Genomic DNA, 49,135 nt, shown 5'->3' with positions numbered 1-49,135 from the left:
GCGCGACCCGCCCGAGGCCGGCGCCGGGCCCTCGGCGGCCCCGGCCGGCCCGGCCGGCGGCTCTCCGGCCGCGGGCCCGGCCTGCTGATCGGTCGCGTCCGCCCGCGTCTCGGACTGCTGTGGCATCGTCTCCGCCCTCCGCTGAACTCGGTTCCCGTCTCCCTGCGTCACCAGGGAGTACGGTGCGGGAGCGGCGTCGGTTCAAATCCGAACCAAAAACGATGATCTCCGGGGGCGTCCGGCCCGGGCGGTCAGCTGATGACGATGCCGCCGTTCTTCACCTGCACCGGGTACTCCTTCAGCGGGCGGGACGCCGGGCCGTGCGCGACGGAGCCGTCGGCGATCTTGAACTCGCTGCCGTGGCACGGGCACTTGATCACACCGTTGGCCACCTTGTTCACGAGGCAGCCCTGGTGGGTGCAGATCGCGGAGAACGCCTTGAACGCGCCCTGCCGAGGCTGCGTCACGACCACCTTGCTGTCGGCGATCGTCCTGCCGCCGCCCACCGGGATGTCGGCCGCCTTCGCGACCTCCTTGCCGCTGAGGTCCTTCGGCTCCTTGTTCTGGTTCGCCGCGCATCCCGCCGCGAGGAGCGCGGCGCCCGCCGCGCCCGCGCCGTACAGGACCGTCCGGCGGGCGAGCCCCCCTGTCCCGGCGGACCCCGCGTCGTCGCGCGGGGCTCCGGGCGTCACTTCGTTGGTCATGCCCCCATGATCCTGGACGCGCCGCGGCGCCCCGCACCGACCCACCGGGCCGAACCGCCCCGAGCGCCCGGCCCCGGCGGGACCGGGCCGGGGTCTGGGCGGGTCCGGGTCTGGGCGGGTCGGGTCAGCCGAGGATCTTGGCGAGGAACTGGCCGGTGTGGCTGCCCTCGACCTTCGCCACGTCCTCCGGGGTGCCGGTGGCGACGACGGTGCCGCCGCGCGACCCGCCCTCCGGGCCCATGTCGACGATCCAGTCCGCGGTCTTGATCACGTCGAGGTTGTGCTCGATCACGATCACCGTGTTGCCCTTGTCGACCAGGCCGTTCAGCACGCCGAGGAGCTTGCGGATGTCCTCGAAGTGCAGGCCGGTGGTCGGCTCGTCCAGCACGTAGATCGTCCGGCCGGTGGAGCGCTTCTGCAGCTCGGCGGCCAGCTTGACGCGCTGCGCCTCGCCGCCCGACAGCGTCGGCGCCGGCTGCCCCAGCCGGACGTAGCCGAGGCCGACCTCGTTCAGGGTGTTCAGGTGCCGGTGGATCGCCTTGATCGGCTCGAAGAACTCGGTGGCCTGCTCGATCGGCATGTCGAGCACCTCGGAGATCGTCTTGCCCTTGTAGTGGACCTCGAGGGTCTCCCGGTTGTAGCGGGCGCCGTGGCACACCTCGCACGGGACGTAGACGTCCGGCAGGAAGTTCATCTCGATCTTGATGGTGCCGTCGCCGGAGCAGTTCTCGCAGCGGCCGCCCTTGACGTTGAAGGAGAACCGGCCCGGCTGGTAGCCGCGCACCTTCGCCTCGGTCGTCTGCGCGAACAGCTTGCGGATGTGGTCGAACACGCCGGTGTAGGTCGCCGGGTTGGAGCGCGGCGTCCGCCCGATCGGCGACTGGTCGACGTGCACGACCTTGTCGAGCTGGTCGACGCCGTTCACCCGCCGGTGCTTGCCGGGGACGGTCTTCGCGCCGTTCAGCTGCTTGGCCAGCGAGTTGTACAGGATGTCGTTGACCAGCGTCGACTTGCCGGACCCGGACACGCCCGTCACCGCGGTCAGCACGCCCAGCGGGAACGCCACGTCCACGTTCCGCAGGTTGTTCTGCTGCGCGCCCTTCACCGTGACCTCGCGGCCCCGGGTGCGCGGGCGGCGGATCTCCGGCACCTCGATCGACCGGCGGCCCGACAGGTACGCGCCCGTCAGCGAGCGCTCGGACTTCAGCAGGTCGTCCACCGTGCCGGACACCACGATCTCGCCGCCGTGCTCGCCGGCGCGCGGGCCGATGTCGACCACCCAGTCCGCGGCGGCGATGGTGTCCTCGTCGTGCTCGACGACGATCAGCGTGTTGCCCATGTCGCGGAGCCGGATCAGCGTCTCCAGCAGCCGGTGGTTGTCGCGCTGGTGCAGGCCGATCGACGGCTCGTCCAGCACGTACAGCACGCCGACCAGGCCGGACCCGATCTGCGTCGCGAGCCGGATGCGCTGCGCCTCGCCGCCCGCCAGCGTCGCGGACGCGCGGTCGAGCGTCAGGTAGTCCAGGCCGACGTCGAGCAGGAACCCGAGCCGGGCGTTGATCTCCTTCAGCACCCGCTCGGCGATGTGCTTCTCGCGCTCGTTCAGCTCCATCGCCAGCAGGAACTTCGCGGCCTCGCCGATCGGCATGGCCGCGACCTCGGCGATCGACATCCCGCCCATGGTGACCGCCAGGACGACCGGCTTCAGCCGGGCGCCCTCGCAGGTCGGGCACGGGATCTCCCGCATGTAGCCCTCGAACCGCTCCCGGCTGGAGTCGCTCTCGGACTCGGCGTGCCGCCGCTGGATGTAGGGGATCACGCCCTCGTAGGCCGTGTAGTACGACCGCGTGCGGCCGTACCGGTTCTTGTACCGGACGTGGACCTGGGTCTCGTGCCCGTTGAGGATCGCCTTGCGGGCCTTGGCGGGCAGCTTGTCCCACGGGGTGTTCAGGTCGAAGCCCATGGCGTCGCCCAGCGCGGACAGCAGGCGCAGGAAGTAGTCGCTGACGTGCCCGCCCGACCACGGCTGGATCGCGCCCTCGCCGAGGGTCAGCTCCCCGTCCGGGATGACCAGCTCGGGGTCGACCTCCATGCGGGTGCCGAGACCGGTGCAGTCCGGGCAGGCGCCGTACGGCGAGTTGAACGAGAACGACCGCGGCTCCAGCTCCTCGAACGACAGGTCGTCGTACGGGCAGTACAGGTGCTCGGAGTACATCCGGGTGCGGTTCTCGTCGTCCTCGGGCAGGTCGACGAAGTCGAGGACGATCGTGCCGCCCGCGAGCCCGAGGGCGGTCTCCACCGAGTCGGCGAGCCGCTGCCGCGCGGAGTCCTTCACCGACAGCCGGTCGACCACGACGGAGATGTCGTGCTTCTCCTGCTTCTTCAGCTTCGGCGGCTCGTCCAGCCGGATCATCGCGCCGTCCACCAGGGCGCGGGAGTAGCCCTTGGACTGCAGCTCGCGGAACAGCTCGAGGTACTCCCCCTTGCGGCCGCGGATGACCGGCGCGAGCACCTGGAACCGCGTGCCGGGCTCCAGCTCCAGCACCCGGTCGACGATCTGCTGCGGCGCCTGCCGGCTGATCGGCCGGCCGCACTCGGGGCAGTGCGGGTGCCCGATCCGGGCGTAGAGCAGCCGCAGGTAGTCGTAGACCTCGGTGATCGTCCCGACCGTCGACCGCGGGTTCTTGCTGGTCGACTTCTGGTCGATCGACACCGCCGGGGACAGGCCCTCGATGAAGTCGACGTCGGGCTTGTCCATCTGCCCGAGGAACTGCCGGGCGTACGCCGACAGCGACTCGACGTACCGGCGCTGCCCCTCGGCGAAGATCGTGTCGAACGCCAGGCTGGACTTCCCGGACCCCGACAGACCGGTGAACACGATCATGGCGTCCCGCGGCAGGTCGAGCGAGACGTCCTTCAGGTTGTGCTCGCGTGCTCCACGCACGATGAGTCGGTCATGCACGGCGTACTTCCGGTTCCTCTTCTGGGCGCGGTGATGGGGAGAGACAGATCGCTCTCCAGGCTAGCCAGGGGGTCCGACAGAATCCCCCGAGTCATTAACAGCGGCGGTCGCCGCCGCATTTCGTGCCGCGCCCCACCCGTCTCCGGACGGTCCCGGCGGCACCCTCGCACCGTACACGTGTTCGAACACCACCCGCCACCGCAACCCGCCTACCGGGGCCGGAGGGCGTCCTGGACGAGCGCGACGGTGCGGTGCCGCAGGTCGTCGGACCAGCCGCCGGCGACGGCGCCGTGGCCGGCGGCGGTGACGAGGGCCATGACCTCGTCGAGGCGCGCGTCGGCGCGGACCGTCCCGGCGCGCTGGGCGGCCTCCAGCAGGGCACCGAAGGCGTTGGCCAGGGCCATGATCTGGTCGCCGGGCTCGATCTCGGTGCCCTCCTCGGCGAGCAGCCCGATGACGGGGCCGATGTTCGCCGAGGTGTCGACGAGGAACGTGAAGTACTCGTAGAAGGCGGTGGCGGGATCGCCGCCGGCGACGAGCGCGTCGGCGCGGTCGACGAGGCGCCCCCGGAGCTCCTTCATGATCGCGGCGAGCAGGTCGCGCTTGGTCGGGAAGTGCCGGAAGACCGTGCCGATGGCGACGCCGGCCCGGGCGGCGACCTCCTCGGTGGAGGCGGCGGCACCGTGCTCGGTGAACACCTCCTCGGCGGCGGCGAGGATGCGGGCGCGGTTGCGCCGGGCGTCGGCGCGCAGGGGCTTGTCCGGGGCCATCCGTCCGTCCGTTGACAAGATGAGTCGTGACTCATATTTTGCAAGATGAGTTCAAACTCATGTTAGTCCGCTCCGAAGGGATGACGCATGTCCGAGCAGACGCCGCTGTCCGAGGCGCTCGCCGGGTGACCCCCCGCGCGGCCTACTCGTCGTCCAGCGCGAACGACAGGTAGCGGTCGGCGGAGCGGCGGACGGCGTTCTTGCCGTCGGTGTAGACGATCTTCCGCCACCAGGCGCCGTACACGCGGTCGAACTGGTAGGGCTCCAGCAGCCGCAGGGCCCGGCGGACGGTGCGGGGCCGCTCGGGGATGTGGTTCGGGTAGCTGTACATGAAGCTGACCCAGTCGCGGTCGTTGACCACCGTGAGGATGTCGCCGGAGAACAGGGCGCCCGCGTCCCGCCAGTGCAGGACCTGGCCCCCGTCGAAGTGGACGCCGGCGTTGATCAAAGTGAGGCCGTCGGCCAGCTCGTGGGTGTCGCCCTCCCAGAAGACGACCGCGTCATCGGGGCGGGCGACCCAGCGGCGGTCGGCCTCATGGATGTACACGGGCGCGTCGAACGCGTGCGCCCATTCGATCATCGAGCCGTAGAAGTGCGGGTGGCTGATCGCGATCGCGCTGACGCCGCCCAGGTCGTTGACCTGACGGACCAGGTCGTCGTCGAGGTGCGTGACCATGTCCCACAGGACGTTGCCGGACGGGGCGCGCACCAGCAGGGCGCGCTGGCCGATGGCGGTGGACGGCTCGGTTCCGATGCCGACGACGTCCGGCCCCTCCTCCTCGACCCGGCCGCGGTGCCCGGCGGCGCGCAGCTCCTCCAGGCTCGTCCAGCGCTGGCCGTCCCAGCCGACGTACTGGCGCTCGTCCTCGCAGATCGGGCAGTCGGGGCGGGGAGCGCCGTACTGGACGCCGCAGGTGACGCAGATGGGGTACTCCATGATCCACATTGTGGTCCCGGAACGCCGCCGGAGCGAGGAGGAACGCACCGGAGGGCCGCCGCGGGCCGTCTGGTGCGGGCGCGGCGGCTGCGCCAGGATGGTGCCTCCGACAGAGAGCGGGGGGCGCGATGGAGACCTGGCGGCTGGCGATCGACGCGGTGGACGCGGGCGCGGAGCGGGCGGCGGAGCGCATCGCCGGGCTCACCGAGCATGAGCTGCGGGGGCCGTCGGCGCTCCCGGGCTGGACCCGCGGGCACGTCGCGACGCACCTCGCCCGCAACGCCGACTCGCTGTGGAACCTGCTGGAGTGGGCGCGGACGGGCACGAAGATCCCGCAGTACCCGAGCTTGGAGGGCCGCGTCGCCGACATCGAGGCGGGCGCGGGCCGCGGCGCGGACGAGCTGGCCGAGGACGTGCGGAAGACGGCGGCGCGGTTCGCCGAGCAGGTGCGCACGCTGCCGGACGACGCGTGGAACGCTCCCGTCGCGGCGATGGCGGGATGGCCGCACCCGGCCTGGTACACGGTGCTGCGCCGCTGGCACGAGGTGGAGGCGCACCACGTCGACCTCGCCGCCGGGTACGGGCCCGCCGACTGGCCCGAGCCGTACGTGCGGTGGGCGCTGACCGCCACGCTCGCCGACCTGGCCGCGCTGCCGGCCGGGCGGTACGGCGGGCTGGCCGGGTACCGGATCACCGCGACCGACTCCGGGGAGTCCGCCGACCTCGGCTGGACGGCGGGCGGACCGGAGGCCTCCGGGTCCGGGCGTGCGCTGCTGGGCTGGCTGAGCGGCCGCTCGGACGGCGCCGGGGTGACGGTGCGCCCCGACGGCCCGGTCCCCGTCCCGCCGCCGTGGCCGCACCGGCCGTCCGGGTTCTGACCGGGCCGGGCTAGCCCGGGTCGTCACCGCCGGCCAGGCGGCGCAGCGCGGCCACCGAGCGGACGGTGATCGTGCCGCGGGCGACGGTGAGGCCGCCGCCCAGCGGGTCGGAGGCGAGGAGCTGCGCGACCTTGCGGCGGCCCATCCCCGCCCAGCGGCCGAGGTCCTGCTGCGTGACGGGCACCTCGATCCGGACGGCGTCGTCCGGCGCGGCGACGCCGTCGGCGTCGTCCTCCTTCAGCGGCGTCCCGAACCGGGCGGCGAGCCGCAGCAGCCGGCCGGCGAGCCGCCGCTCGGCGTCGTCGGGGAAGTGGGCGACGCGCAGCTCGTTGGCGTCGCGGAGCCGCTCGGCGAGGACGGCGGCGACGGCCCATGCCGACCCGGGGTGGGCGTCCAGGACGCCGCGGAACCGGTCGGCGGGCAGCACCAGCGCCTCGACGCGGGTGAGCGCCTCGACGTTGGCGTGCCGGACGCCGCCGTCCGCCGCCTCCAGCTCGCCGACGAGGTCGCCTGGCCCGAGGACGTCGAGGATCGCGATGTCGCCGTCCCGGTCCGCCCACACCTTGACCGCACCGGCCCGCAGCACGAAGACCTGCGACGCGCGGGTGTGCTCGCGCGTCAGGAACGCCCCGGGCCGGATCACGGCGGGGGCGCCGGTGCGGCGCAGCGCCTCCCGCGCCGCCCCCGGCAGCGCGTCCCAGAACGGTGCGGGTGCCATCTCGCCCTCCTCGCGCGACCCGGCGGGGCTCCCCGCGCCGCGAGGTCCCGCCTCACGGGGCGCCCGAGTCCAGTGAACGCGGCGGTACGCCGATGGACCGCGTAGTTCGTCACATGTCAAGCGACCTGTCCGAGGCGAGCCACTTGTCCAGCGCCCCGATGCGCCGGGCGCAGTCGGCCGCGCCGGCCTCGTCGCCGAGCGCCTTCCGCGACCGCGCCTGCAGTTCGAGCGCGACCCGCCGGCCACCATGATCGTCCATGTCGCGGCGGATCGCGATCTCGGCCTCGAAGTGCTCGCAGGCGGGCGCGTGCTCGCCGAGCAGCTGGCACGCGCGGGCCATGGCGTGCAGCGCGTACGCCTGCTCGCGGGCGTCGCCGACCTCGGTGGCCGCCCGCAGCGCCCGCGCCCCGGTCGCGCGGGCCTCGGCGGCGCGGCCGAGGTCCAGGTGGATGGCGGCGAGGTGGACCAGCGCGGTCGCCTCGCTGTGCCGGTCGCCGACCTCGCCGAGGACGCGCAGCGCCTCCAGCTCCATCTCCAGCGCCTCCTCGGGGCGTCCGCTGCGGCGCAGCACGGCGGCGAAGGTGTCCATGCCGACGCCCATGCCGTACCAGTCGCCGCCGGCCCGCCGGATCCGCAGCGCCTGCCCGGCGGCGCGCTCGGCGTCCTCGGGCAGGCCCAGCCGCAGGTAGGTGCGGGCGAGGCTGCCGAGGGTCCCGGCCATGCCGCTCTGCGCGCCGAGCCCGTGCCACAGGTCGAGCGCCTCCAGGCCGAGGACGAACGCCTCCTGGGGGCGGCCGAGCCGGCGCATGACCACCGACAGGTGCTCCAGGTCGTGCGCCTCGCCGTGCTGGTCGCCGATCTCGCGGCGGATCTCCAGGGCGCGCAGCAGCTGCTCGCGGGCCTCGCGGTAGCGGCCGAGCCGCCAGTGGACGATGCCGATCTGCGCGACGGTCTCCGCCTCGCCGTGCCGGTCGCCAATGTCGCGGTGCAGGCGCAGCGCCTGCCCGCAGTAGGTGAACGCCTCCGGGTACCGGGCGGCGTCGCACGTCAGCATGCCCAGGGTGGTCAGCGCGCGCGCCTCCCCGTGGCGGGCGCCCAGTGCCTGATAGGTCCGCAGCGCCTGCTCGGCATCCCGCAGCGCCATCTCGCGCAGTCCCAGGGAGGCGTTCATCCGGGCCAGCTCGGTGAGCGCCTGCGCGGCGCCGTGCCCGTCCGCCATGTCCTGGCGGATGTAGAGCGCCTCCAGCGCGTGCGAGACGGCCTCGTGGACGTTCCCGAGGCGGCGGTGCACCTGCGCGATGGTCAGGAGCGTCTCCGCCACCCCGGGCTGGTCGCCGATCCGGCGGCGCACCTTCAGCGCCTCCCCCGCGTGGTCCAGCGCCACCTCGTAGTCGCCGAGCCCGAGACGGGCGCGGGCCAGCGTGTCGTGGTCCTTCGCGAGGCCGCCGCGGTCGTCCATCTCCCGGTGGCCGTCCAGCGCCCGGCGCGCGTGCTCGATCGCCGTCAGGTACCGGCCGAGCGACACGTGCACGTCGGCGAGCGCGGCGAGCGCGGCCGCCTCGCCGTAGCGGTCGGGCGGCTCGACGGTCCGGAACGCGCGCCGCGCGTCCTCCCCGTACCCGATCGCCTGGACGGAGCCGCCCGCCTCGAAGTGCGCCACCGCCAGGTTGTGCAGCATGACGGCGGCGGCCGCCCAGTCCTCCTCCGTGCGGGCCGCGTGCAGGCCCGCCTGGTGGACGGCGATGTTGTCCTCGCTGTAGCGGCGGAACTCCTGGAAGTCGAACAGCGCGTCCGCCAGCTCCCAGCAGGTGCGGTGCAGGCCGAGGCGGGCCGCCTGGTGCACGGCGGCGACCAGGTTGCGCCGCTCGGCCTCGAACCACGCCAGCGCCACCGCCCGCCCGGCCCCCGCCGCCGCGCCCGATCCGGGCGGGGCGGACGGGCGCCCCCGCGCCCCGTCCGGCCACCGGTCCCGGCGGACGGCCGGGCGACGGCGACCGGCCAGCGCGTCCCCCGCCGCGCGCGCTTCGGCGAGGTACCCGGCGAGCAGCCGGCGCTGCGCGGCGAGCCGGTCGCTGTCGGCGTCCTCGGCCAGGCCCCGGTCCCGGGCGAAGTCGCGCAGCAGGTCGTGCATCCGGTACCGCCCGGGCGCGACGTCGTGCACGAGGTACGCCTGCCGCAGGCCCTCCAGGCATTCGCGCGCCTCGTCGACCGTCCCGTCCCGCAGCGCCGCGAGCGCGGCCGGGGTGAAGTCGGGGCCCGCGACGAGGCCCAGCACCCGGAACGCCTCCCGGTGGTCGCGGCGCAGGCTGCGGTACGCGACGTCGAACGTCGGGTCGAGCACGCCGCGCAGCCCGGGGCCGGCGGGACCGTGCCCCGGCCCCTCGTGCAGCTCGATGCCGGTCAGCCCGACGCCGCCGGCCTCCGGGCCGACCGGCCGCGCCCCGGCCCGTCCCGGCCCGTCCGGCGGCGGCGCGTCGGGCGGCGGCCCGTCCGGGGCGCCGGGCAGAGGCTTCCCGTAGGACGAGGCGGCCTGCGCGTCGCTCTCGGCCAGTTCCCGGACGGTCCCGGCGATCGACTCGCCGGGGTTCTCCGCCAGCCGGCCGGCCATCACCGACAGCGCCAGCGGGAGGTGCCCGCACTCGCGGGCGAGCCGGGCCACCGCCCTGCGCTCCTCGCGGACGCGCGCGTCGGCCGGGCCGAGCACGTTGGAGATGAGGTCCACGGCCTCCTGGGTGACCATCTCCCGGAGCTCCAGGGCGCGGACGTCGGCGCCCTCCAGCAGCGCGGGCAGCCGCCGCCGGCTCGTCACCACCGCCAGCCCGGACGCCATCGCCCCGACCAGCGGCCTGATCTGCTCCGGCCGCGCCGCGTCGTCGAGGATCAGCAGCATCCGCCGGTCGGCGAGCAGCGACCGGCACTGCGCGGCCAGCTCCGCCTCGGTGCTGCGGACCTGGTCGCCCGGGACGCCGGCGGCGCGCAGCACCTGCCCCATCGCCTCCGCGGGCGTGACGGGGCTGCGGGTGGTGCCGCGCAGGTCCGCGAACACCACCCCGTCGGGGAACCGGTCGACGACCCGGTGCGCCCAGTGCAGCGCGAGCGTCGTCTTCCCGACCCCCGCCATCCCCTGGACGATCACGGCGCGCGGCCACTCGGCCTGCGCGACGAGCAGGTCCAGCTTGCCGAGGCTGACCGCCCGGCCGGCGAAGAACGGATTGTCGGCGGGCAGGCGCACCGGCGGCTTCCCGCGGGCCGCGTCCAGCCCGGCCGGCGTCCGCGCGGCCAGCCCGGACGGCCCGTCCTGCTCCGGGCGGACCTGCGGGGCGACCGCCGGGCCGTCCGGCTCCGTCTCGATCGCCGGCCATTCGTCTCCCCACGGGCTCGCGGCGCGGCGCAGCTTCTCGGGGTCGAGGACGGTCAGCGGCCGCGGCCGGCGGTCGATGATGCCCTTCTGCCGCCACAGCCGGAACCAGCGCACCAGCGTCTCGCGGGAGATCCCGGCCCAGTTCGCCAGCTCCGCCTGGCTGAGCCGCAGCGGGATCTCCGTCCCGCGCGCGGTGCGCACGCCGAACCGGTGCGCCAGCTCCAGCAGGTGGTAGGCGAGGCGCTGCGGGTGCTCGGCGGCCCGCACCGCGTGGCGCCGCCCGCCGTACCCGACGCTCTCCGACACCGCGTGCATCATCGCCTCGGCGACCTGCGGGTTCGCGGCGAGCAGGCCGCGGAACCTGCGGCGGTCCACGCGCAGCGCCTCGACGTGGTCGAGCGCCGCGACGGTGCCGCGCTCGGGGTGCCCCCACGCCCCGAGCGCGCCGACCAGGTCGCCCGAACCGAACAGGTCGATGATCGACTCGTCGCCCTCGCTGGAGTCGACGAACTCCTTGGCGACGGCGTTGCTCGCCGCGCGCGGCGCCGCCTTGAACACCACCCACACGGACGCGGCGGTGACCCCCTGGTGGCAGAGCGTCCCGCCGAGCGGGATGGTGGTGCGCCGCCCCATCGCCCGCAGCGCCTGCCGGTCGTCCGGGCCGAGCCGCTCCCAGAAGCTGCCCGGCCGGACGTCGTGGTCGATCACCCCGGTCACCCGCCCGCCATCGCCGTCGCCAGCCACCAGAACAGGAACAGCACGGCGGTCGCCGCCGACCAGGCGACCGCCAGCCACGACAGCTCGCCGCAGCGGTGCGCCGCCCCCAGCAGCCGGCGCAGCTCGGCGTCGCGGACCCGGGCGTCCAGCGCGGCCGCCGAGCCGAACGGCGTCCACGGCGCGGACGGGTCGACCGGCGCGCCGGTGCGGCCGCGGACCTCGCCGAGAACCGACACCAGGGTGCGCCGGGACCGCACCGTGTACCCGGCCGAGACCGCGAACGCGCCGGCCAGCACCGGCAGCAGGGCGAGCGCGACGGCGCCGGGGAGCCCGGCGGCCAGCCGGCTCACGGTGCCGACCAGCACCAGGGCGAGGAACACGGCGGCGATCGCGGCGTCGCGGCCGCAGAGCCGGACCAGCGCGCACGCGTGGCCGAGCAGCTCCTCCGGACGTTCCCGGTCCGGACCGGGACGGAATGCGGTGATCAACGCGGCACCGTCCTCACGGGTCGATCCTGATCTTCCAATGACCATGGTCGGACGGCAAGGCGGAAACGTCCGTCGCCGAGCGCACGGTTCGGCTGAGTCCCGTGACTCATCCGGCCCGGGCGCGCCCGGCGGCGGCCGATGGGGGAAGATGGTCTGCGCGCACCACGACCCGGGGCGCACCACCGACGGCGCGTACTGCCGATGGGAGAATCTCGCCCATGACCTACACGGGGAACGTCGAGGCGGGCGGCCGCCCCGACGTCCGGGAGCTACCGGGCCTGACGGTCACCAAGGTGGCGGTCGGGCCGTACGACAACAACGCCTACATCCTGCGCTGCACCGCGACCGGCGAGCAGTTGCTCATCGACGCGGCCAACGAGGCGCCGCGGCTGCTGGAGCTGATCGGCGACGGGCCGCTCGCGCGGATCGTCACCACCCACCGCCACGAGGACCACTGGACGGCGCTGAGCGAGGTCGTGCGGGCCACGGGCGCGCCGGTCGTCGCGCACCCGCACGACGCGGAGGCGCTGCCCGAGCCGGTCTCCGAGCCGGTCGAGAACGGCGGCACCGTCCGCGTCGGGCGGGCGGCGCTGGAGGTCATCCACCTGCGCGGCCACACGCCTGGCTCGATCGCGCTGCTGTACGACGCGGGCGGCGAGCTGGCCGACCGCCCGCACCTGTTCACCGGCGACAGCCTGTTCCCGGGCGGCGTCGGCAACACCTGGGGCGACCCGACGCTGTTCAAGCAGCTGTTCGCGGACGTCGAGGAGCGGGTCTTCGACCGGCTCCCGGACGCCACCTGGTTCTACCCGGGCCACGGCAAGGACTCCACGCTGGGCCGGGAGCGCCCGTCGCTGCCCGAGTGGCGCTCGCGCGGCTGGTGACCGCGCCCTCCTGAAGGTCCGCCGGGACGCGCGCGGCGCGCCCCGGCGCGCCCCGGTGCGCCGGCCGCCGGAACCAGTGGTGCGGGGTGTTCGTTCTGACGACCACATCCGCACCGATCCGGGGGCCGAGACCAGGAGCGCATCATCGACGACACGGAACCGGGCTCCGCCCTGCGCTACCCGCGGGGCTCGCTGGTACTGCTCGCCGGGCTCCCGGGGGCGGGCAAGAGCACCCTGCTGAACCGGCTGTACGGGCTGACGGGCGAGGAGACCGCGCCGGTGCCCGCCGGCGACGTCCGGATCATCGACTCGCGGCAGTCCCGCAACTGGTGGGCGCGCTTCCTGCGCCCGCTGCCGGTGCGGCTGCGCACCCCGCTCGTCCACGTCACCCACGTGTGGCGGATCGGGCGGGCGGTGCTGGCCGGCCACGGGGTTGTCGCCCACACGCGCGGCACCTGGCCGCACATCCTGTACTGCTTCGCCTGGCTGGCGCGCCGCCGGGGCGGCCGGCTGCACCTGATCCTCATCGACGTCGACCCGGCCACGGCGCGGGCCGGGCAGTTCGCGCGCGGGCGCGCCGTCACCGGCGCCACGTTCGCGCGGCACTGCCGACGCTGGGTGCCGCTCATCGAGCGGGCCCGCGGCGGCGCCCTCCCGCCCGCGGCCGGGGTGACCGTGCTGGACCGGGAGGCCGCCGACCGGCTCCGGGCGATCCGGTTCGGCTGAGCGCGCCGCTCAGCGGAGCCCGCTGAACCAGCGGACGGCGAGGGCGGTGCCCGCGATGTTCGATCCGAGGTGCCGGGAGCCGCCGTAGACCTTGTCGCCGACGTCGACGACCGGCACGCCGGCGCCCCGGGCGCGGAACGCGGCGGCGCAGTGGTCGGTGTTCGCGGTCACCGCCTGGTCGTCGTTGGTGATCTTGTAGAGCCGGACCGGGACGCGCGGGGTCCACGCCGTGCAGACCTCGCCGTCCACCCGCAGGGCCTCGGCGAACGTCCCGGACGGGTGGCGCAGCACCTCGAAGCCGCGCGGCGTGAGCAGCTCGCCGAGGGTGCCCGGCAGTCCTTTCAGCATGACCTGGCCGGGCGTGGTGCCGTCGAAGTACTTCTCGACGCGGCTCGCGTACGGCTCCTTGAAGACGTCGGACGGCTTCCCGTAGATGCCCCCGTGGATGCGGTTCCACGAGGTGAGCAGGTAGGAGAGGTACGCGACGGACGTCTTCGGATCGACCCGCCCGTCCAAGAGGGCGGGCAGTTCGACACCGCCGAAGTCGTACCCGCCGCTGATCGGCGCGACGGCGCGGAGCCGGAAGTGCGGGTCGGCGCCGTCCTGGAGGGCCCGGGCGAGCCCCAGCGCGGAGGAGGCGCCCTGCGAGAACCCGGTGACGAAGACCCGCCCGTCCAGTTCCCGGTGCTCGCGCGAGGTGAACTGCCGGGCGGCGCGGAGCATGTCCAGCGACGCGGACGTCTCGGTCGGCACGTCCTTCCACGGGTGGACGCCCGGTCCCTCACCGAGGCCGAGGTAGTCGGGCGCGGCGGCGGCGAACCCGGCGGCGCTGTAGGTGACGGCCGGCCCGGGTCCCCACACGTCCTGCGCCATCGACGGCGCGTCGCCGATGTAGCTGGTGGTGCCGTGCGTGTAGGAGACCGTGCGCAGCTTCCGCTCGCCGTTGCGCGGGAGCACGAACAGGCCGCTGGCGACGGTCGCGCGGCCGCGCGCGTCGACCGTCCGGTAGATGAGGCGGTAGGAGTCCACGCCGTAGCGGACGGACGAGGCGTCGAAGCCCTCCGTCGCCAGCCAAGCGCGCACCTCGTCCGCGGACCTGGTGCCGAGGTAGCGCGCGGAGATCAGCTGCCCGCGCGCGGCGGCCTGCCCGTGCGTCGCGGCCGGGCGGTCCTTCGTCCCCTCCCCGGCCAGGGCGGGCACGGCGCCGGCGGCGATGATCGCGGCACCGGCGGCGCCCGCGGCGGCGATCCTCAAACGGCGGGTCATGGCGGTCCTCTTTCAGCTGGGGGAACGAGCGGCCACCAGCCTCCGGCGCGGGCGCCCGGACGGACATCGCGCCGAGTGGTGATCTTCCATCCGGTACCTCCGGGGGCGGCGGCCTCCCTCCGGCGGGGGTGCCCGGAACTTCCGTCCGGCAGAAGACCCGCGGAGAGGCCGTGGCCGGGGTCTATAGGGTCGGAGCAAGGACCGAACACGACGAGAGGCGGCAGCATGGCGCAGCAGGTACGCGGGGTCGTCGCACCCGGACGGGGCGAGCCGGTGCGGATCGAGACGATCACCGTTCCCGACCCGGGTCCGGGCGAGGCGGTCGTCCAGGTGCAGGCGTGCGGGGTGTGCCACACCGACCTGCACTACCGCGAGGGCGGCATCAACGACGAGTTCCCGTTCCTGCTGGGGCATGAGGCCGCGGGCGTGGTGGAGTCGGTCGGCGAGGGCGTCACCGAGGTGGCGCCCGGCGACTTCGTCATCCTGAACTGGCGCGCGGTGTGCGGGCAGTGCCGGGCGTGTCTGCGGGGCCGCCCGTGGTACTGCTTCAACACCCATAACGCCGCCCAGAAGATGACCCTTGAGGACGGGACGGAGCTGTCGCCCGCGCTGGGCATCGGCGCGTTCGCCGACAAGACGCTGGTGGCCGCGGGGCAGTGCACCAAGGTCGACCCGGCCGCCAAGGCGGAGGTCGCGGGGCTGCTGGGCTGCGGCGTGATGGCGGGCCTCGGCGCGGCGATCAACACCGGGAACGTGGGGCGCGGCGACTCGGTCGCGGTCATCGGGTGCGGCGGGGTCGGCGCGGCTGCGGTGCTGGGCGCGCGGCTGGCCGGCGCGGCGAAGATCATCGCGATCGACCTGGACGAGCGCAAGCTCGCCACCGCGTCCTCGCTCGGGGCGACCCACACCGTCCACGCCAAGGGCACCGACGTCGTCGAGGCCGTGCAGGAGCTGACCGGCGGGTTCGGCGCGGACGTCGTCATCGACGCGGTCGGCCGCCCGGAGACCTACAAGCAGGCCTTCTACGCCCGCGACCTGGCCGGAACGGTCGTGCTGGTGGGCGTGCCGACGCCGGAGATGAAGCTGGAACTGCCGCTGCTCGACGTGTTCGGCCGCGGCGGGTCGCTGAAGTCGTCCTGGTACGGCGACTGCCTGCCCTCCCGCGACTTCCCCATGCTCATCGACCTGTACCTGCAGGGCCGCCTCGACCTGGACGCGTTCGTGTCCGAGACGATCGCGCTGGACGGCGTCGAGGCCGCGTTCGAGAAGATGCACCACGGCGACGTGCTGCGCTCGGTGGTGGTCCTCTGATGGCCCCGGCTTCGCCACGGGCGCGCATCGACCATGTCGTGACGTCCGGGACGTTCTCCCTGGACGGCGGGACATGGGAGGTCGACAACAACGTCTGGATCGTCGGCGACGACAGCGAGGCGATCGTCATCGACGCCGCGCACGACGCCGACGCGATCGCGGCGGCGGTCGGCGACCGGCGGCTGGTGGCGATCGTGTCCACGCACGGCCACGACGACCACATCGACGCGGCTCCCGCCCTCTCCGCCCGCACCGGCGCGCCCGTCCTGCTGCACCCCGACGACCTGATGCTCTGGAAGCAGAAGCACCCGGACAAGAGCCCCGATGGCGAGCTGTCCGACGGGCAGGTCATCACGGTCGCGGGCACCGGCCTGACGGTCCTGCACACGCCCGGGCACAGCCCCGGCGCGGTCTGCCTGCACGCCCCGGACCTCGGCACCGTGTTCTCCGGCGACACGCTCTTCAGCGGCGGGCCGGGCGCGACCGGCCGGTCCTTCTCCGACTTCCCGACGATCATCGACTCGATCCGGGAGCGGCTGCTCACGCTCCCGCCGGAGACGGTCGTGCGGACCGGCCACGGCGACTCCACCACCATCGGCGGCGAGGCGCCGCACCTCGACGAATGGATCGCGCGAGGCCACTGATCCAGGCCCGCCTGCGGTACGGGCGGCGATCCCCGGATGCCGGGGGTCGCCGCCTTCCGCGTCGCCGCAGCGTCCGTGCTGCTCCTGGCCGGATTCTCGCCCCCGGGCCGCCCGGCCGCCGCGTCCGGGATATCGTCGCCCGTGGCGGACGAGCCGGAGCGCACGCGCGCGGACCGGAGGTGAGGGGGCGCTGATGCGGCCGAGGGCATCGCTCGCCGCCGCGCTGGCGCTGTGCGGTGCCCTGGCCGGGTGCGGCCGGGCGTCCGGGAGCTCCACGGGCGCGCTGGACGTTCCGCCGCCCACCGCGACCGGCGCGTCCTCTCCCGCCACTTCCCCCGCCGCCTCGCCGGACGTGTCGCCGGAGGCCGACCGGGTGGCACCGCTCGGCAGGCCCGGCGCGTGGCGGATCACCACCTACTACACGGCCGTCGAGAGCCTCCACAAGGGACGCCCCAAGGCCGTCAAGGGCTGCCCCGAGCTGCACTGCTCGCACGGCAGGACGCCGCTCGGCTCCTACCCGGAGGACTTCCTCGCGGTGATCCAGGAGGAGGGCAGCGGGCGGATCACGTCGGGACCGCGGCGCGGCCGGTACCTCAACTGGTCGCACAGCGTCGGCTACTGGCTGGACGACACGACCCGCGACTCCGCCGGCCGCCCGCTGCGGCCGTGGTCGTCCGCCGCCGCCGACAGGTCGGTGCTCGCGCGCGGGCAGCGGTTCGCGATCGTCGACTGCGGCAGGGACGGCAGCGGGCACCGCATCGAGGCGGCGGTGTGCGCGGCGTTCCGGAAGGCGCGCTGGACGGTCACCGACCTGTTCCGCCCCGGCTACGGCGGCGAGAACCACGCCGACGTGTACATCGGCGAGGAGACCGGCCCCGGCTTCGCCGACTCGCCGTTCTACACGACGCTGAGCGGCGCCACCCTCGGCCCGTCCTGAGCCCTAGGCTGGACGCGGCGAGGCGAGCCGCGTCGCCCGGGTGCGGCCCCGGAGGGTGACCTCCTCGCCGAGCTCCCACTGCGCCGCCTCCTCGGGATCCGCCGCGGCGACCAGGGAGCCGGACGCGAGGACGCGCGCCTCGGTCGACTTGGCGAGGTCGGTCAGCCGGGCCGCCTCGTTCACCGGGTCGCCGATCACCGTGTACTCGAACCGCTCCTCGGCGCCGATGTGCCCCGCGACGGCCTCGCCCGCCGACACCCCGACCCCCGCGCGCAGTTCCGGCACCTCCTCGCGCAGGCGGCGGGCCAGCTCCCGGGCGGCGGCCAGGGCGCGGCCGTGCATGCCGGCGAGGGCCAGCGGGGCGCCGAACACCGCGAGCGCGGCGTCCCCCTCGAACTTGTTGATCCAGCCGCCGTGCGCGCCGACCACCTTCACCACCACGGCGAAGAACGCGTTCAGCAGCCCGACGACCTCGGCGGGCGGCCGGTCGGCGGCGAGCCGGGTGGAGCCGGCGATGTCCACGAAGAGCACCGCGACCTCGCGGGTCTCGCCGCCGAGGTCGATGCCGCGCTCGAGCGCGACGCGCGCCACGTCCTCGCCGACCTGCCGGCCGAACAGGTCCTGGAGCCGGGCGTGCTCGCGCAGCCCCGCCGCCATGTGGTTGAACCCGGCCTGCAGCAGCCCGACCTCGCTGGCGTCGTAGACGGGCACCTCCACGTCCAGGTCGCCGCGCTCCACCCGGGCCAGCCCGAGCCGCACCGACTCGACCGGGTCGGCGATCGCGCGCGCCGCGCCGTAGGTGACGGCGAGGCCGATGACCAGCGCGGTGCCGCCGAGCGCGAGGACCGCCAGCGCGAAGTCCCGCACGGTGATCTTCGCGATCACGAACGAGCCGACGGCGAGGGTGATCAGCCCGAGGATCGGCACCGCCGTGCCGAGCCCCCACGCCAGCACCGAGCGGGCCACCACGCCCGGCAGCCCGGTGCGGCGCGGCATCTCGCTGCGCAGCGCCGTCGTCACCGCGCGCCGCAGCAGCCGCTCCGTCAGCAGGTAGACGATGGTGCAGGTGGTCAGGCCGCCGAGCAGGCTGGTGAGGCCCAGCTTGACGGCCAGCAGCGTGGAGAACGGCGCGTTGATCACCACCCAGCCGACCGTGCCGATCCCCCACAGCGTCAGGTGCAGCGCCATCAGCCGCAGCGGCCCGTACAGCAGCAGCGACCGCTCGTGCCGGTCCGGCTCGTCGTGCCGCTCCACCAGCCGCCGGACGCGCCGGAAGAACCGCTCGCCGAGGACGAGCCCGGCGGGCACCGCCGCGACGACGTAGGCCGTGAACACCGCGAGGTTGATCGTCTGGAGCCGGTCGGAGACGCGGCCCACCGGATCGGGCACCACGACCGCGAACACCAGCACGACCAGCGCGCCGCCCAGGTTCGCCAGGCCGGTCGCGATCGTCACCAGGATCCGGGCGCGGCGCGCGATGGCGGCGCGGGAGTCGTCCGGCCGGCCGTCGATCAGCCGCCACAGGGGGCCGAGCAGGGGGCGCCCGGCCCGCGGGGCGGGTCCGGGCGGTTCGGTCTCCATGAGCGTGCAGGGTATCCGCTGCCGGGCACCTCACTCCCCGTCCCGCCGGCATTACCCCGGGGCCGTACCACCGGCTCCGGCGCGGAAGGTTGACCGGTCGGTCAATCAGGAATCACTGAAGTGGACAAAGAGGTCCAAAGGTGATCGTCCCGGAGGAGCGACGGATGGACAGGTTCGCATGGCAGGACGGGGTGGCCTTCGCGGCCGGCCTCGTCGTCCTGGTGGCCCCCGAGCTGTGGGGGGACAACGCGGGCGAGCAGCCGCTCATGGTGCTCGGCGCGCTGCTGATGACGGCCGGCCTGTGGGCGCTGCTCGGCGGCCAGGGCGTCCCGTCGTGGGCGGCGACGGCGTTCGCGCTGCTGATCTTCGTGGCGCCGTGGGCGTTCGGCTTCACCGGCGCGCACGCCCCCGCGTGGACGGCATGGATCGCGGGCGGCGCGGCGGCTATCGTCGGCCTGTGGGGAGCCACCCAGGCGCACGGCGGCAAGCCCGCCGCGGCCTGATCGAGATCCCGCGACGGCCTCGGGCGCACCGCGCCCCGGGGCCGCACGGGCCTGCGGGGGGCGGTGCCGATGGGCGTGCGGCGGACCGGCGCGGCGGCGGACTCGCGCACCCGCATCCTGGACGCGGCGGAGGCGCTGTTCGCCGACCGCGGCTACGAGGCCAGCTCGACGGCGCGCATAGCGAGCCGCGCCCAGGTGCCCAAGGGCCTGGTCTTCCACTACTTCCCGCAGAAGATCGACGTGCTCGTCGCGCTGGTCGACGAGCGGACCTTCGTGGAGGACCCGGCGGACGAGCCCGCCGAGGCCGTCCCCGGCGACCCGGCCCGGACCCTGTCGCGGCTGGCCGGGCGGCTCCCGCTGCACGCCTCGCCCGCGATGCGCCGCATCCTGTTCCGCGAGGCCGACACGCACCGCTCCGTCCGCGACCGGCTGGGACACCTCAACCGGGTGCTGTTCCTGCGCGCCCGCCGCGCTCTGGAGATCGCGCTGCCCGGCGCCCGCGGCGACCAGGCCCGCCTGGAGGCCGCCGCCGCCACCTTCGCCGCCGTGCTGATCTACCAGGAGAACCTCGCCGGCCTCACCGGCCAGCACCTCGACCCCGAAGCCGTCGCGGACCTCCTCACGCGGGCCTTCTAGCAGCGCCCTCGGCGTCAGGGGGCTCGCCGCGCGGTCAGGCCGGCCTCAGCGGCTCCAGGAGGCGGTGGGGGGTGCGGAGGAGGCGGCTGACGGGGTCGTCGCGGTGGCGCGCGCCGGGGCCGGCGTGGATCTCCATGTCCTCCAGCGCGACCGGGCGGCCGCAGGCGGGGCAGACGCCGTCGGTGCCGACCCGGCCGCCGCAGCCGGCGTGGACGAACAGCCGGCACGGCTCGGCGGACAGGTGCTCCTCGCCCCACCGGGCGAGCGTGTGGACGACCGGCCACAGCTCCTTGCCCATGTCCGTCAGCACGTAGTCGTGGCCGTCCTTGGCCAGCACGCCGGACTCGACGAGCGCCTGGAGGCGGGCGGACAGCACGGCGCGCGGGACGTCCAGATGGGCGAGGAAGTCGCTGAACCTGCGCACGCCGTAGAAGGCGTCCCGGACGATCAGCAGCGTCCACCGCTCGCCGACGACCTCCAGCGCGCGGGCCAGCGAGCAGTCCTGGGCCGCGTAGTCCTTGCCGAGTGCCATGGCCTTACAGTACCGCCCCATCGGTTCAATGAACGAACCGGACATGCTACGGTCTCCCCACTGAGTTCATTGACTGAACCGATGGGGGCTCCGATGACGACTCTGGCGACACCGCGCGCCGGGCGGCACGCGGCGGGCACCGCCGCCGCGCTGGCGCTGCCGGCCGCCGCGACGCTGCTGGCGCTCATGAACTACACCGCGCCGATGGCCGCGCTCACCGAGACCGCGCACGGGCTGGGGGCGGGGCCGACGGCCCGGATCTGGCTGATGTCGTCGATCAGCCTGGGCCTGGCGGCGGCGCTGCTGGCGACCGGGAGCCTCGCCGACGACCACGGCCGGCGGCGCGTGTTCGCCATCGGCGCCGCCGCGCTCGCCGCGTCCAGCGTCGCCTGCGCCGCCGCGCCGACGACCGGGGTCTTCGTCGCGGGACGGATCGTGCAGGGCGCGGCGAGCGCCGCGCTGCTGGCCACCGGTCTCGGGATCATCGCGGCGGCGTTCCCGCCGGGCCCGCGCCGCGCCCACGCCACCGGGGTGTGGGGCGCGATGCTCGGCCTCGGCATCGCGCTCGGGCCGGTCGCGTCGGCGGGCCTCGCCTCGGCGGCCGGCTGGCGGGCCTGGTACTGGGTCGCGGCCGTCGCGTCGGCGGCGCTCGGCGCGGTCGCGGTGCGGACGCTCGGCGAGTCGCGGGCCGACCGGCCGCGCGGCCTGGACCTGCCGGGGCTGGTCACCATGAGCCTCGGCGTGGCGGCGCTGGTCGCCGCGATCACGTGGGGGCGGGCCGGCTGGACGCGTCCGGGCGTGCTGGCGCTGCTCGGCGCCGCGGCGGTGCTGCTGGCGGCGTTCACCGTCGTGGAGGCGCGGCGCGCCGAGCCGATGCTCGACCTCGGCCTGTTCCGGCGGCCCGCGTTCCTGCTGTCGGTGTCCGGCGCGCTGGTCACCGGCCTCGCCGTCATCGGGATCATGAGCTACCTGGCGACCGTGATGACGCTGGTGCTGGGCCTGTCGCCGGTCGTGTCGGCGCTGGTGCTGGCCATCTGGTCCGGGCTGTCGTTCGTCGCCGCGCTGCAGGCCCGCCGGCTGCCGTCCCGGCTGCCCGCGGGGCGGCTGCTCGCCGCCGGGCTGGCGCTCAGCGCGGCCGGCGAGTTCGCGATGCTCGGGCTCGCACCGGACGCGCACTGGTGGCGGCTCGTCCCCGGCCTGGTCGTGTCCGGGGTCGGGAGCGGGCTGGCCAACGCGATGCTCGCGCGGCTGGCCGTGGAGAGCGTGCCCGCCGACCGGGCGAGCATGGGCTCCGGCGCGAACAACACCGCCCGCTACGTCGGCGCGTCCATCGGGGTGGCGGTCGTCGGCGCGATCGCGACCGGGTCCGGCGACGGCCCGTCCGCGCTCGCGCACGGCACCGACGTCGCGATGCTCGTCTCCGCCGTCGTCGCCCTCGCCGGCGCGGCCCTGGCCGTCGCCATCCGCGAGCACGGGTGAGCGCCGCCGGTCAGGCGAGCTCCTCGATGAACGCGGCGAGCTGGGTGAGGTTGCGGCACTCGAACATCGGAACGAGGTCGCCGTAGCGGGACGCGGCGGAGTCGCCGGTGTCCCACAGCCGCCGCGGCTCGGGGTTCAGCCAGTAGGCGTGCCGTGCCCGGTCGACCATGGACCGCAGGATCGGCAGCGACAGCTCGCCGTAGTTGGAGCGGGCGTCGCCCAGGATGAGCAGGGACGTCTTCGGCGTGATCGCGTCGCGGTACCTGTCGTCGAACACCTTGATGGCGTGGCCGTAGTTGGACCGGCCGGTGATCCAGACGAGGTCGGCCTCGGCGGCCATGCGCGCCATCGCGTCGGTGACGTCCGCGCCCGGCGCGAAGTACTTGGTGATCTCGTCGGTCGCGTCGATGAACGCGAACGCGCGGACCTTGCTGAACTGCTCCCGCAGCGCGAACGTCAGCAGCAGCGTGAAGTGCGCGAACGCCGACACCGAGTCGCTGGCGTCGCACAGCACGACCAGCTCCGGCTTGTGCGGGCGGCGCGGCCGGTAGTGCGTCGTCAGCGGCACTCCCCCGCTGGCCAGCGACGCCCGGACCGTCCGCCGGAAGTCGAGGCGGCCGCGCTTGCCGTGCCGCTGCTTCTGGACGAGCCTGGACGCGAGCTTGCGCGCCAGCGGGTACACCTCGCGGCGCAGCGCGGCGAGGTCGGCGCGGCTGGCGCTGGAGAAGTCGAGGCGCTCCAGCGGCGGCCGGACGGCGAGGCGCGCGGTCCGCTCGACGCCGGTGTCCTCGGCGATGCGGCGGCGCACCTCGCTCGCGACGAACTCCTCGAACCGGCCGATCCGGTCGCGGAACGTGCGGCGCGCGACGCGCTCGGCCATCCCGCCGCGCTCCTGACCGTTCAGGACGGCGTTGAGCAGCCCGGCCATCAGCGTCTCCGGCGACAGCGCCCGCAGCACGCCCGAGGAGAACCACGACTCCTGGCCCGGCGTCCGCCCGTACTCGGCGACGGCCGTCCGGGCGAACTGCCGCAGCGCCGCGTCGTCGCCGGACAGGAACAGCTCCATCAGCTCCCCTCGGCGGCGCTGCACCTCCGGGTCCAGGGCGGGCGGAACGGGGTTGCCGTCCGCGCCGAGCGTCCGGACGGGCCGGTCCTCCTCGCGCACGGCTCCGGCGCCGTCCCCGACCGCGGCCGGGAACCACAGGTCGAACAGCGTGTCGAAGGTCGGACGGTGCTGGGGCCGCTTCACCACCGTGGCGGCGTACGCGGCCCGCAGCGCGCCCCGGTCGAGCAGGTCGACGGCCTGCATCGCGCGGACCGCGTCCAGGCCCTCGGCGACCGACACCGGCAGCCCGGCCTCCCGCAGCGCGGCCACGAACCCGGTGTGCCGGTCGACGAGCGAGGCCATCCGATCAGCCCCTCAGGCCCAGTTCCTTGGCGGCGCGCTCCTGGTCGGACGCGTGCTTGAGGACGACGCCGAGGGTGCGGGCGACGGCCGCCTCGTCCAGCTCGTCGAGGCCGAGCGCGAGCAGCGTGCGGGCCCAGTCCACGGTCTCGGCGATCGACGGCGCCTTCTTGACCTCCAGCGCGCGCAGCGTCCCGACCGTCCGGACGAGCTGCTCGGCCAGCTCCGCCTCGATGCCGGGCACCTGCGCGAGGACGATGTCGCGTTCCCGTTCCGGCGCCGGGTAGTCCAGGTGCAGGTAGAGGCAGCGGCGCTTGAGCGCCTCCGACAGCTCCCGCGCCGCGTTCGAGGTGATCAGCACGAACGGCCGGCGCACCGCGCTGACCGTGCCGAGCTCGGGGATGGTGACCTGGAAGTCCGACAGGACCTCCAGCAGCATGCCTTCGACCTCGACGTCCGCCTTGTCGGCCTCGTCGATCAGCAGGACGGTCGGCTCCGCGCGCCGGATCGCCGCGAGCAGCGGCCGCTCCAGCAGGAACTCCTCGGAGAAGATGTCGTCGTGGGTCTCCTGCCAGGCCCGGTCCGCCGGGGCGGCCTGGATGGCGAGGAGCTGCTTCTTGTAGTTGAACTCGTACAGCGCGCGGGCCTCGTCCAGACCCTCGTAGCACTGCAGCCGGATCAGCTCCGCCCGCGTGGCCGCCGCGACCGCCTTGGCCAGCTCCGTCTTGCCGACCCCGGCGGGGCCCTCGACGAGCAGCGGCTTGCCGAGCGCCTGCGCGAGGAACACGGTGGTGGCGATCGCCTCGTCGGCGAGGTAGCGGACGCCGGCCAGCCTGCGCTCGACGTCGGCGGGCGAGGCGAACGCGCCGTCGCTCGCCGCGGCTCCGGCGTTCCCCGCGTCCCCGGCGTTCTCGGTGGTGTCGGTCATCCCTTGCCCTTGTGTGCGACTGCCTTGGTGTACGTCTGGTTCGTTCCCGCGAACACCAGCTTGGTGTTCTTCTCCGACAGGGACACCCCCCAGTAGGACGCGGTCTTCGGGTCGCCGCCCTGCCAGGAGAAGCGGTACTTCCCGCCGCCCTCGGGGATCGCCGTCCCGCTCCAGAGCCTCTGCCCGCCCTTCACCCACACGCCGCTGCCGTCCGCCGTGAACTGGAAGTAGTCCTTGGCGGTGCCGACCCAGCGGCCGACGAGCGGCTTGACGTCCGCGGGCTTGATCGCGGGGATCGGCCCGAGCGCGGCGGGCGCCGCGCCGGGGGACGCGCTCTCCCCCGCGCCGTCCTCCTTAGTCCCGCCGCCGCATCCGGCCAGGGCGAGCGCGGTGGCGGCCGCGCACGCGGCCAGGACGGTCGAGCGTGCCCGCACGGTCACGGAAACCTCCGGCGATTATCGGACGAAAGCGGCAGTTTATCGGCGCCCGGAGCCGTCCCCCCGCTCATCCCTGCGGGGTACGCCGCGGATGGCACCGCGGAGTGAGGCGGCACCGGCCCCCGCGCGCCTATAACCGAACCATGACGACCCGACGACTGCCTCGCGAGGACCTCGCCGCGGCGCTGGCGGCCCGGCGCGAGCTGGGCCCCGACTACGACGCGGCCTTCATCGAGACGGTCGTGGACCGCATCGAGGAGGCCCTCGACGCGCGTCCCGCCGCCCCGGCCCCGCGCCGCCGCCCCCGCGTGCCCCGCCCGTCCGGGGACGGCGACCACAGCCTGCTGCTGGCGGTGCTGTCGATGCTCGCCGCCATCCCGCTCAGCGCCATCGCGGTCGTGAACGCCGGCGGGGTCGGCCTCTTCCTGGCCTGGTCGGCGATCGTCCTGATCAACATCGCCTACAACTTCCGGCCGCGTTAGCGGCCCGGCCACGCGCGGCACGGGCGGGCACGCGGAGCGAGTGCAGCGAGAGCAGCGGGCCCGCCCGCCGGCCGACAGGCTGTTTCGCCGCGGAGCGCCAGCGGAGCGGGGAAACAGCCTGTCGGCCGTTGACGGGGGTTCCAGGGGGTCGCCCCCCTGGGCGAACACCCCCGCTACTTGCCGGGTTCGGGGTCGCGGGGGAGGCCGAGGAGCCGCTCGCCGATGATGTTCAGCTGCACCTCGGTGGTGCCGCCGTAGATCGTCATCGCGCGGCTGAACAGCATGGCCCGGGCGATGATCCCGCTCTCGGCCATCGGCGTCTCGGTGGCCGCCGCCTCGCCCTGCGCCGCCCAGCAGTAGTCGGCGACGTCCTGGTTGAACTGCACGCCGAGCAGCTTGCGGACGCTCGCCTCGGCGCCCGGCTCCACGCCGTTGAGCTGCTTCAGCGTGGTCCGCAGCCCCAGCAGGTCGATCGACTGGCCCTGCGCGACCAGCTTGCCGACCTCGGCGGCCGCGACCGCGTCCAGTTCCCGGCCCTTGAAGAAGTTCAGCAGCTCGGGCACGCCCATGCCGAGGCCGCCGCCGGTCGACAGCGACACCCGCTCGTTGGACAGCGTGTTGCGGGCGACCTGCCAGCCCTTGTCGACCTCGCCGACCACGCAGTCGTCCGGGACGAACACCCCGTCGAGGAACACCTCGTTGAACAGCGCGTCGCCGGTCAGCTCCCGCAGCGGCCGCACGTCCACGCCCGGCGACTTCATGTCGACCAGGAAGTAGGTGATGCCGTCGTGCTTGGGCGCGTCGGGGTTCGTGCGGGCGATGCAGAAGCCCCACTGCGCGTGCTGCGCCACCGACGTCCAGATCTTCTGGCCGGTCAGCTTCCAGCCGCCCTCGACGCGCTCGGCCTTCATCGACAGCGACGCCAGGTCCGACCCGGCGCCCGGCTCGGAGAACAGCTGGCACCACACCATCTGGCCGCGCAGCGTCGGCCGCAGGAACCGCTCCTTCTGCTCCTCGGTGCCGTAGCGGACGAGCGACGGCACCAGCCACGCGCCGATCACCAGGTTCGGCGCCTTGACCCCGGCGGCCTTCAGCTCCTGCTGGATGAGGATCTGCTCGACCGGGCCCGCGCCCCGTCCCCACGGCTTGGGGAAGTGCGGGACGGTCCAGCCGTCGTCGCCCATCTTGACCTTGAGGGCGTCCTTGTCCTCGATCGCCGCGAGCTCGGCGACCTCGGCGCGGATCCGCTCGCGCAGCGGCTGCGCGCCCTCGTCCAGCTCCAGCTCGACCTCGCGGCGGCCGCCGTCGAGCGCGAGCGCCGCGACCTTGGCGGCCCAGTCCTTGGCCGGGCCGAGCAGCGCCCGCAGCGTCAGCGCGCGGCGCAGGTAGATGTGCGCGTCGTGCTCCCAGGTGAACCCGATGCCGCCGAGCATCTGGATCGCGTCCCGGGCGGTCTGCACGCCCGCGTCCGCCGCGATCACCGCCGCGACGGCGGCGGCGAACCCGGCGTCCTCGGTGCCCTCGTCCAGCGCGCGGGCGGCGTCCCACGCGGCGGCGCGGGCCTGCTCCAGCGCGATCAGCGCGCGGGCGGCCTTGTGCTTGACGCCCTGGAACTGCCCGATCGGGCGGCCGAACTGCTCGCGCACCTTGGCGTACTCGGCGGCGGTGTTCACCAGCCACCCGGCCAGGCCCGCGGCCTCGGCGCCGAACAGCGTCGCGGCCAGGTCGCGGACGCGGCCGCCGGTCACCCCGTCCAGCACCCGGTCGGCGGCGACGGCGACGCCGTCGGCCTCGACCGCGGCGACCCGGCGGACCCGGTCCAGGCTCGCCACCGCGGTGATCTTCAGGTCGGCGGCGTCCACCGCGACCCACTGCTCCTCGTCGCCCCCGGACCCGCTCACGGTGACGGGCAGGACGACCACGTCGGCGAGCAGCGCGCCCAGCACCGTCGCAGCCGAGCCGGACACCGTCAGCGCGTCGCCGTCGCGGGTGCCGGTCAGGCCCCCCGACAGCGCGACCGCGCCGGTCCGCGACCCGTCCGCGAGCCCCGGCAGCAGCTCGGCGCGCAGCTTGGCGTTGCTGGACGCGTCGATCACCGAGCTCGCCAGCACCGTCGGCAGGAACGGGCCGGGCGCCGCGGCCCGGCCCAGCTCCTCCAGCACCACCGCCAGCTCCAGCAGGCCGTAGCCCTGCCCGCCGTGCTCCTCGTCCAGATGCAGGCCCAGCAGGCCCTGCTCGGCCAGGGCCGGCCAGAACCCGGGCCGGGTCTCCTCGTCCGCGTCCAGCGCGGCGCGGACGGCCGTCGCCGGGATGTTGCGCTCGGCGAAGCCGCGCACCGAATCGGCGAGCGCCTCGTGCTCCTCGGTCAGCCCGATGGCCATGTGTCGAACCCTCTCTCAGACCGCGTGTCGACAGCGATTCTAGAACAGGATTCGGGTCGCGTGGGGCAGTGATTCCGCTCTCACCGGCCGCCTCACCGGCCGGAGGTGCGCGAGGCCCGCTCGCCGCCCGCGCCGGCCTCCCCGGCGGGCTCGTCCCGCCCCTGGTCAGCGGCACCGCGGGCGCGGTCCCCGACGGTCAGGCTCGCGACGGTGGTGGCCGCCAGCGTGCCGGCGATCACCGCGAGCGACAGCCAGATCGGCACGTCCGGCGCCCAGGCGACACCGTACTCGTGCAGCGCGTGGAAGATCAGCTTGACCCCGATGAAGCCGAGGATGAACGCCAGCCCGTGCCCGAGGTACACCAGCCGGTCGGTCAGCCCGCCCAGCAGGAAGTACAGCTGGACCAGGCCCATCAGCGCGAACGCGTTGGCGGTGAACACCAGGTACGGCTCGGTGGTCAGCCCGAAGATCGCCGGGATGGAGTCCAGCGCGAACAGCACGTCGGTGGAGCCGATCGCGATCATCACGATCATCAGCGGGGTGACCATGCGGCGGCCCCCGCGCCGGGTGAGGAACCGCGAGCCGTCGTACTCGTCGGACGTCGGGATGACGCGCTTGGCCCAGCGCAGGACCGCGTTCTCCTTGAACTCGTCGTCGTCACCGCCGCGCACGAGCCCGTAGGCCGTCCACAGCAGGAACGCGCCGAAGATGAAGAAGACCCAGGTGAAGGTGGAGATCGCGGCCGCGCCGACCGCGATGAACGCGCCGCGCAGCACCAGGGCGATGACGATGCCCGCCATCAGGACGGTGTGCTGCGCGTGCTTGGGCACCGCGAACCGCGTCAGGATCACCATGAACACGAAGAGGTTGTCGACGCTGAGGCTCTTCTCGGTGACGAAGCCGCCGAAGTACTGCGCGGCGTGCTGCCCTCCGGAGAACAGCCAGACGCCGAGGCCGAACAGCACGGCGAGGCCGATGTAGACGACCGACCAGAAGGCGGCCCTGCGGGTGGTGAACTCCCGCGTGTCGTTGCGGTGGATGACCAGCAGGTCGACGGCGATGACGGCGAGGATCCCGGCGAGCGTCAGGATCCACACCCAGGGTGCGACGGACAACGTGAAACCTCCGGCGGACGTGGTCGAGCGCCGGAGGTCTCTCCCGCCCCCGGGGCGAGGGCCGCGGGCGCCGGGCCGGTGCGGACCGGCCGTGCTGACGACACCCGTGCGCGGGGATACTCCCCTCCACTTGCCCTGTTCGACGCCGGACGCCGCCCCAGGGTTCCCGGCTCCCGCAGATTTCTCGGCATTCCCGCGAACCCGGCCCCGCCGTGCGGCATCTAAGGCCCGGCGCGGGCGGGTCAGCGGCGCGCCGCGCTCAGCTCCAGGTAGACGGCGGCGAGCTGGTCGACGGCGTCGGCCTCGTCCGGGAGCTCCGCGGCGCGCTGCGCGGCGGCGGCGCCGAGCCGCACCGCGAGCGCGGAGTCGTCCAGGATCCGCCGGACGGCGCGGGCGAGCGCGTCGGCGTCCCCGGGCGGCACCAGCAGCGCCGCCTCGCTCTCCGGCCCCTGCAGCAGCGCCCCGTCGCCGGCCGGCCGGTCGTCCGCGCCGACCATCCGGGGGATCCCGCCGACCCGGGCGGCGACCAGCGGCCGCCCGGCCCGCAGGATCTCCTGCACGATGAGCGGCTGCCCCTCCCACACGCTCGGCACCACCGCGACGTCCGCGGCGGCCAGCAGCGCCGGCACGTCGCCACGGCGGCCCAGCAGCCGGACGGGCAGGTCCTCCGCCTCGATCCGGGCGCGCAGCTCCTCCTCCAGCGGGCCGTCGCCGGCGATCGCGACCAGCGGCGGCGGGGTCCGGCCGGTCCAGGCGCGCGAGGCGTCCAGCAGCGTCGGCAGGCCCTTCTGCTCGGCGAGCCGGCCGACGGCGAGGATCAGCGGCCGGTCCCCCACGCCCAGCTCCGCCCGCACGTCGGCGCGGACGGCCGGGCCCGGATGCTCGCGCGGGACGGGCGCCGGGACCAGCGCGTACCCGACCGACCGGGCGCCGAGGGAGCGCATCCGCTCCTCCAGGTCCGGCGAGACGCCGAGGGCCAGCGCCGCGCCGCGCGCGACGATCCGCTCCAGCGCCCCGTAGATCGCGGCGGTCCGGCCGCCGGTGATGACCGCGTTGTGCAGCGTGACGACCAGCGGCGGCCCGCCGCGCGAGAACCGCAGCGGGCCCGGCGCGACGCGCGCGCAGGCCGCGACGGCGAGGGCGCCGGCGCGCAGCCCGTGCGCGTGGACGACGTCGGCGCCGCGCAGCAGCCTCCGCAGCCGCGCGACCGCCCGGGCGTCGCGCACCGGGCGGGGCCGGTCGGCGACGTCCACCTCCTCGAAGCGGGCGCCGCCCTCGGTGAACCCGAACAGCCGCTCGGTCTCGGCCGGCCCGCAGACCACCACCCGCGCGCCGCGCGCGGCCAGGCGCTCCGCGACGGACCGGACGTGCCGCCCGACGCCGCCCGCGGCCGTCCCGAGGACGAGCGCGACGCGCAGCCCGTCAAGATCGGGGACCGCGGGCGCCTCCGGCCCGCCGGAGCCGGCCGGCTTCTCGGACATGTTCGTCTCCTCAGGCACTGCGAGCGACCTTCCGGGTGAGGACGGCCCGCAGGTCCCGGCCGTCGACCACGAACGCGATGATCAGGAACACGGCGGCGGCGACCAGCGCGGCCAGCGCCCCCGTGCCGATGTTGCGGAGCTGCCCGGCGAGGCCGGGCGCGCCGACGCCGAGGACCGCGGCCGTCCCGTAGCCGGCGGCGGCGCCCGCGCAGGCGCCGAGCACCCCCGCGGCCAGCACCCGCCCGAGCCCGTGCACGGCACCCGCGCCCCGGGCGCGCAGCAGCGTGCCGACCAGCAGCACGCCCGCCACGGTCATGCCGGCGGCGTTGCCCGCGCCGAGGCCCGCCACGACCCATTTCGGATCGAGGACCCACAGCGTCAGCACCACGTCGACCGCCGCCACCACGACCCAGCCCACGACCACCGCGATCGCGCCCATCCGGCCGCGATGGCAGGCGTACAGGACGCGGCCGAGGTGCGCGACCAGCCCGTACCCGAGCAGGCCGGGCGCGAAGGCGAGCACCGCGCGGGCCAGCACCTCCTGCTGGTCGGGATGGCCCGGGTTGAACACCACCGAGACCGGCACCGCCACCGCCGCCAGCACGGCCGCCCCGGCGCACGAGACCAGGATCACCGCGCGGGTGGTGGCGGCGGTGACCTGGTCGAACCTGGCGTGCTCCCCCGCGCTCATCCGCGCGGACAGCATCGGGAACGCGCTGGTGGCGATCGGCACCGCCAGGATCGCCCAGGGCAGCAGGTAGATCGCCCAGGCGTACTGGTAGTTCGCGAGCGCGCCGCGGGTGCCGCGCGAGCTGAGCCGCACGATCAGCAGCGTCGACAGCTGCTGCGCCGCGACCGTCGCGATCCCCGCCAGTGCCAGCCGCCGCACGCGCCGCGCCACCCCGTCCGGGAACCGCAGCGTGGGACGCAGCCGCAGGCGCAGCCGCCACGCGGCGACCCCGGCCGTCGCTGCCATCGCGACGCCGCCGAGCGCCGTGCCGACCGACAGCGTCAGCTCGGCGTCCAACGGCAGCCCGGCCAGGTCGTTCTCGAACCCCCGGCCGAGCGGCGCGTAAGCGACGTACGCGCCGATCACCACCAGGCTCGACACCAGCGGCGCCAGCGCGGGCGCCACGAACCGGCGATGCGACTGCAGCAGCCCGTACAGCACGACGGCCGCCCCGTACATCACCATCTGCACGGACTGGATCGCCAGCATGTCCCCGCCGACGCGCACCACGTCGTCGCGCGAGCATCCCTGCAGATGCTCGGAGACCGCCAGGTCCATCAGCGGATGGGAGAGCCCCGCCATCAGCGCCGTGAGCGGCAGCATCAGCAGCACGATCCACGTCAGCAGCGCCGAGGCGGTCCGGCGGACCTCGGCGCGGTCGCCGCGCTCGGCGGGCCCGGCCAGCACCGGGACGACCATGCTGGCCAGCGCGCCGCCCGCCACGATCTCGTAGATGCTGCTGGGCAGCTGCGTCGCGCTGAAGTACGCCTGGCTCAGGCAGGACGTGGTGACCGTCTGCGAGAAGGAGTACGTCCGCCCGAACCCGGCGAGCCGCGCCAGCACCGTGATGACCCCGATCACCACGGCGGCGCCGGCGAGGCCGCCGGTCAGCCGCCGCAGCGCGGACCCGCGCGGCGACGGCGTCACGGCGTCGCCGTCGTGCTCATCGGGCGGCCCGCCGCCCGCCGGCGGGTCGCTCGGCGAGGTGCGGGACGGGGTGTTGGCGGGCATCGGTGAGGGGCACTCGTCACGGAAGGCGCTGTCGGGACCGGCGGGGGCTCCGCGATCCTACGCGGGGTCCGCGGTGACGCCGTCGCCGGCGGGGCCCGACTGCGGCGGCACGTGCGGCCGGAACGCGTCCTCCATGTCCGGCTTGTCGGCCGCGGCGGCGGCCGCCGGGGCGGGCGCCGCGACGGGGCGCCGGCCGAGCATGTCGATCCGGTTCAGCACCGGGTTCGCCGCGATGACCTTGGTGAAGCTGACGAACTCGCTGGCCGCGTTCAGCGCGACGAGCCCGCCCAGCACGGCCAGCCGGGGACCGCGGCCGAGCCGCGTCGCGGCCAGGCCGAGCAGCGCGCCGAGCGCGTTGGAGCCGGTGTCGCCGAGCATCGCCCGCTCGGCGAGGTCCTCGGGCAGCAGCGCCGCGGCGGCGCCCAGCGGCGCGGCGGCGACGGCCGACGACGGCCGGGCCAGCGCCAGCGGCGTCCCGGTGATGACGCCGACCTTGATGGCGCGGCCGGGCCGCAGGTCGAACAGGTTCATCAGATTGGCGCCGCCCGCCACGATCGCGCCGTTCACGACGGTGTCGAGCGCGCGGCCGCGCCGCGTCGGAGCGGGCGAGCCGGCGATCGCGGCGGCGGCCAGCCCGGTCGCGCCGATGCCGAGGATCTTCACCGCGCCGCTGGTCACCTCGCCGCGGGCGAGCGCGCCGAGATGGCCCTTGAAACCGCGGGACGACGCCGAGCCCGCCAGGTCGTCGTAGCCGCCGAGGATCCCCGACGCGGCGCCCGCGAGCAGCGCGGCGGCGCGGGTGCGGCCGGTCGCGCCGGGCACCAGCAGCCCGGCCGCGGCGGCGCCCGCCACCAGCGCGGGGCCCTCCAGCAGCGTGACCGGCTCGCCGCGGTGGTTGGTGCGGTCCCACACCTCCTCGCCCGGCAGGCCGTTGAGGCCCGGCGGACGCCGCGTCAGCGCGACGTACGCGGCCCGCGCCGCGACGGCGCCCAGGCCCATCCCCGCCAGCAGCCGCGCGCCCCTCGCCGAACCCGAGGCGATGCGTCGGTTCATCAGGTCGTCACCCGCTCTTCCCCGCCGTGGGCGCGGGCGAGGGCAGGTAGCCGCTCGCGCCGGCGCCCGTCCCGTACTGTCCGGACTTGCCGTTCAGCTCGTTCTGCAGCGCCAGGATCGTCACGACCTGCCCGGACGAGGTGTCCACCATGTCGACGGCGGAGACCGAGTCGCCGGCGTCGGAGTCACGCAGCGCCGCGATCAGCCCGCCCTCCTGCGCGGAGGTGACGGGGCCTCCGACGACCGTACCGCGACCGGCGCCGTCGAGGGCGGTGGCCAGCGAGATCAGTGCCTTGTTGTCCTGGTCCCCGCCGTCGTAGGCGTACGGGTTCGCCGGCGCGACCATCACGGCGAGGGTGGCGTGGCGGCCAGGCTTGCCGCTGGTGGTGATGTACCCGGCCTGCTTGAAGCCGCTGAGCACGGCCCCGCCGGCGGCGTCCTCGCGACCCGTCTTCGCGGGGTCGCGGGTGAGCAGCGCGTTCGCCAGCACCGCGCCCGCCTTGTCGTAGGAGCTGGCGCCCGACGGGAACTCCACGCCGTCGCTCTTCAGCTGGGTGGCCAGCTCGTCCAGAGTGCTCTGCTGGTCGTCGTCCAGCAGCTTCTTCTGGATCGTCACCCGGCCGGTGACGGCGGCGCCCGCGTCCTTGGCCAGCCCGCTGACCTGGTCGATGCTGTCGCTGCCGGCGCCCGGCGTCTCGATCAGCACGACGGACTGGCCCTTCAGCCGGTCCGCGACGAGCTGCGGCGACAGCACCTTGCTGAACTGCTCCTCCCCGTTCACCTGGTGCTGCAGCTGGCGCTGCTGGACCCGCGCCTCCTGGGCGCTGCGGGTCGCCGAGCTGACCTGCTTGCGCAGCGTGTCGCCGACCGAGTTGGACAGGGTGGTGGAGCCCAGCACGATGCCGAGCGCCAGCGCGAGGAAGATCGCGACGATGGAGACGAGGTGATAGCGGAAATCGATCACGTGAAGAGTCCGGTCAGCCAGAAGACGAAGGCGTGCCAGCGGTCGGCCAGCAGGGGACTGATGACGTCCCCCGCCGGGGACATGGCGACGGCGGTGACGATGGCGACGAACGCGCCGAGGACGAGGAACAGCAGCGACCAGGTGGAGATGCGGCTGCGGTACAGCCGGGAGACGCCCTTGGCGTCCACCAGCTTGCTGCCGACCCGGAGGCGGGTGAGGAACGTGCTGGCCATGCCGGCGCGGCCCTTGTCGAGGAACTCGACCATGTTGGCGTGCGTGCCGACCGCGACGATCAGGGTGGCGCCCTTGTCGTCGGCGAGCAGCATCGCGATGTCCTCGCTGGTGGCGGTCGCGGGGAAGACCACGGCCTCCTGGCCCAGCTCGTGCACGCGCTTCAGGCCGGGCGCCCGCCCGTCCCGGTAGGCGTGCACGACGATCTCCGCGCCGCAGGTCAGCGCGTCGTCGGAGACCGAGTCCATATCGCCGACGATCATGTCGGGGCGGTAGCCGGCCTCCAGCAGCGCGTCCGCGCCGCCGTCCACCCCGATCAGGACCGGCCGGTACTCGCGGATGTAGGGCCGCAGGGTCGCGATGTCCTCGCGGTAGTGGTAGCCGCGGACCACGATCAGCGCGTGCCGGCCGTTGATCTTCGTGGCCACCTCGGGCACGCCGACGCCGTCGATGAGCAGGTCGCGCTCGCGCTTGACGTACTCCATCGTGTTGGCGACGAACGCCTCGAGCTGGCTGGCGAGCCCCGCCTTGGCCTCGGTGAGCGCCGTCTCGACCGTCTCGGCGGACTGCTCGGTGCCCTTGGCGACGACGTCCTCGCCGAGGTAGACGGACGGGCCCTCGACCCGGACCTGGTCGCCCTCGTGCAGCTTGCCGAAGATCTCCGGGCCGACGTCGTCGACGAGCGGGACGCCGGCGTCCACCAGGATCTGCGGGCCGAGGTTCGGGTACCGGCCGGAGATGCTCGGCGCGACGTTCACCACCGCGCCGACCTGGCACGACACCAGCGCCTCGGCGCTGACCCGGTCGAGGTCGACGTGGTCGATCACGGCGACCTCGCCGGGCTGCAGCCGCTTGGTCAGGTCCTTGGTGCGGCGGTCCAGCCGGACGGTCGCGCTGACCCCCTGCCGGCCGTCGTCGCGGCCGCGGCCGAGCGCGAGCACGCGGCGCGGCAGCGTCAGCCGCTGCGTCAGCCGGGCGCGCCGCTCGGTGGTGGGAGCCGGTTCGTTCATCGCCTGCCATCCTGCCAGAGCACGGGAGTAAAGAGCCGCAGGGACGATCGACGAGGCGTGTCCGTCCCGTCGCCCACCGTGTTCACTTGTGCGTTCTCCCTGTTCGCGGAGCGGCTAGCGTTCCTCGGCGGCCATGGCCAGCAGTTCCTCGGCGTGCGCCCGGCCGAGCTCGGAGTCCTCCAGGCCGGCGAGCATCCGGGACAGCTCCCGGATCCGGCCCTCCCGGTCCAGCGCGGTGACGCCGCTGCTGGTGACGGTGCCGTCGTCGGACTTCTCCACCAGCAGGTGCTGGTCGGCGAACGCGGCGACCTGCGGCAGGTGCGTGACGACGATCACCTGCGCGTTGCGGGCGAGGCGGGCGAGCCGGCGGCCGATCTCCACCGCCGCCTTGCCGCCGACGCCCGCGTCGACCTCGTCGAACACGAACGTGGGGACGGGGTCGGCGCCGGCGAACACCACCTCGATCGCCAGCATCACCCGGGACAGCTCGCCGCCCGACGCGCCCTTGTGCAGCGGCAGCGGCGGCGCGCCGGGGTGCGGGGCGAGCCGCACCTCCACCTCGTCGACGCCGTGCGGCCCGTAGTCGTCGGTGGGGGTGACGGTCACCACGACCCGGGCGTGCGGCATCGCCAGCGCGGTCAGCTCCGCGGTGACGGCCTCGGAGAACCGCTCGGCGGCGCGGCCGCGGACCGCGGTCAGCTCCGCCGCCTCGGCGGCGAGCCGCTCGGTCAGCTCGGCGTGCTCGGCGCGCAGCTCGTCGATGCGGTCGTCGTCGCCGTCCAGCTCGGTGAGGCGGGCCGCCGACCGGCGCGCCCACTCCAGCACCTCCGCGACCGTCCCCTCCTCGCCGCCGTACTTGCGGACCAGCGAGGTCAGCTCGGCGCGCCGCTCCTGGACGGCGGCGAGCCGCGCCGGGTCGGCGTCCACCGACTCGGCGTAGGAGGCGAGGTCGGTGCCGACGTCGGAGACGAGGTAGCCGGCCTCGGCGAGCCGGTCGGCGAGCGCCGCCAGGTCCGGGTCGTGCTCGCGGACGGCCTCCAGGGCGTTGCGGGCCTGGCCGAGCAGGCTCGTCACGTTCGCGGCCTCGAACGCCGCGGCGGCGTCGCCGAGCAGCGCCTCGTGCGCGGTGTCGGCCGCGCCGCGCAGCGCGTCGGCGTGCCCGAGCCGCTCCTCCTCGGCGGCGAGGTCGACGTCCTCGCCCTCCTTGGGATCGACCTTCTCGATCTCCTCCAGGCCGAAGCGGAGCACGTCGGCCTCCTGCGCGCGCTCCCGCGACCGCGTGGTCAGCTCCTCCAGCAGGGCGCTGACCTGGCGGTGCCGCTGGTAGGCCTTGGTGTAGGCGCGCATCGGCTTGGTGAGGGCGGCGCCCGCGTACCGGTCCAGCGCGCCGCGCTGCCGCCCGGCCTGCAGCAGCCGCTGCTGGTCGGACTGGCCGTGCACGGCGACCAGGTCGTCGGCGAGGTTGATCAGCACGCTCACCGGGACGGACCGGCCGCCGAGGAACGCCCGGGAGCGGCCCTCCGCGGACACCGACCGGGTCACGATCAGCGCGCCGTCGTCCAGCTCGCCGCCGGCCTCCTCGACCCGCTCGACCGCCCGGCCGCCCGGGTCGACCACGATCCGCCCCTCCACGGCGGCACGGCCGGCGCCGGGCCGGACCCGCTGCGGGTCGGCGCGGCCGCCGAACAGCAGGCCCAGGCTCGTCACCACCATGGTCTTGCCGGCCCCGGTCTCACCGGTCACCACGTTGAACCCCGGCGACAGATCGAGCACGGCCTCGTCGATCACGCCGAGGCCCTGGATCCGCACCTCATCGACCATCGGACGCACCAGCGTCACAACCCTCCGCAAACGAATCCCCGATCAGCGCCTGTGGAGATTATCCACTCTGCGCGCCGGATGCTCCCCCGTCCGTCCCGGCGAGGTCGGACGCCCCCGGCGCGGCCCCGGTTCCGCCGCCGATCGTCTCGACCCCGGTGACCTGCGGCACCTCCTCCGCCGGGGAGGGGGTCGCGGGCTGCCGGACCCGGCCCCGCCAGCCCGTCACCGGGAGCCCGAACTTGGTGACGAGCCGGTCGGTGAACGGGGTGAGGTGCAGCCGGGCGAGCCGGACCGGCTCGGCGCCGCGCCGGACCTCGACCCGGGCGCCGGGCGGCAGGTCGAGGGTCCGCTGCCCGTCGCACCACAGCACCGCGCGCGGCGTGTCCGCGAGCACCTCCACCGCCACCAGCGACCGCGGCGACACCACCAGCGGGCGCGCGAACAGCGAGTGCGCGCTGATCGGCACGACCAGCATCGCCTCGACCTCCGGCCACACCACGGGGCCGCCCGCGGAGAACGCGTACGCGGTGGAGCCGGTCGGGGTGGCGCACACCACGCCGTCGCAGCCCCAGTTCGACAGCGGCCGGCCGTCGATCTCCGCGACGACCTCCAGCATCCGCTCCCGCTCGGCCTTCTCGATGCTCGCCTCGTTGAGCGCCCACGTCGCGCCCATCACCGTGCCGTTGCGGCGGACGGTGACGTCGATCGTCATGCGCTCCTCGACGTCGTAGCGGCGCGTCACCACCCGGTCGACGGTGGCGGCGAGGTCCTCCCGCTCGGCCTCCGCGAGGAACCCGACGTGCCCGAGGTTCACGCCCAGCAGCGGCGTCCCGGACGTGCGGGTCAGGTCGGCGGCGCGCAGCAGCGTCCCGTCGCCGCCGAGCACCATCACGACCTCGGCGCCCTCCGCCGCGGCCGCCGCGCTCGGCATCACCTCCACGCCCTCGCGGCCGAGCTCCTCGGCCTCGCGGTCCAGGACCCGGACGCGGATCCCGGCCGCGCTGAGCCGCTCGATGACCAGCTGGGCGCTGCGGACCGCCTCCGGCCGCCCGGTGTGCGCCACGACCAGCACCGACCTCTTGCTCATACCCTCGCCCCACTCCCCGGCCCGACCCGGCGTGCCGACGTTCTCTCGACGAACGCCCCCGCCGCGGGCGTTCCCGCCGCGGGCGCCGTTCTCCGGGCCGCTGTGTTCTCGGACGCCCTCTGTACGGCCGCGCGCGCACGCACGATCACTGCGGGCCCTCCGCGATCGCCTTCTCCAGGTCGGCGTCGTCGAGGGGCGGCGCGCCGGCCCTCAGCCACAGGAAGTACTCGACGTTCCCCGACGGCCCGGGCAGCGGACTCGCGGTCACGCCGAGGACGCCGAGCCCGAGCGTCGCGGCGTGCCCGGCGACGCCGCGGACCGCCTCGGCGCGCAGCCCCGGGTCGCGGACGACGCCGCCGGCGCCGACCCGGTCCTTGCCGACCTCGAACTGCGGCTTGACCATCATCGCGTAGTCGGCGGCCGGGTCGGCGCACCGCTGCACCGGGCCGAGGACGAGCTTCAGCGAGATGAACGACAGGTCGCCGACCACCAGGCCGGGCCGCGCCCCGCCGAGCGTCGCGGGCTCCAGGTCGCGGATGTTGACCCGCTCGATCACCGTGACCCGCTCGTCGGTCCGCAGGGACCAGGCGATCTGCCCGTACCCGACGTCGACGGCGTACACGTGCGCGGCGCCCGCGCGCAGCAGCACGTCGGTGAACCCGCCGGTCGAGGCGCCGGCGTCCAGGCACACGCGGCCCTCGGTCTCCAGTCCCTGGAAGGCCGCGAGGGCGCCGGCGAGCTTGTGGCCGCCGCGCGAGACGTACTCGGGGCCGCCGGCGGCCTCGTCGACGAGGATCGCCGCGCCCGTCTCGACCTGCGTCGCCGGCTTGGTCGCGCGCTGCCCGCCGACCCTGACCCGGCCGTCGGCGATCAGCTGGCTCGCGTGCTCGCGGGACCGGGCGAGCTCGCGCCGCACCAGCTCGGCGTCCAGCCGCCGCCTCACCGCCATCGTCCCGCCCCCGTGATCGTCGCCACCGGGCTCACGGGCGGGGGCGCAGGGCGTCGGGGAACGCGGGCCGGGGCTGCGGCACCGCCGGGCCCGCCTCGCCGGAGGGGCCCTCCGCCCCGGCCAGCAGGTCCTGGAGGCGTTGGTGCACGCCCTCGAAGATCTCGACGTGGCCGGGGACGGGCCGTCCCGCCAGATCGGCCAGGCGCGCGACGGCCTCGTCCACCCGCGGGTCGCCGGTGGGCTCGGGCGGCGGCGCGGCCGGGAGGCCCGGCTCCTCGCCGTCCGCCTCGGCCGGCGGGAGCGGCGCCGGTCCCGGCGTCGCCGCGGGCTCGTCGGACATCACGTGTACCTCCCCTTGGGTCCTCCCGGCGCGGGCGGCGAGTCGCCGCACGGCCACTGCGAACGCTACCGTCCCAGAACGACATCGTTGCCGATCGAACGGGGAACGGCCTGACCATGGCGAACGAGGACGACTGCCGGACGGCGCTCGACCGGATCGCGGAGCGGCTGGCGGAGGTGGACGCCGACCGGTTCGCCGAGCACGTGGTCGAGCGCACGATCAGCTGCCGCATCCCCGATCTCGGGCTGGCCTACCGGACGCGCCTGCACGTGGGCGGCCTGGACCCGTTCGAGCCCGCCGCCGACCCGGCCGCCGCCCAGGTCCGCCTGACCGTGGACAGCGACGACCTCGTCGCCATGGCGCACGAGGAGCTGAACCCGGCCAAGGCGTGGGCGGCCGGCCGCCTCAAGGTCGAGGCGAGCGTGTTCGACCTGCTGCGGCTGCGCAGGCTGCTGTGATCGCCCGGTTCGTCCCGTTCGCCCCTCGCGGCCGCTCAGCCCGCTCAGCCCGCTCAGCGCAGGCGGGGCAGCCCCAGGGCGCCCAGCGCGCCGCTGAGCGCCTCCGCCGCCGGCGGGGCGGCGTCCTGCCAGGCGGCGGACGCGAGGGCGCGCAGGCCGTCGTAGGGCTCGCCGGAGCCGGTGACGTCGAACCGGTCGCCGTCCCGGGTCACCGTCCAGCCGCCGCAGGAGTGCCGGCCGCCGTCCCGCGCGACCTCGGGGTGCGGGACGAGCAGCCCGGTCAGGTCGTGCGCCAGGTAGGTGGGGCGGTGGTTGGGCGGCGCGGTGAGGGCCTGCATGTGGTCGGTGACGCCGGTGAAGACGAGCAGGCTGTCGGCGCCGCCGTTGAAGGCGCCCTCGATGTCGGTGTCGAGCCGGTCCCCGACGACCAGGGGGCGTTCGGCGCCCGTCCGCAGGATCGACTCATGGTGCAGCGGCCGCTCGGGCTTGCCGGTGACGATCGGCTCGACGCCCGTGGCCGAGCTGATCACGCGCAGCAGCGCCCCGTTGCCGGGGTGCAGCGGCCCGTCGCCGCCCGGGATCGTCAGGTCGCGGTTGGAGCCGACGAACAGGGCGCCCATGCTGACCGCCTGGGCGCCCTCCGACAGCAGCCCGTACGACAGCCGGGGGTCGTAGCCCTGCACGACCGCCGGGGGGCGCCCGGACGCCACCGACACCGGCCGCAGCCCCCGCGCGTACAGGGCGTGCCGCAGCCCCATCCCGCCGACGACCAGCACCTCCGACCCGGCGGGCAGCCGTTCGGCCAGCAGCCGGGCGGCGGCCTGCGCCGAGGTCACCACGTCGTCGGCGTGCGCGGGCACGCCGACGTCGTTGAGCAGCGCCGCCACCGCGGACGGCGTGCGGGAAGCGTTGTTGGTCACGAACGCCAGCCGCTGCCCCGCCGCGCGGGCCTTGGCGAGCGACTCGGCCGCCGCCGGGACGGGCCGCTGCCCGACGTACACGACGCCGTCGAGGTCCAGCAGGGCGACGTCGTACGCCTCGCTCAGGGGACGGTCACTGCCCTTCATCGCACGCTCCTCGGGATCGGGGGGCCATGGCTCGTTCGGGGGCCAAGCCTGGATCGGGGGGCTGAACGGGGCGGACGGCGGTCACCTGCGGGACGCGAGGGTCGCTCGGGCGTGCCGCAGCGCCCGGGCGTAGTCCTGGTTCTCCGGACGCATGGCCGCCGCGAGCGCGAGATGCTCGACCGCGCCCTCGAAGTCGCCCATCCTGCTGAGCGACAACCCTAACCCGAACCGCGCGTAGTCCTCGGCGGGCTCCTCCTCGACGATGCTCTGGAAGCTCTCGGCCGCCGCGCCGAACTGCCGCGCCCCGAACTGCGCGCGGGCGAGCGCCTCCCGGATGCTGTGCGACGCCGGCTCGGCCTCCGCGGCCCTGGTCAGCAGCTGCAGCGCGGCGGCCGCGCTCCCGGAGCGGAGCAGCTCCAGGCCCCGGGTGTACCACTCGTAGACGCCTCCGCCCGGAGCGGCGGGATGCTCGCCGGGGGCGTCGCCTTGGGAATCGTCCGGGCGTCCCTGTCCTTCACCACTCATGTGGACCTCCCATCGGACCTTGATCACCACGACGGTACCCGGCCGACGCGCGGGGGCCCGTCGCTGATTACCATGCCCACAGTGGACGACGACCTCCCCTCCGGGCTCGGACCGGAACAGTTCAGCGCCCGGATCTTCGGGTCCGCGGGGCCCGCGACGGGCGGCGGGCTGGAGCTGGCGCCGTTCCGCGGCGTCCGGTTCGTCCCCGAGCGGGCGGGCGACCTGGCCGCGGTGACCACTCCCCCGTACGACCTGGTGGACGACGCGGAGGTCGGCCGGCTGCTGTCGGGCGGCGGGCACAACATCGTCCGGCTGAACATGCCGCGCGCCGCCGGGGAGAGCTACCGGGAGGCGGGCGAGACGCTGCGCCGCTGGCTCGCCGAGGGGGTGCTCACCACCGACCCCGACCCGGCCCTGTACGTCTACGAGGCGGCCAAGGACGGGACGGTGCTGCAGCGGGGCCTGATCGGGGCGCTCGGGCTGCGCGCGGAGGCCGACCGGGTCGTCCTGCCGCACGAGAACGTGTTCCCCGGTCCCGTCCGCGACCGGCTGGCGCTGATGGCGGCGGCCCGCGCCAACCTCGAACCGATCTTCCTGGTGTACGAGGGCGGCGGCGACGCGGCGCGGATCGTCGACGACGCCGCGGGACAGGAGCCGCTGCTGGGCTTCCGCGCCGACGACGGGCTCACGCACCGGCTGTGGCGCATCGCCGATCCCGCGCTGCACGCCCGCGTCTCCGCCGACCTGCGCGGCAAGCAGGCGCTGATCGCCGACGGCCACCACCGCTACGCCACGTACCGCGCCCTGCAGGCGCGCCACCACGCCGCCGGGGACGGTCCCGGCCCGTGGGACCAGGGCCTGGCGCTGCTCGTCGACTCGACGCGGTACCCGCCGCATCTCGGCGCGATCCACCGCGTCCTGCCGGGCCTGGCGCCCGGCGACGCCGTCGAGCGCGCGCGCCGTGCCTTTCACGTCACCGGCTTCGAGGACGAGAGCCGGGCCGTGTGCACGCTGGGCGAGGCGCAGGGCCCCGCGTTCCTGCTCGGCGGCGGAGAGAGGCTCCACCTGCTCACCGACCCCGACCCCGCGGCGCTGGCCCGCGTGATGCCGTCCGAGCACTCCCCGCGCTGGCGCCGCCTGGACACCGCGATCCTCGACCACCTGCTCGTCGGGGACCTGTGGAACGTCCCCGAGAACGAGAACGCCATCGAGGTCGTGCACGACGACCCGTCCGCCGCCCTCGGCCGGGCCCGCCGCGCGGGCGGCACCGCCGTCGTCCTCAACCCGCTGCGGGTGGCGGACGTCCTCGCCGTCGCGAACGGCGGCGAGCGGGTCCCCCGCAAGTCCACCTCGTTCGGCCCGAAGCCCCGGACGGGCCTCGTGCTGCGCCTCCTCGACCCGGAAAACGAGCGATGACCGACCGCACCATCGACAAGATCGCGTGGATCCTGCTGGACGGGGGCCGCGTCCTCAGCACCCGCTCCCGCGGCAAGGACGTCTACTACCTGCCGGGAGGCAAGCGGGAGCCCGGCGAGTCCGACGTGCGGACGCTCGTCCGCGAGGTCAAGGAGGAGCTGACCGTCGACGTCCTGCCGGAGACGGCCGCCCACCTCGGCACCTGGGAGGCGCAGGCGCACGGGCACGCCGGCGGCGTCACCGTCCGGATGACCTGCTACACCGCCGACCACACCGGCACGCCCGCGCCGAGCAGCGAGATCGAGGAGATCGCCTGGCTCGGCTACGCCGACCGCGGCCGGGTGTCGCCCGTCGACCAGCTGATCTTCGACGACCTGCACGCGGCGGGCCGGCTGCGCTGACCGCCGCCCCGCTTCGGCCGCGCGGGCCGTCCGGGCACCGCCCCGGGTGGCCGGGACCGGCCGCCGGGGGCGATGATCTGCCCATGAACTCCTCGAACATCACGGCGCTCGGCGGAGGCGTCTACGAGATCGACACCCTGCTGGCGGGCCACTCCGGCATCACCGCCGCGTACCTGATCCTCGCCGACCGGCCGTGCCTGATCGAGCCGGGGACCGCCGGCTCCGCACCCGTCGTCCAGCGGGCGCTGAGCGAGCTCGGCGTCGGCGCGGACGACCTCGCGAGCGTCGTGGTCACCCACATCCACCTCGACCACGCGGGCGGCGTCGGCGACATCGCCGCGCTGTACCCGCAGGCCGAGATCGTCGTGCACGAGAAGGGCGCCCGGCACCTCGCCGACCCGTCCCGCCTCATGCGCAGCGCCCGCATGGTGTGGGGCGACGCCCTCGACACCCTGTTCGGCGAGCTGAAGCCGACCGACTCCGCGCGCATCCGCGCCGTCGAGGACACCGGCGTGGTCGACCTCGGCGGCGGCCGCCGCCTGGAGTCGCACTACTCCCCCGGCCACGCCAAGCACCACGTCGGCCTCGTCGACTCCGGCACCGGCGACCTGTACGTGGGCGACGCCGCCGGCATCTACATCCCGGAGACGGCGGACGTGCGGCCCGCCACCCCGCCGCCGGACTTCGACCTCGACACGGCACTGGCGTCGCTCGGCAGGTTCCGCGACCTCGGCCCGCAGCGGCTGCTGTTCGCGCACTACGGCCCGGTCACCGAGGTCGAGGGCACGCTGGAACGCTCCGCCGAGGAGCTGCGCGTCTGGGTCGACGCGGTCCGCGACGCCAGGGACCGGGGCCTCGAACTGGACCACGCCGTGGCTGCGGTGGTGGAGCGCACGAAGGACCGCTACGCCATCAACAGCGCCGACCTCGACCCCGAGCTGGCCGCCAAGTACGACGTCCTCAACAGCCCGGCCAACAACGTCGCGGGCATCATGCACGCCCTCGACCGGCACGCCTGACGGGCGGCGCGGCCTACGCGCCCTCTCCGACGGGCGCCTCGTCGCCCTCCGGGAGGAGCAGGCGGGCGCGGAACAGCTCCAGGACCTGCTCCAGCGCGTCGCGCGTGGGCTGGCCCGGCTCGTCGATCAGGTGCTCGGTGAGGACCGAGTGCGGCCTGAGCAGGGCGTCCGGGTTCGCCGCCGAGTCGTCCAGTTCCACGGCGACGAACGCGTCGCCGAGCTGCCGGCGCAGGAAGTCGAACCGTTCGCCCGGGACGAGCCGGTCGCCGCGGAACCGCAGGCCCAGCACCGTCAGGTCGTCCGCGCCGCGCCGCTTCACCGCCGCGAGGTCCGCGGGCGCGATGTCGATCGTGCGCCGCTGCGCGCGGGTGACCGGCAGCGGCAGCGACGGCTGGGACAGCACGGCCGCCAGGAGCCGGTCGTCGGCGGCCATCGCCAGCGCGAACCCGCCGGTGAAGCACATGCCCACCGCGCCGACGCCGGGCCCGCCGCATTCGGCGTGCTCGCGCGCGGCCAGCGCGCGCAGCCAGGTCACGATCGGCGAGGTCCGCCCCGTGGCGAGCTTGGTGAACTCGCGGCGGACGCAGAGCGGGGCCATGGCGCGGACGCCGTAGGCGATGGTGCCGGACCAGCCGTGCGCGGCGGGATCGGGGTCGCGTCCGGCCGTCCCGAAGAGGTCCGGAAGCACGACGGTCAGGCCCAGGTCGCGGACGCGCCGGGCGAACGCGAGCACCTTCGGGGTGATGCCCGGGACCTCCGCCATCACGATGACGGCGGGCCCGGTCCCCGACCGGAACACGCGGTGGGACGCGCCGCCGTGCGCGAAGGCCCCCCGGGAGAAGTCGGACATGCTGTCGTCGGCCATGACCCGGCCCTTCCGTCGCAGCGGACCCGGCCTCCCGCGCGGGCCGCCGAGCCAAGTTATTGACACACTATCGAATAACTCGTGCGCGGCCTGCCCGTCCGCCGAACCCGACGTGCCGTCCGGGCGGCGATCACGGCTTCCGGGCCACGCCGCCCCACATCCCGGTCGTGGCCGACGGCGCCGCGTCCGCCTCGGGACGCCAGTCCTGGACCGGGACGACCCCCGGGTCGAGGAGGTCGAGCCCGGAGAAGAACGCGCCGACCCCGTCGCGGGTGCGGAAGGTCACGCGGAAGCCCATCGCCTTGGTGAGGGCGTCCTCCGCGGCCGCCATCTGCTCCGGCATCTGGTCGATGCCCGGATGGGTGACGGCGAGGAAGCTGCCGGGCGCGAGGGCGTCCAGCAGCGTGCCGACGATGCCGCGCGGATCGTCATCGTCCGGGACGCAGTGCAGCACCGCGATCAGCAGCAGGCCCACCGGACGGTCGAAGTCGAGCAGCCGCGCGGCCTCGTCCAGGATCCGGCGCGTGTCGCGCAGGTCGGCGTCCACGAACGCGGTCGGCGCGGTCACGCCGGACAGCAGGGCCCGCGCGTGCGCGAGCACGATCGGGTCGTTGTCCGCGTACACCACCCGGCACTCGGGGTCGGCGGCCTGCGCGACCATGTGCGTGTTGTTCGCGGTGGGGATGCCCGTGCCGATGTCGAGGAACTGGGTGACGCCGTGCCCGACGATCGTCCGCACGGCGCGGCTCAGGAAGGCCCGGTTCGCGGTGACGCCCGGCTTGATGGTCGGCGTCGCGAGCATCACCTGCTCGGCGGCCGCCCGGTCGGAGGCGAAGTTGTCCTTGCCGCCCAGCCAGTAGTCGTAGATCCGCGCGATGTGCGGCGTCGCGACGTCGATGCCCTTCGGGACGATCTCTTCCTTACCGGCGGTCATGCGGCACAGACTAGCGGCGGACCCCGGCAAAGGATCTTCATTCGGCCCTTTCCGGCCTCTCGTCCGCTACGAGGGCCGGATCCGGTTTCCGGACGCACCGGAGCGGCGCGTCCGGAAACCGGCTCAGCGGATCAGCCGTCGGCCTTCGGCCCCTCGTCCGGACCGGGCTCGTCCTCGTCGGCCTCCGCCTTGGCGGGAGGCTCGGGCTCGGCGGCGGCCTGGTCGAGATCGGGCTCCGGCTCGGCGGTCTTCGGCTCGAGGAACACCGCGGGGGCCTCCGGAAGCTCCTCCGGGGCGGGCTCCAGGATCTCGGGATCGGCGGGCTTGAACTGGATGTCCGTCGCCGTGACGATCTCCGGCACCGCCGCGGCCGGCTCCTCGGGCTCCTCGGGCTCCTCCGCGACCGGCTCGGCGGGGGCCGCCACGGCCTCGCCGCCGTCCGCGGCCGCGTCGTCCGGCTCCTGCCCCGAGGCGAGGTCCTCGGGGGACTCCTCGCCGTCCTCCTCGGTGTCGAGGATGTGGAGTCCTTCGAGCTCCGCGTAGCGTTCGGCGGCGTCGGTCTCGCCGTCGCGGTCCGCGGCCGCCGCGCGGGCGAACCAGTCGGACGCCTCCTCCTCGCGCCCCGCCTCCGCGAGCGCGTCGGCGTAGGCGTAGAAGAGCCTCGCCGACCAGGGCTTCAGCCGCCGGTCCCGCAGCTCGGGGATCTGCAGCGTCACCACGGCGGCGTCGTACTGGCCGAGGTCGCGGCGCACGCCCGACTCGACGATGCGCAGCTCCACCCGCCCCATCGGGTCGAGCCGGTCCGCCTCCGGCGACTTGATCACATCGAGGGCGCGTTCGGGACGTCCCATCCCGCGCTCGCAGTCGGCCATGACGGGCAGGTAGGAGTCGTCGCCCGCACCCAGCCTGCGGGCCGCCCGCAGCTCGGCGAGCGCCTCGGCCCACTCCCCCGTCTGATACGCGGCGATCCCCGCGGCCTCCCGGACGATGCCGACGCGCGACGCGAGCCGGCGCGCGGCGCGGGCGTGCTTGTACGCCTGCTCCGGCTCCTCCTCGGACAGCCGCCCCGCCATCACCAGGTGCCGCGCGACGCGCTCCGCGAGGTCCTTCGGCAGCGTCCGCAGCTCGGCGCGGGCCTCCGCGTCCAGTTCGTCGCCGGTGACGTCGTCGGGCAGCAGCGGGTCGTCGTGCTTGGGGGCCGGACGCTCCCGCTCGGCCGCCGCGGGACGGCCGCGTCCCGGGCCGTGCGGGCGTCCGCCCCGCTCCTCGGGACGCCCGGGTCCGCGACCGCGGAACCCTCCGCCGTCGCGCTGCCCGCGCGGCCGTTCCCGATCACCCTCGAACCGGCGCCCGCCGGGCCGCTCCTGGCGGAACCCGCCGCCGGGACGGCCGCCCTCGCGCCCGCCGCGCTCGTCGCGGTCCGGGAAGCGGCGGTCCTTCGGCCGGCCCTCGAACCCGCGCTCGCCCTGCCGGCCACCGGGACGGGACTCGCGAGGCCCGCCCGAGCGCGCTTCACCGCGCGGCCCACCGGGCCGGCCACCACGGCTCTCGCCCCGCGGCCCGCGTCCGCCACCGAAACCGCCCTCACGACGCTCACCGCGCTCACCGCGCGGCCCGGCAAAGCCGCCTTCACGACGCTCGCCACGCGGGCCGCCGAAGCCACCCTCACGACGCTCGCCACGTGGACCCTGGCCACCACCGCGCGGGCCACCGAAACGCTCTTCACGGTTTCCGGCACCGGAGCCGCGCGGACCACCGAAGCGGTCGTCGCGGCGCTCACCACGAGGGCCGCCGAAGCGCTGCTCGCGGCCCTCGCCGCGCGGGCCCTGGCCACCGCCGGAGCGGCCACCGCCAGCGCCTTGTCCGGCGCGCGGTCCGCCCGGCCCGGTGCGAGGGCCGCTCTGGCCGCCGAAGCGCCCGTCGCCACGGCCACCTGGCTTCCCGCCACGCTGACCGCCGGGCGCGCCGGAACGTCGCTCATCGCGGGGGCCTGCGTTCCGGCGCTCGCCACCGGCGCCGCCGAACCGTCCTTGGCCGCGCTCGCCGCCGCGTCCGCCGCCGAAACGGCCATCGCGCCGCTCGCGCGGGCCTCCCTCGCTACCGCGACGGTCGTCAGCCCCCCGGAACGGGCGATCGGAGGGCCGGTCGTTCCGCCGGCCCTGGCCGTCGCGTCCCTTCCAGCCGCCCCCGGCGCCGGGACGGCCCTTGCCGCCCTTGGGACCGCCGTTGCGAGGCGCGGATCCGCGAGGACCGCCGCTTCCGCGCGCACCGGGCCCGCCGGTGCCCCCACGAGCGCCGGGCGCGCTCCGCCCGCCGTTCTTCCCCCGCCGCTCGCGGTTCTCGTCGCTGCGGCCGTCCTCTTCCGCGCTCATCACGTCCGTCACTGTTCTTGAAGGTGGTTCATGGACTCCTGCAGCCTACTTCGGCAGGTCCATGACATGCGTCGAGGGCCGCCCCCGAAAAACGGGGTGCGACCCTCGACCAATATATGTCCGGCGGTGTCCTACTCTCCCACACAGTCTCCCATGCAGTACCATCGGCGCTGAAGGGCTTAACTTCCGGGTTCGGAATGGGACCGGGTGTTTCCCCTCCGCCATAACCACCGAACGACCAAACCCCAACACCCGCCAAGCGGGCGCGGGAAGACTCGTCCGAGCGACCAGGCTCGAATCTTCACTTATACCAGCGGTTCCCGGTTGTTTCCTGGGAACCACACAGGGACGCGAACACCACACAACAGCGATTCGAATTGAACGTTCAGTGTGTTCAAGCCACTCGGCCTATTAGTACCGGTCAACTCCACACGTTACCGCGCTTCCATACCCGGCCTATCAACCCAATCGTCTATTGGGAGCCTTACCCCCTCCAAAGAGGGGAGGGAGAACTCATCTCGAGGAAGGCTTCCCGCTTAGATGCTTTCAGCGGTTATCCCGACCGAACGTAGCCAACCAGCCGTGCCCCTGGCGGGACAACTGGCACACCAGAGGTTCG

The 49,135-nt window shown here is 74.9% G+C and carries 44 protein-coding genes and 2 rRNA genes; 15 read left to right on the top strand and 31 right to left on the bottom strand.

The features are described from left to right. Nucleotides 1-251: 251 nt before the first annotated feature. From amrb99_RS39775 to amrb99_RS39760, 4 genes are all read right to left on the bottom strand, one after another. Nucleotides 252-704 (bottom strand): Rieske (2Fe-2S) protein, encoded by a 453-nt coding sequence (locus amrb99_RS39775; RefSeq protein WP_190866266.1) that lies wholly within the window; start codon nt 702-704, stop codon nt 252-254. Nucleotides 705-828: 124 nt separating this feature from the next. After that, entirely contained in the window at nt 829-3,666 is a 2,838-nt protein-coding gene (gene uvrA, locus amrb99_RS39770) for an excinuclease ABC subunit UvrA (protein WP_190866264.1), read from the bottom strand. 209 nt (nt 3,667-3,875) lie between these two features. Then, nucleotides 3,876-4,436, bottom strand: a complete 561-nt coding sequence (locus tag amrb99_RS39765; protein WP_190866262.1) for a TetR/AcrR family transcriptional regulator — start codon at nt 4,434-4,436, stop codon at nt 3,876-3,878. A 142-nt stretch (nt 4,437-4,578) separates the two neighbouring features. Further along, entirely contained in the window at nt 4,579-5,373 is a 795-nt protein-coding gene (locus amrb99_RS39760; RefSeq protein WP_241756365.1) for an MBL fold metallo-hydrolase, read from the bottom strand. A gap of 128 nt (nt 5,374-5,501) precedes the next feature. On the opposite strand from amrb99_RS39760, the gene amrb99_RS39755 reads away from it, so the two are divergent. Next, entirely contained in the window at nt 5,502-6,251 is a 750-nt protein-coding gene (locus tag amrb99_RS39755; protein WP_190866258.1) for a maleylpyruvate isomerase family mycothiol-dependent enzyme, read from the top strand. A 10-nt stretch (nt 6,252-6,261) separates the two neighbouring features. On the opposite strand, the gene amrb99_RS39750 is transcribed toward amrb99_RS39755, so the two are convergent. The 3 genes from amrb99_RS39750 to amrb99_RS39740 all read right to left on the bottom strand — a co-directional run bounded on the left by amrb99_RS39750 (nt 6,262) and on the right by amrb99_RS39740 (nt 11,535). Next, nucleotides 6,262-6,969 (bottom strand): Crp/Fnr family transcriptional regulator, encoded by a 708-nt coding sequence (locus amrb99_RS39750; RefSeq protein WP_190866256.1) that lies wholly within the window; start codon nt 6,967-6,969, stop codon nt 6,262-6,264. A 109-nt stretch (nt 6,970-7,078) separates the two neighbouring features. Then, nucleotides 7,079-11,047: a tetratricopeptide repeat protein gene (locus tag amrb99_RS39745; protein WP_190866254.1), complete on the bottom strand. Its 3,969-nt coding sequence runs from the start codon at nt 11,045-11,047 to the stop codon at nt 7,079-7,081. Then, nucleotides 11,044-11,535, bottom strand: coding sequence for a hypothetical protein (locus amrb99_RS39740; RefSeq protein WP_190866252.1), 492 nt, complete (start codon nt 11,533-11,535; stop codon nt 11,044-11,046). Before amrb99_RS39740 ends, amrb99_RS39745 begins: the two co-directional genes overlap by 4 nt. Nucleotides 11,536-11,753: 218 nt before the next feature. On the opposite strand from amrb99_RS39740, the gene amrb99_RS39735 reads away from it, so the two are divergent. After that, nucleotides 11,754-12,419, top strand: a complete 666-nt coding sequence (locus amrb99_RS39735; protein WP_190866249.1) for an MBL fold metallo-hydrolase — start codon at nt 11,754-11,756, stop codon at nt 12,417-12,419. Between the two features lie 279 nt (nt 12,420-12,698). Continuing rightward, entirely contained in the window at nt 12,699-13,145 is a 447-nt protein-coding gene (locus amrb99_RS39730; RefSeq protein WP_347257050.1) for an ATP-binding protein, read from the top strand. 9 nt (nt 13,146-13,154) lie between these two features. On the opposite strand, the gene amrb99_RS39725 is transcribed toward amrb99_RS39730, so the two are convergent. Further along, nucleotides 13,155-14,411, bottom strand: a complete 1,257-nt coding sequence (locus tag amrb99_RS39725; protein ID WP_190866247.1) for a lipase — start codon at nt 14,409-14,411, stop codon at nt 13,155-13,157. Between the two features lie 225 nt (nt 14,412-14,636). On the opposite strand from amrb99_RS39725, the gene amrb99_RS39720 reads away from it, so the two are divergent. The 3 genes from amrb99_RS39720 to amrb99_RS39710 all read left to right on the top strand — a co-directional run bounded on the left by amrb99_RS39720 (nt 14,637) and on the right by amrb99_RS39710 (nt 17,303). Next, on the top strand, nt 14,637-15,722 hold the full coding sequence (locus tag amrb99_RS39720) for an S-(hydroxymethyl)mycothiol dehydrogenase (RefSeq protein WP_190866245.1): 1,086 nt from the start codon (nt 14,637-14,639) through the stop codon (nt 15,720-15,722). Further along, nucleotides 15,722-16,366, top strand: coding sequence for an MBL fold metallo-hydrolase (locus amrb99_RS39715; protein WP_190866243.1), 645 nt, complete (start codon nt 15,722-15,724; stop codon nt 16,364-16,366). The genes amrb99_RS39720 and amrb99_RS39715 overlap by 1 nt, the downstream gene beginning before the upstream one ends. A gap of 193 nt (nt 16,367-16,559) precedes the next feature. Then, on the top strand, nt 16,560-17,303 hold the full coding sequence (locus amrb99_RS39710) for a hypothetical protein (RefSeq protein ID WP_190866241.1): 744 nt from the start codon (nt 16,560-16,562) through the stop codon (nt 17,301-17,303). Nucleotides 17,304-17,306: 3 nt separating this feature from the next. On the opposite strand, the gene amrb99_RS39705 is transcribed toward amrb99_RS39710, so the two are convergent. Next, nucleotides 17,307-18,884 carry an adenylate/guanylate cyclase domain-containing protein gene (locus amrb99_RS39705; protein WP_190866239.1) on the bottom strand — a complete coding sequence of 526 codons (1,578 nt, stop codon included), beginning with the start codon at nt 18,882-18,884 and terminating at the stop codon, nt 17,307-17,309. Nucleotides 18,885-19,048: 164 nt separating this feature from the next. Between amrb99_RS39705 and amrb99_RS39700 the strand changes: the two genes are divergently transcribed. Together amrb99_RS39700 and amrb99_RS39695 are read left to right on the top strand one after the other, a co-directional pair. Continuing rightward, nucleotides 19,049-19,387 (top strand): SPW repeat protein, encoded by a 339-nt coding sequence (locus amrb99_RS39700; RefSeq protein ID WP_190866237.1) that lies wholly within the window; start codon nt 19,049-19,051, stop codon nt 19,385-19,387. A 69-nt stretch (nt 19,388-19,456) separates the two neighbouring features. Further along, on the top strand, nt 19,457-20,023 hold the full coding sequence (locus amrb99_RS39695; RefSeq protein ID WP_190866235.1) for a TetR/AcrR family transcriptional regulator: 567 nt from the start codon (nt 19,457-19,459) through the stop codon (nt 20,021-20,023). Nucleotides 20,024-20,057: 34 nt separating this feature from the next. On the opposite strand, the gene amrb99_RS39690 is transcribed toward amrb99_RS39695, so the two are convergent. After that, a complete protein-coding gene (locus amrb99_RS39690; protein WP_190866233.1) occupies nt 20,058-20,555 on the bottom strand; it encodes a helix-turn-helix domain-containing protein in 498 nt (165 codons plus the stop codon). 93 nt (nt 20,556-20,648) lie between these two features. Here amrb99_RS39690 and amrb99_RS39685 point away from each other — a divergent pair, with 93 nt between their 5' ends. Beyond that, entirely contained in the window at nt 20,649-22,034 is a 1,386-nt protein-coding gene (locus tag amrb99_RS39685) for an MFS transporter (RefSeq protein WP_190866231.1), read from the top strand. Between the two features lie 10 nt (nt 22,035-22,044). Here the strand turns inward: amrb99_RS39685 and amrb99_RS39680 are convergent, their stop codons facing one another. Genes amrb99_RS39680 through amrb99_RS39670 form a run of 3 tightly spaced genes read right to left on the bottom strand, consistent with a single transcriptional unit; the run spans nt 22,045 to nt 24,807 of the window. Beyond that, nucleotides 22,045-23,442 (bottom strand): VWA domain-containing protein, encoded by a 1,398-nt coding sequence (locus amrb99_RS39680; protein ID WP_190866229.1) that lies wholly within the window; start codon nt 23,440-23,442, stop codon nt 22,045-22,047. Nucleotides 23,443-23,446: 4 nt separating this feature from the next. After that, the gene (locus amrb99_RS39675; RefSeq protein WP_190866227.1) at nt 23,447-24,367 is read right to left on the bottom strand and encodes a MoxR family ATPase; all 921 of its coding nucleotides are present in this window, start codon (nt 24,365-24,367) and stop codon (nt 23,447-23,449) included. Next, nucleotides 24,364-24,807 (bottom strand): hypothetical protein, encoded by a 444-nt coding sequence (locus amrb99_RS39670; RefSeq protein WP_347257049.1) that lies wholly within the window; start codon nt 24,805-24,807, stop codon nt 24,364-24,366. The genes amrb99_RS39675 and amrb99_RS39670 overlap by 4 nt, the downstream gene beginning before the upstream one ends. A 140-nt stretch (nt 24,808-24,947) precedes the next feature. Between amrb99_RS39670 and amrb99_RS39665 the strand changes: the two genes are divergently transcribed. Further along, nucleotides 24,948-25,286: a hypothetical protein gene (locus tag amrb99_RS39665; RefSeq protein ID WP_190866225.1), complete on the top strand. Its 339-nt coding sequence runs from the start codon at nt 24,948-24,950 to the stop codon at nt 25,284-25,286. A 173-nt stretch (nt 25,287-25,459) separates the two neighbouring features. On the opposite strand, the gene amrb99_RS39660 is transcribed toward amrb99_RS39665, so the two are convergent. The 11 genes from amrb99_RS39660 to amrb99_RS39610 form a co-directional block, all read right to left on the bottom strand. After that, nucleotides 25,460-27,667 carry an acyl-CoA dehydrogenase gene (locus tag amrb99_RS39660; RefSeq protein ID WP_190866223.1) on the bottom strand — a complete coding sequence of 736 codons (2,208 nt, stop codon included), beginning with the start codon at nt 27,665-27,667 and terminating at the stop codon, nt 25,460-25,462. A gap of 92 nt (nt 27,668-27,759) precedes the next feature. After that, on the bottom strand, nt 27,760-28,782 hold the full coding sequence (locus amrb99_RS39655; RefSeq protein ID WP_190866221.1) for a TerC family protein: 1,023 nt from the start codon (nt 28,780-28,782) through the stop codon (nt 27,760-27,762). Nucleotides 28,783-29,024: 242 nt separating this feature from the next. Then, nucleotides 29,025-30,263 carry a glycosyltransferase family 4 protein gene (locus amrb99_RS39650; RefSeq protein ID WP_190866219.1) on the bottom strand — a complete coding sequence of 413 codons (1,239 nt, stop codon included), beginning with the start codon at nt 30,261-30,263 and terminating at the stop codon, nt 29,025-29,027. Nucleotides 30,264-30,273: 10 nt separating this feature from the next. Next, nucleotides 30,274-32,004: a lipid II flippase MurJ gene (locus amrb99_RS39645; RefSeq protein WP_190866217.1), complete on the bottom strand. Its 1,731-nt coding sequence runs from the start codon at nt 32,002-32,004 to the stop codon at nt 30,274-30,276. 57 nt (nt 32,005-32,061) lie between these two features. Then, a complete protein-coding gene (locus amrb99_RS39640; RefSeq protein WP_241756364.1) occupies nt 32,062-33,057 on the bottom strand; it encodes a hypothetical protein in 996 nt (331 codons plus the stop codon). 7 nt (nt 33,058-33,064) lie between these two features. Next, complete coding sequence (locus amrb99_RS39635; protein WP_190866215.1) at nt 33,065-34,021, bottom strand: copper transporter; 957 nt, start codon at nt 34,019-34,021, stop codon at nt 33,065-33,067. Beyond that, on the bottom strand, nt 34,018-35,262 hold the full coding sequence (gene steA / locus amrb99_RS39630; protein WP_190866213.1) for a putative cytokinetic ring protein SteA: 1,245 nt from the start codon (nt 35,260-35,262) through the stop codon (nt 34,018-34,020). Before steA ends, amrb99_RS39635 begins: the two co-directional genes overlap by 4 nt. A gap of 114 nt (nt 35,263-35,376) precedes the next feature. Continuing rightward, a complete protein-coding gene (recN, locus tag amrb99_RS39625) occupies nt 35,377-37,083 on the bottom strand; it encodes a DNA repair protein RecN (RefSeq protein ID WP_190866211.1) in 1,707 nt (568 codons plus the stop codon). A gap of 58 nt (nt 37,084-37,141) precedes the next feature. Further along, nucleotides 37,142-38,170, bottom strand: coding sequence for an NAD kinase (locus tag amrb99_RS39620; RefSeq protein WP_190866209.1), 1,029 nt, complete (start codon nt 38,168-38,170; stop codon nt 37,142-37,144). 145 nt (nt 38,171-38,315) lie between these two features. Continuing rightward, the gene (locus amrb99_RS39615) at nt 38,316-39,119 is read right to left on the bottom strand and encodes a TlyA family RNA methyltransferase (RefSeq protein WP_190866207.1); all 804 of its coding nucleotides are present in this window, start codon (nt 39,117-39,119) and stop codon (nt 38,316-38,318) included. 31 nt (nt 39,120-39,150) lie between these two features. Then, nucleotides 39,151-39,459 (bottom strand): hypothetical protein, encoded by a 309-nt coding sequence (locus tag amrb99_RS39610; protein WP_190866205.1) that lies wholly within the window; start codon nt 39,457-39,459, stop codon nt 39,151-39,153. A 116-nt stretch (nt 39,460-39,575) separates the two neighbouring features. Here amrb99_RS39610 and amrb99_RS39605 point away from each other — a divergent pair, with 116 nt between their 5' ends. After that, nucleotides 39,576-39,917 (top strand): SCP2 sterol-binding domain-containing protein, encoded by a 342-nt coding sequence (locus tag amrb99_RS39605; RefSeq protein WP_190866203.1) that lies wholly within the window; start codon nt 39,576-39,578, stop codon nt 39,915-39,917. Between the two features lie 53 nt (nt 39,918-39,970). On the opposite strand, the gene amrb99_RS39600 is transcribed toward amrb99_RS39605, so the two are convergent. Together amrb99_RS39600 and amrb99_RS39595 are read right to left on the bottom strand one after the other, a co-directional pair. Continuing rightward, nucleotides 39,971-40,984, bottom strand: a complete 1,014-nt coding sequence (locus tag amrb99_RS39600; protein ID WP_190866201.1) for an HAD-IIA family hydrolase — start codon at nt 40,982-40,984, stop codon at nt 39,971-39,973. 81 nt (nt 40,985-41,065) lie between these two features. Beyond that, nucleotides 41,066-41,509, bottom strand: coding sequence for a tetratricopeptide repeat protein (locus amrb99_RS39595; protein WP_190866199.1), 444 nt, complete (start codon nt 41,507-41,509; stop codon nt 41,066-41,068). Between the two features lie 72 nt (nt 41,510-41,581). On the opposite strand from amrb99_RS39595, the gene amrb99_RS39590 reads away from it, so the two are divergent. The 3 genes from amrb99_RS39590 to amrb99_RS39580 all read left to right on the top strand — a co-directional run bounded on the left by amrb99_RS39590 (nt 41,582) and on the right by amrb99_RS39580 (nt 44,345). After that, a complete protein-coding gene (locus amrb99_RS39590) occupies nt 41,582-42,925 on the top strand; it encodes a DUF1015 domain-containing protein (protein WP_190866197.1) in 1,344 nt (447 codons plus the stop codon). After that, on the top strand, nt 42,922-43,326 hold the full coding sequence (locus tag amrb99_RS39585) for an NUDIX domain-containing protein (protein ID WP_190866195.1): 405 nt from the start codon (nt 42,922-42,924) through the stop codon (nt 43,324-43,326). Before amrb99_RS39590 ends, amrb99_RS39585 begins: the two co-directional genes overlap by 4 nt. An 83-nt stretch (nt 43,327-43,409) precedes the next feature. Next, nucleotides 43,410-44,345 carry an MBL fold metallo-hydrolase gene (locus amrb99_RS39580; protein ID WP_190866193.1) on the top strand — a complete coding sequence of 312 codons (936 nt, stop codon included), beginning with the start codon at nt 43,410-43,412 and terminating at the stop codon, nt 44,343-44,345. 13 nt (nt 44,346-44,358) lie between these two features. Here the strand turns inward: amrb99_RS39580 and amrb99_RS39575 are convergent, their stop codons facing one another. The 3 genes from amrb99_RS39575 to amrb99_RS39565 form a co-directional block, all read right to left on the bottom strand. Then, a complete protein-coding gene (locus amrb99_RS39575) occupies nt 44,359-45,210 on the bottom strand; it encodes a dienelactone hydrolase family protein (protein WP_190866191.1) in 852 nt (283 codons plus the stop codon). A 130-nt stretch (nt 45,211-45,340) separates the two neighbouring features. Further along, on the bottom strand, nt 45,341-46,144 hold the full coding sequence (locus amrb99_RS39570; protein ID WP_190866190.1) for an SAM-dependent methyltransferase: 804 nt from the start codon (nt 46,142-46,144) through the stop codon (nt 45,341-45,343). A 131-nt stretch (nt 46,145-46,275) separates the two neighbouring features. Further along, on the bottom strand, nt 46,276-47,217 hold the full coding sequence (locus amrb99_RS39565; protein ID WP_241756363.1) for a hypothetical protein: 942 nt from the start codon (nt 47,215-47,217) through the stop codon (nt 46,276-46,278). Between the two features lie 6 nt (nt 47,218-47,223). Here amrb99_RS39565 and amrb99_RS39560 point away from each other — a divergent pair, with 6 nt between their 5' ends. Beyond that, nucleotides 47,224-48,537, top strand: coding sequence for a hypothetical protein (locus tag amrb99_RS39560; protein WP_190866274.1), 1,314 nt, complete (start codon nt 47,224-47,226; stop codon nt 48,535-48,537). Between the two features lie 97 nt (nt 48,538-48,634). Here the strand turns inward: amrb99_RS39560 and rrf are convergent. Both rrf and amrb99_RS39550 read right to left on the bottom strand, forming a co-directional pair. Beyond that, nucleotides 48,635-48,751: ribosomal RNA gene (gene rrf, locus amrb99_RS39555) — 5S ribosomal RNA — on the bottom strand. A 155-nt stretch (nt 48,752-48,906) separates the two neighbouring features. Beyond that, a 23S ribosomal RNA gene (locus tag amrb99_RS39550) occupies nt 48,907-49,135 on the bottom strand; the annotation flags it as partial.

The sequence above is a fragment of the Actinomadura sp. RB99 genome, from assembly GCF_014706005.1.
In the GTDB taxonomy this organism is placed as follows: domain Bacteria; phylum Actinomycetota; class Actinomycetes; order Streptosporangiales; family Streptosporangiaceae; genus Spirillospora.
Note: the sequence above shows the minus strand (reverse complement) of the source record. Positions and strands in the feature narration are given on the sequence as shown.

Bases quoted from the DNA above. Each gene is read 5' to 3' on its own strand.
- amrb99_RS39715 (WP_190866243.1), top strand. From the start codon at position 15,722: ATGGCCCCGGCTTCGCCACGGGCGCGCATCGACCATGTCGTGACGTCC.
- amrb99_RS39725 (WP_190866247.1), bottom strand. From the start codon at position 14,411: ATGACCCGCCGTTTGAGGATCGCCGCCGCGGGCGCCGCCGGTGCCGCG.
- amrb99_RS39580 (WP_190866193.1), top strand. From the start codon at position 43,410: ATGAACTCCTCGAACATCACGGCGCTCGGCGGAGGCGTCTACGAGATC.
- amrb99_RS39610 (WP_190866205.1), bottom strand. From the start codon at position 39,459: ATGTCCGACGAGCCCGCGGCGACGCCGGGACCGGCGCCGCTCCCGCCG.
- recN (WP_190866211.1), bottom strand. From the start codon at position 37,083: ATGGTCGATGAGGTGCGGATCCAGGGCCTCGGCGTGATCGACGAGGCC.
- amrb99_RS39660 (WP_190866223.1), bottom strand. From the start codon at position 27,667: ATGGCCATCGGGCTGACCGAGGAGCACGAGGCGCTCGCCGATTCGGTG.
- amrb99_RS39750 (WP_190866256.1), bottom strand. From the start codon at position 6,969: ATGGCACCCGCACCGTTCTGGGACGCGCTGCCGGGGGCGGCGCGGGAG.
- amrb99_RS39585 (WP_190866195.1), top strand. From the start codon at position 42,922: ATGACCGACCGCACCATCGACAAGATCGCGTGGATCCTGCTGGACGGG.
- amrb99_RS39765 (WP_190866262.1), bottom strand. From the start codon at position 4,436: ATGGCCCCGGACAAGCCCCTGCGCGCCGACGCCCGGCGCAACCGCGCC.
- amrb99_RS39640 (WP_241756364.1), bottom strand. From the start codon at position 33,057: ATGAACCGACGCATCGCCTCGGGTTCGGCGAGGGGCGCGCGGCTGCTG.
- steA (WP_190866213.1), bottom strand. From the start codon at position 35,262: ATGAACGAACCGGCTCCCACCACCGAGCGGCGCGCCCGGCTGACGCAG.
- amrb99_RS39755 (WP_190866258.1), top strand. From the start codon at position 5,502: ATGGAGACCTGGCGGCTGGCGATCGACGCGGTGGACGCGGGCGCGGAG.
- amrb99_RS39590 (WP_190866197.1), top strand. From the start codon at position 41,582: ATGCCCACAGTGGACGACGACCTCCCCTCCGGGCTCGGACCGGAACAG.
- amrb99_RS39700 (WP_190866237.1), top strand. From the start codon at position 19,049: ATGGACAGGTTCGCATGGCAGGACGGGGTGGCCTTCGCGGCCGGCCTC.
- amrb99_RS39595 (WP_190866199.1), bottom strand. From the start codon at position 41,509: ATGAGTGGTGAAGGACAGGGACGCCCGGACGATTCCCAAGGCGACGCC.
- amrb99_RS39735 (WP_190866249.1), top strand. From the start codon at position 11,754: ATGACCTACACGGGGAACGTCGAGGCGGGCGGCCGCCCCGACGTCCGG.
- amrb99_RS39710 (WP_190866241.1), top strand. From the start codon at position 16,560: ATGCGGCCGAGGGCATCGCTCGCCGCCGCGCTGGCGCTGTGCGGTGCC.
- amrb99_RS39650 (WP_190866219.1), bottom strand. From the start codon at position 30,263: ATGTCCGAGAAGCCGGCCGGCTCCGGCGGGCCGGAGGCGCCCGCGGTC.
- amrb99_RS39775 (WP_190866266.1), bottom strand. From the start codon at position 704: ATGACCAACGAAGTGACGCCCGGAGCCCCGCGCGACGACGCGGGGTCC.
- amrb99_RS39575 (WP_190866191.1), bottom strand. From the start codon at position 45,210: ATGGCCGACGACAGCATGTCCGACTTCTCCCGGGGGGCCTTCGCGCAC.
- amrb99_RS39720 (WP_190866245.1), top strand. From the start codon at position 14,637: ATGGCGCAGCAGGTACGCGGGGTCGTCGCACCCGGACGGGGCGAGCCG.
- amrb99_RS39620 (WP_190866209.1), bottom strand. From the start codon at position 38,170: ATGAGCAAGAGGTCGGTGCTGGTCGTGGCGCACACCGGGCGGCCGGAG.
- amrb99_RS39565 (WP_241756363.1), bottom strand. From the start codon at position 47,217: ATGGCGGGGCGGCTGTCCGAGGAGGAGCCGGAGCAGGCGTACAAGCAC.
- amrb99_RS39605 (WP_190866203.1), top strand. From the start codon at position 39,576: ATGGCGAACGAGGACGACTGCCGGACGGCGCTCGACCGGATCGCGGAG.
- amrb99_RS39665 (WP_190866225.1), top strand. From the start codon at position 24,948: ATGACGACCCGACGACTGCCTCGCGAGGACCTCGCCGCGGCGCTGGCG.
- amrb99_RS39685 (WP_190866231.1), top strand. From the start codon at position 20,649: ATGACGACTCTGGCGACACCGCGCGCCGGGCGGCACGCGGCGGGCACC.
- amrb99_RS39705 (WP_190866239.1), bottom strand. From the start codon at position 18,884: ATGGAGACCGAACCGCCCGGACCCGCCCCGCGGGCCGGGCGCCCCCTG.
- amrb99_RS39690 (WP_190866233.1), bottom strand. From the start codon at position 20,555: ATGGCACTCGGCAAGGACTACGCGGCCCAGGACTGCTCGCTGGCCCGC.
- amrb99_RS39675 (WP_190866227.1), bottom strand. From the start codon at position 24,367: ATGACCGACACCACCGAGAACGCCGGGGACGCGGGGAACGCCGGAGCC.
- amrb99_RS39645 (WP_190866217.1), bottom strand. From the start codon at position 32,004: ATGCCCGCCAACACCCCGTCCCGCACCTCGCCGAGCGACCCGCCGGCG.
- amrb99_RS39600 (WP_190866201.1), bottom strand. From the start codon at position 40,984: ATGAAGGGCAGTGACCGTCCCCTGAGCGAGGCGTACGACGTCGCCCTG.
- amrb99_RS39570 (WP_190866190.1), bottom strand. From the start codon at position 46,144: ATGACCGCCGGTAAGGAAGAGATCGTCCCGAAGGGCATCGACGTCGCG.
- amrb99_RS39760 (WP_241756365.1), bottom strand. From the start codon at position 5,373: ATGGAGTACCCCATCTGCGTCACCTGCGGCGTCCAGTACGGCGCTCCC.
- amrb99_RS39680 (WP_190866229.1), bottom strand. From the start codon at position 23,442: ATGGCCTCGCTCGTCGACCGGCACACCGGGTTCGTGGCCGCGCTGCGG.
- amrb99_RS39695 (WP_190866235.1), top strand. From the start codon at position 19,457: ATGGGCGTGCGGCGGACCGGCGCGGCGGCGGACTCGCGCACCCGCATC.
- amrb99_RS39615 (WP_190866207.1), bottom strand. From the start codon at position 39,119: ATGGCGGTGAGGCGGCGGCTGGACGCCGAGCTGGTGCGGCGCGAGCTC.